The following is a 56487-nucleotide window of genomic DNA, read 5'->3' on the forward strand; positions in this document are numbered from 1 at the left end:
GCACATCATCCCGCGCACGGTGTTCTCGGCCATCGAGAGCCGCAACGCCAGATCCTTCGCCACGCACCGTTCCAACAGTTCGGAGAACATCCGGGTGGACACCTGCACGGAACCCACGTAAATCTCCGGTGAGCGCCGGGCCGCATCCAGGACGGCGGCGATCATCGCATACACCCCCGCAGAAGCCCGCGCCGCGGCGACCTCGGCATCCCGCACCATCTCCAGGCAGTCCTCGAGATGGCCGCGCTCGGTCGGCGACCAGTCCTCATCATCGAAGTCCCCAAGGTACTTGAGGTCTTCCAGGAGCGCCGCCATACCCCCAGTTTAGAACACGTGTTCGATAACCGCAAGGCTTAGGACACATTCTTTTTCCCGTTTCACCAGCATTTTCCGGGCACCGCCGTGATCACCAGACGAGTCCTCTCTGCGGCCGACTGCTGAGCCACGAGGACTCACTCAACTATGGTGAGCAGGTGCGCAGAGTCATCATCCTCGGCTCCACCGGCTCCATCGGAACCCAGGCCCTCGACGTGATCGCCGCCCACCGCGATCGATTCGAGGTGGTGGGCCTCGGCGCCGGCAGCAATCGCGCCGTGCTCGAGGAGCAGGCACGCGCCTTCGACGTCGAGCACACCGCACTCGGTGCGCAGGAGGCGGAGCAGCTCGTGCGCGACATCGAGGCCGACGTCGTCGTCAACGGCATCACGGGCTCCATCGGGCTGGGGCCGACCCTCGCTGCTCTGGAGGTCGGTCGCACCCTCGCGCTGGCCAACAAGGAGTCGCTCATCGTCGGCGGCGAACTCGTTACCGCACTCGCGGCACCCGGGCAGATCGTGCCCGTGGACTCCGAGCACTCGGCGATCGCGCAGGCGCTGTCGGCCGGCACCCACGCCGAGGTGCGCCGGTTGGTGCTCACGGCATCCGGCGGCCCTTTCCGCGGCCGCTCGCGCGCCGAGTTGCAGCACGTCACGCCCGCGGAGGCGCTCGCCCACCCGACGTGGGACATGGGACTCGTCGTCACGACCAACTCCGCGACGCTCGTCAACAAGGGGCTCGAGGTCATCGAGGCGCACCTCCTGTTCGACATCGGCTACGACGACATCGACGTCACGGTGCATCCGCAGTCGGTCGTGCACTCGATGGTGGAGTTCGTCGATGGGTCGAGCATTCTGCAGGCCTCCCCTCCCGACATGCGACTGCCGATCTCCCTCGGGCTGGACTGGCCGCACCGGGTCGCCGGGGTGGGGGTGCCCCTTGACTGGGCCCGTTCGCACACCTGGAGCTTCGAGCCGCTCGACGAGGACGCATTCCCGGCCGTCGCGCTCGCCAAGCACGTCGGCAGAGCCGGCTCGAGCTACCCGGCGGTGTTCAACGCCGCCAACGAACAGGCCGTGCATGCCTTCCACGAGGGGCGCATCGGCTTCCTCGACATCGTCGACACGGTGCGGCGGGTGGTGGATGCGCACACGCCGGCCTCGGGCGGACTCACCCGCGAGTCGCTTGCGGAGGCGGAGCGCTGGGCACGCGAGCAGGCCGACGGCATCATCGCCGCGTGAGAGCCTGCTGACAGGCGGTCACCAGTACATTCCAAGCTGGTCGCACTAACCTGAGGCCGTGGAATCCGTCCTGCCCTTCATCATCGGCGTGCTCGCCCTCGCGTTGGGGCTCGCGATCTCGATCGCCCTGCACGAGATGGGCCACCTGCTGCCGGCCAAGCTGTTCGGCGTCAAGGTGACGCAGTACATGATCGGCTTCGGACCCACACTGTTCTCCCGCCGCAAGGGCGAGACGGAATACGGGTTCAAGGCCATTCCGCTCGGCGGCTACATCTCGATGGTCGGCATGTTCCCGCCCAAGAAGGGCGAGGCCGTCACGACCGGGGGCACCGGCTTCTTCAGCACGATGGTGCAGGAGGGTCGCACCGACAGTGGTCCGCTGACGGAACGACTCGACGACGGCATCGACGCGCGCGAGGCGGGCAAGCCCGGCTACTTCGGCCGCATGGCGGAGGATGCGCGCGCGGCGAGCGCGGAGACGATCACCGCCGGTGACGAGCATCGGGCGTTCTACCTGCTGCCCGTGTGGAAGCGCATCATCGTGATGTTCGGCGGCCCCTTCATGAACCTCGTCATCGCGGTCGTGCTCTTCGGAGTGCTGCTGATGGGCTTCGGCACCGCCCAGGCATCGACCACCGTCGGCAGCGTCTCGGCGTGCGTGCTGCCCGCCACGAGCACCCGCACGGCGTGCGACGATGCGGACCCCGCCGCTCCCGGCGCGGAAGCGGGCCTGCGACCGGGCGACCGGCTCGTCTCGATCGACGGCAAGCCGGTCACCAGCTGGGATTCCTCCACGCGCGAGATCCGCTCCTCAGCGGGCCAGACGCTCGACGTGGTCGTCGAGCGCGACGGCGAGAAGGTGAGCCTGCAGATCACCCCGCTGCTCACCGAGCGCCCGGTCTACGACGCCGCGGGCAAGGCCGTCACGAACGCCGACGGCTCGGCGAAGACCGAGAAGGTGGGCTTCGTCGGCATCGGGCCGGCGAGCGAGCTGGTGCCGCAGCCCGCAACGGCCGTCCTGCCCGCCGTCGGCCAGAACATCACCGCCGTCGGCGGCATGATCCTCAACCTGCCGCAGCGCATGGTCGACGTCGCCAATGCGGCGTTCGGTTCCGGGCCGCGCGACCCGAACGGCCCGATCAGCGTGGTCGGAGTGGGGCGGGTCGCCGGTGAGATCGCGGCCATCGACGCCCCGGTCGCGTCGAAGGTCGCGAGCATCATCGGGTTGGTCGCCTCGCTCAACGTCGCGCTGTTCGTCTTCAACCTCATCCCGTTGCTGCCCCTCGACGGCGGGCACATCGCGGGAGCGCTCTGGGAAGGCATCCGTCGGTGGTTCGCGAAGCTGCGCGGACGACGCGATCCCGGCCCCGTCGACATCGCCAAGCTCATGCCGCTGACCTTCGTGGTCGTCATCGTGCTCGGTGCCATGAGCGCGTTGCTCATCTACGCCGACATCGTCAAGCCGATCAACCTGTTCGGCTGAGCGCCCTCAGCGTCGCAGCAGCAACGCGTCACCCTGGCCGCCGCCTCCGCACAGTGCCACGGCCGCCCTGCCGGAGCCGCGCCGGGCCAGCTCGTGCGCGGCGTGCAGGGCCAGCCGCGCGCCCGATGCGCCGATCGGATGCCCGAGAGCGATGGCGCCGCCCTGCGGGTTCACGATCGCGGCATCCAGCCCGAGGTCGCGGATGGACTGCACCGCGACGGCGGCGAACGCCTCGTTGATCTCCACGAGATCGAGGTCGGATGCCTTCCAGCCCTGCCGTTTCAGGGCGGCGGCGATCGCGTTGGAGGGCTGGGAGTGCAGCGCGTTGTCCGGTCCGGCGACGTGGCCCGACGACTCGACCACGGCGAGCCAGCTCAGTCCGTTCGCCTCGGCGTACTCCCGGCTGGCGATCACGAGCGCGCTGGCGCCGTCGGAGAGCGGCGATGAGTTGCCCGCCGTGATGGTGCCCTCCTTCGAGAACGCCGGTCGCAGCCCAGCGAGGGTCTCGACGCTCGAGTCCGGCCGCACGCCCTCGTCGGTCTCGACGAGAACCGGCTCGCCCTTCCGCTGCGGCACCGGCACGGGCACGATCTCGGCGTCGAAGGTGCCATCGGCCTGGGCTCGGCCGGCCCGCTGGTGCGAGGCCGCGGCGATCTCGTCCTGTTCGGTGCGCCCGATGCCGAGGCCGGCGTTGTGGCCCTCCGTCGATTCGCCCATCGAGACGCCGTCGAAGGCATCCGTCAGCCCGTCGTAGGCGGCGGAGTCGAGCATGGTCACGCTGCCGTACGCCCAGCCCCGACGCGAGCCGGGAAGAAGGTGCGGCGCATTCGTCATCGATTCCTGGCCGCCGGCGACCACGACCTGCGCCTCGCCGAGCCGGATCATCCTGGCGGCGTCCACGACGGCGGCCAGGCCCGACAGGCAGACCTTGTTGAGCGTCATCGCGGGCACTCGCCACGGGATGCCTGCTGCGACGGCGCTCTGCTTCGCCGGGTTCTGGCCCGCTCCGGCCTGCAGAACCTGGCCCATGAGCACGGCGTCGATGTCGTCGACGTCGACCCCCGACTTCTCGATCGCGTCGCGGATGGCGAGAGTGCCCAATTCAACCGCAGACAGGGCGGCCAGTTGGCCGTTCACGCGTCCCTGCGGGGTGCGGGAACCGGAGAGGATGACGACCTCGGTGGCGTTCATGGATCGGTGACTCCTTCGTCGCTGCGCGCATGGCGTTCTTCCAGTCTAGGCAGCGGGGTGTGCACATCCGGGTGCATCCACTACGGTCGATTCCGTCGAGGGAGACGGTGGGCGCGGCAGTCCCAGAAGGATGCCGTCCCGGGCTCCCGGCAGGGAGGAGAGCGGTTCATGACCGATCTGACGGGGCGCAGGGCGCTCATCACCGGGGGAGCCAGCGGCATCGGACGCGCCTGCGCCCAGGCGTTCGCCACGGCAGGGGCATCCGTCGTCATCGCCGACGTCAACGGCGACGCCGCGGCGCGCATCGCCGCCGACCTCGACGCCGAGTCGTGGGAGGTCGACCTCTCCGACGTCGCCGCCCTGCGGGAGCTGAGCCTGGACTGCGACATCCTCGTCAACAACGCCGGCATCCAGCAGGTCACTCCGATCGACCAGTTCGATCCCGAGCGTTTCTCGCTCATCCTGCGCATCATGCTCGAGGCGCCGTTCCTGCTCATCCGGGCCGCCCTCCCGGGCATGTACGAACGCGGGTGGGGCCGCATCATCAACCTCTCGAGCGTGCACGGGCTGCGCGCCTCGCCATACAAGGCCGCCTACGTGTCGGCCAAGCACGGCCTCGAGGGGCTCTCGAAGGTGACCGCGCTGGAGGGGGCGGCCCGCGGCGTGACGAGCAACTGCATCGACCCGTCGTACGTGCGCACCCCGCTCGTCGAGAAGCAGGTCGCCGACCAGGCGCGAGTGCACGGCATCCCGGAGGAGGAGGTGCTCGAGAAGATCATGCTCACGGAACCGGCCATCAAGCGCCTCGTCGAGCCCGAGGAGGTCGCGAGCCTGGCCCTCTGGCTCGTCGGTGAGCACTCCGGCATGGTCACGGGAGCCAGTTACACGATCGACGGCGGATGGAGCGCGCGATGAGCCTCGACAAGGTCTTCGACAGTGCAACGGAGGCCGTCGCCGACATCCCGAGAGGGGCGAGCATCGCCGTCGGCGGGTTCGGCCTGTGCGGCATCCCGATGGTGTTGATCGACGCGCTCCTGCAGAGCGGCGTCGACGATCTCGCGATCGTGAGCAACAACTGCGGCGTCGACGACTGGGGCCTCGGCGTGCTGCTCGCGGCGCACCGCATCCGCAAGATGACGTCGTCGTACGTGGGGGAGAACAAGGAGTTCGAGCGGCAGTACCTCTCTGGAGAGCTGGAACTCGAGCTCACGCCGCAGGGCACGCTCGCCGAGAAGCTGCGCGCGGGCGGCAGCGGCATCGCGGGCTTCTTCACCCAGACCGGCGTCGGCACGCAGGTGGCGGACGGAGGGCTGCCGCAGCGCTACGACGGCAACGGCGGAGTCGCGCTGGCGTCGTCGGCCAAGCAGGTGCAGTCCTTCGCCGTGCGCGGGCGCGAGCGGGAGTTCGTGCTCGAGGAGGCCATCACGACCGACTTCGCGCTCGTTCACGCCAAGCGGGCGGATCGCCACGGGAACCTCGTGTTCGACAAGTCCGCCCGCAATTTCTCGCCGCTCGCCGCGATGGCGGGCACTGTGGCGATCGCCGAGGTCGAGGAGCTCGTCGAGGCAGGGGGCATCGAGCCCGACGACGTCCACCTTCCCGGGGTCTTCATCGACCGCGTCGTCGTGGTCGGTCCCGACGTGGAGAAGCGGATCGAACGACGCACCGTGCGGAAGGACTCCTGAGATGGCCCTGACGAGAGAGCAGATGGCGGCGCGGGCGGCCGCGGAGCTGCGCGACGGCGCCTACGTCAACCTGGGCATCGGCCTGCCGACCCTCGTGCCGAACTACGTTCCCGATGGGGTGACCGTGGTGCTGCAGAGCGAGAACGGCATCCTCGGCGTCGGTCCGTATCCGACCGACGACGCGGTGGATCCCAACCTGATCAACGCGGGCAAGGAGACGGTGACCGTGCTGCCCGGCGCCGCCTTCTTCGACTCTGCGACGAGTTTCGGGATGATCCGCGGCGGCAAGATCGACGCGGCCATCCTCGGTGCCATGCAGGTGTCGGCAGCAGGCGACCTGGCCAATTGGATGATCCCGGGCAAGATGGTCAAGGGACCGGGCGGCGCGATGGATCTCGTGCACGGCGCTCGCCGCGTGATCGTGCTCATGGAGCACGTGGCGCGCGACGGCTCGCCGAAGATCGTGGACGCCTGCACGCTGCCGCTGACCGGCAGGGGTGTCGTGGATCGCATCATCACCGACCTCGCCGTCATCGACGTGACGGATGCCGGCCTCGAGCTCGTCGAGTTGGCCCCCGGCGTCTCGGTCGACGAGGTGAGCGCGGCGACCCAGTCTCAGTTGCTCGTCGCGCTCTGAACGCCGCGCATTCACCGACCGCCAGCCGGTTCTCAGCGGCCCCGGTCGTAAGCTAGAGCCGTGCCCGCTGTGAATCTTGGAATGCCGAAAATTCCCGAAACCCTGGCCCCGCGCCGCAAGTCGCGCCAGATCAAGGTGGGCAAGGTGCTCGTCGGCGGTGACGCCCCCGTGAGCGTGCAGTCGATGACGACCACCCCCACGACCAACATCAACGCGACGCTCCAGCAGATCGCCGAGCTGACGGCGACCGGATGCGACATCGTGCGGGTGGCCGTGCCCAGCCGCGACGACGCCGAGGCCCTTCCGATCATCGCGAAGAAGAGCCAGATCCCGGTCATCGCCGACATCCACTTCCAGCCGAACTACGTCTACGCGGCCATCGACGCCGGCTGCGCCGCGGTGCGCGTGAACCCCGGCAACATCCGCAAGTTCGACGACCAGGTCGGCAAGATCGCCGCGGCGGCCAAGGCGGCCGGCGTCTCCATCCGCATCGGCGTCAACGCCGGCTCCCTCGAGCCCAGCCTCATGCAGAAGTACGGCAAGGCGACTCCCGAGGCACTCGTCGAGAGTGCCGTCTGGGAGGCGAGCCTGTTCGAGGAGCACGACTTCCACGACTTCAAGATCTCGGTCAAGCACAACGACCCCGTCATCATGGTCAAGGCCTACCGCCTGCTCGCCGAGCGCGGCGACTGGCCGTTGCACCTCGGAGTGACCGAGGCCGGCCCGGCATTCCAGGGCACCATCAAGAGCGCGACGGCCTTCGGCATTCTGCTCGGCGAGGGCATCGGCGACACCATCCGCGTCTCGCTGAGCGCGCCTCCCGCCGAGGAGGTCAAGGTGGGCCTGCAGATCCTGCAGTCCCTCAACCTGCGCGAGCGCAAGCTCGAGATCGTCTCGTGCCCGAGCTGCGGCCGCGCCCAGGTGGATGTCTACAAGCTCGCCAACGACGTGACCGACGGGCTCGAGGGCATGAGCGTACCCTTGCGCGTCGCCGTGATGGGCTGCGTCGTCAACGGACCCGGCGAGGCCCGTGAGGCCGACCTCGGCGTGGCATCCGGGAACGGAAAGGGCCAGATCTTCGTGAAGGGCCAGGTCATCAAGACCGTTCCGGAGTCGGAGATCGTCGCGACGCTCATCGCCGAGGCGAACCGCATCGCGGCCGAGACGGGCGAGACCGCACTCGGTTCTCCCGTCGTCTCCGTGGTCTGACGCAGGGGCCGCCCGGCCGTCGCGCTTTTCGATGGGAGAGCGGTCCGCCACATGAGAAAGCTCTCACCGGGGTTGCCGACTCGCGCCGCACGTCGTCAGTCTTGACGCATGGGTGAGGTGGCCTGATGATTCGCACCGCTGGTCTTGCGGCCGGGGCGGCTGCCGCCGTGCTCGCCATCGGCGGTGTCTCGGCCGGCGCGGTCGTGCTGCAGAAGGCCTTCCAGGTCGACGAGTCGGCACCCCGGATCACGGCCGAAGAGGGCGTCCAGGCGTCGCGTCCGACCCCCGAAGCCGTCCCGTCGGCGGTGCCAGCGCCATCCCCCTCGGCTGAACAAACCCCCCAGGTTCAGCCGGTCGTGGCGGAGCCTGTGCCCGTCGACGGGACTTCCACGCCTTCGACGGATGCCGTCGACGGCGCCGCTGCGGACTCCGGCACGTCGGGCGACGGCGCCGCCGCACCCGCTCCGGCTCCGGCTCCGGCTCCGGCGCCCGCGCCCCCTGCGGCCCCGGCACCCGCCCCGGCTCCCGCGCCCGCCGACCCGCCGGCACCGCCCGCCGATCCGCCGGCACCGCCCGCGGACCCCGGAGGCGGCGACCCGGAGCCCGGTGACCCCGGCCCGGGTGATCCGGGCGAGGGTCCCGGCGACGGCCAGCAGGGGAACGACTGGTGGGACCAGCACGGTGGCGGTCCTGGCGGCGGCCACGGTTGGGGCGGCGGCGGCTGGAACGGGCACGGCTGGGGCGGTGGCGGCTGGGACGGCGACCATGGCGGAGGCTGGGGCGACGACGACGGAGACTGAGCGCCCGGCTCACGGCAGGATGCGGTAGCCCTCTCCGCGCACGGTCTCAACGTGCTGGGCGCCGATCTTGTTGCGCAGGTAGCGCACGTAGACGTCGACGACGTTGGTGCCCGGGTCGAAGTCGTAGCCCCACACCTGTTCGAGCAGCTGCTCGCGGCTCAGCACCTTGCCGGGGTGGCGCAGGAACGCCTGTGCGAGCGCGAACTCGCGCGCCGAGAGCTCGACGGGCGGTCCGTCCGCACGGATGCGTCTCGACCGCAGGTCCAGCTGCAGGGAGCCCGACGTGAGCACCGTCGTCGCATCCGATCCGGTGTCGCGCAGCCGGGCGCGCACGCGGGCGAGCAACTCGTCGAAGCGGAAGGGCTTGGGCATGTAGTCGTTGGCGCCGCCCTCGAGGCCGGCGACGGTGTCGGCTGCCGAGTCGCGGGCGGTCAGTATGACCACGGCCACGCCGTCGCCGTCACTGCGCAACCGACGCAGCACCTCGAAACCGTCCATGCCCGGAAGGCCGATGTCGAGCACGAGCAGGTCGACGCCCCCGGCGCGCACGGCCGCGAGCGCGTCGCGACCGTCGGCGACGCACTGCACCTCGTAACCGGCACCTACGAGGCCCTTCTCGATGAACGACGCGATGCGCTGCTCGTCCTCGGCGACGAGGATGCGGCTCATGCGCTCCGCCCCGCGCGCTGGGATTCGGCGATGAGGAGCGCTTCGGGGCCGGCGCCATCGGCGATGCCCGCGTCGGTGAACCGGGCCTGGACGGCCGCGACATCGAGCCGGATCGCGAAGCGGGAACCGACTCCGAGGGTGCTGTTGAGCGCGACGGTGCCCCCGTGCGCCTCGGCGATCGCCCGCACGATCGAGAGGCCGAGCCCCGATCCTTCGATGCCGCGACCCTCCTGGACTCTCGCGAACCGCTCGAAGATGCGCTCCTGCGCCTCGAGCGGTATGCCGTCGCCCTCGTCGAGTACCCACAGGTCCAGGCAGGGCCGGCCCGAGGCATCCGTGACGAGGGTGCTCCCGATCTCGATGGCGGTGAAGGTGGGCGCGTACTTGGCGGCGTTGTCGGCGAGCTGGAGCCAGGCCTGCGTCAGCCGCGACGCGTCGACGACGGCGTGCATCTCGGCGGTCTCGCCGAGCAGCCAGGCGTGCGCACCCGAGAGCATCGCGGCCTTCTGATGCACCATCTCGGTCAATATGGCGATATCGGCCTCGCCGGGCCGTACGAAGTCGGGGTTGCCGCTCTTGACCAGCAGGCCGATGTCGACGACCAGGGTGTCCATGCGGTCCAGTTCGTTGATGGCGATCTCACGGGTCACCCGTACGTCATCCGGTGCGTTCGCGTCCATGAGTTCGAGGTGCCCGCGCACGATCGTGAGCGGCGTCTTCAGTTCGTGGCTGACGTCGTCGAGCAGGCGGCGCTGGCTGACGAAGCTGTGCTCGAGCCGGTCGAGCATGCCGTTCACGGTGCGAGTGAGGTCGGAGACGTCATCGGTGCCGTCGACCGGGATGCGCTCGGAGAGATCGGAGCCCGAGATGCGCGCAGCGGTCTCGCGCAGCGAACGGATGGGCGCGAGCAGCCGCCCCGAGACCACCCAGCCGACCAGGCCGATGATGAAGAGGGCGAGCACGACCACCACGGCATAGGTCGTGAAGGCGTCGCGCACCTCTTCGAGTTCCGCGCTGACGTTGTAGGCCGAGACGTACAGGCCCGTCTGGTCGACGCCGTCGACCGAGACGGGAACGATCACGTAGCGCAGTGTGCCCGGTGCGGCATCCGTGGTGCCGATGACGACCCGGCGCGGATCGGCATTCGCGATGACGCCGTCGATGAAGGCGTCGTCGCGGTCCAGGCGGAACGCGACGTCGGAAGCGGGTACGAGGGCCGCCCGGCCGTCGACGATGCCCACGGTGCTCTCGTTGTGATCGGGCACGACGCGCGACATCGCGGCGGCCAGGAGCTCCCGCACGGTCATGGGGCCGGCGCCGCCGGATGGCGCCGTGGCGGCCGCCTCCCGGATGTTGTCCGCGGTCTGGGTGAGGCGCACGTCGACCTGCGCGAGCACCCTCTCCCGCTGCACGAAGATCGTGACGGCTCCCGCGACGGCCATGCCGATCGCGGTCACGAGGAGGATCGACACGACGATGCGCGCTCGCACCGAGCGCGCGGCGTCGCGCAGCCGGAAGCCGTCCATCCGGCAATTATCGTCGCGCACCGCCTCGCAGGGAACCGGTGAGGCGGTATCCGGCGGGAATGGATCTCTTGCTTTGACCGTTGTATCGATATATCGTTAACCTATCGCAGAACTTCTGCGATGATCAGGTTCGGCACCAGCCGGACGCAGAAAGGATGTGCACCATGCACAGCGAACACTTCACACACGATCGGCGCCGCGCCTTCCTCGAGGCCCGCCTTCACCACGACGGCCGCGACTTCCGTGGCGCACCGGACTTCGGGGCGTTCGGCCCCGGTCGCTGGGGCGGCGCAGGCGGCGGATGGGGCGGCCCAGGCGGTCGCCGACGCCCGAAGGGCGACGTGCGCGCCGCGTTGCTCTCCCTCCTCGCCGAGAACGGCCCCACCAACGGCTACGGCCTCATGAAGGCCATCGCCGAGAAGACCGAGGGCTCCTGGCGCCCGAGCCCCGGCTCGGTCTACCCGACGCTGCAGCAGCTCGTCGACGAGGAGCTCATCAGCTCGCGTGGCGAGGGCCGCGGAACGGAATTCGAGCTCACGGAGGCGGGCCGTGCCTACGTCAGTGAGCACGAGGAGGAGCTCTCGGACGCCTGGACCTCCGTGCCCCGACCGAGCGAGTCCACGACGGAGCTCTTCCAGAGTGCGGGCCGGCTCATGAGCGTGATCGGGCAGTTCCGGCACGGAGCCACCGACGCTCAGCGCGCGGCCGCCGCCGAGAAGCTCGACGAGGCCCGTCGTGCGCTCTACCTCATCCTCGCCGACTGAGGTGGTTGCCGTCGTCGACCTCACGTGTGACGCTGGAGCCTGGACGGCTCCAGCGTCCACGATGGGAGGCGCGGCATGACCGACACGAGTGGAATCGAATACCCCGACGCGGCGGGCTACCCCGACGGCACCGGCACCCTCCATGAGGGCACCGATGACGCCGAGCGTGGGCTCGACGAGATCGACACCTTCGCCGACGAGGACGAGGAGGATGTCGAGGGCGTCTGAGCCCCACGCATCCACCCCCATAAACTGTTCGGGTGCCCACACGCCTCTCGAACTACTTCCTCCGTACCCTCCGCGAGGACCCTTCCGACGCCGAGGTGACCAGCCATCGCCTGCTCGTGCGGGCAGGCTACATCCGCCGGCAGGCCCCGGGGATCTTCGCGTGGCTGCCGCTGGGCCTGCGCGTGAAGGCCAACATCGAGCGCATCATCCGCGAGGAGATGGAGGCGGCCGGCGCCCACGAGGTGCACTTCCCGGCGCTTCTGCCGCGCGAGCCCTACGAGGCGACCAACCGCTGGACCGAGTACGGCGACGGCATCTTCCGGCTGCAGGACCGCAAGGGTGCCGACTACCTGCTGGCCCCCACGCACGAGGAGGTCTTCACGCTGCTCGTGAAAGACCTCTACTCCTCGTACAAGGACCTGCCGCTGAGCATCTTCCAGATCCAGGACAAGTACCGCGACGAGGCCCGGCCGCGCGCCGGGCTGCTGCGCGGACGCGAGTTCACCATGAAGGACGCCTACTCCTTCGACTACACGGATGCGGGTCTCGACGCCTCCTACGAGGCGCAACGCGCCGCGTACGAGCGCATCTTCACCCGGCTCGGGCTCGAGTACGTCATCGTGCAGGCCGACGCGGGCGCCATGGGCGGATCGCGCAGCGAGGAATTCCTGCACCCGACGCCGGTCGGCGAAGACACCTTCGTGCGCTCAGCCGGCGGCTACGCGGCGAACGTCGAGGCCTACGTGACGGCCGTTCCCGAGGCGCTGGCCATCGAGGGGCTTCCCGAAGCGCGCATCCTCGATTCGCCGAACACGCCCACGATCGCGACGCTCGTCGACCTGGCCAACCGCGAGTACCCTCGCGCCGACGGACGCGAGTGGACCGCGGCCGACACGCTGAAGAACGTCGTGCTCGCGCTCACCCACCTCGACGGCAGCCGCGAGATCGTCGTCATCGGCCTTCCCGGAGACCGCGACATCGACCTGAAGCGCGTCGAGGTCGCCTTCGCGCCGGCCGAGGTCGAACCGGCCACCGAGGCGGACTTCGATGCCAACCCGCTCCTCGTCAAGGGCTACATCGGGCCATGGTCGCCCGAGGGCGCCATCCTCGGCGAGGATGCCGCCACCGGCATCCGCTACCTGCTCGACCCGCGCGTGGTCGCGGGTACCGAGTGGATCACGGGCGCGAACATGAACGAGAAGCACGTGTTCGGCCTCGTAGCCGGTCGGGACTTCTTCTCGGACGGAACCGTCGAGGCCGCGGAAGTGCGCGCAGGCGACCCCGCTCCCGACGGCTCCGGCCCGGTCGAACTCGCCCGGGGAATGGAGATCGGCCACGTCTTCCAGCTCGGCCGCAAGTACGCCGATGTGCTGGGCCTGAAGGTGCTCGATGAGAACGGCAAGCTCGTCACGGTCACGATGGGCTCCTACGGCATCGGCGTCACCCGCATCCTCGCGATCATCGCCGAGCTGCACAACGACGACAAGGGCCTTCTCTGGCCGGCGGCCGTCGCGCCCTTCGACGTGCACGTGGTCGCAACGGGCAAGGACGAAGCGGTGTACTCCGCCGCCGAGAACGTCGTCGCGGCGCTGGAGGCCAGCGGGCGCAGCGTGCTCTACGACGACCGCCCGAAGGTCTCGCCCGGCGTGAAGTTCGGTGACGCAGAGCTCATCGGCGTGCCGAAGATCGTCATCGCCGGACGCGGTGTCAGTGAGGGGCTCGTCGAGGTCTGGGATCGGGCGACCGGCGTGCGCACCCCCGTCGCCCTCAGCGAGGTCGTCGAGGCTCTGGGCTAGCGCGCGGGACAGCGCCGGCCGGCGCCGGCCCATGCCGCAGCGGATGACGTAGGCCCGGAGCATCGGCTAATCTAGAAGATCGCCCGCGCATGCGGGCGCACACCTGAATACGAGATCTGAATAGAGGAGGCCGGAGATGGACATCGACCTCGGCGTACTGCGTCTGATGGAGCGGGAGAAAGAGATCCCGTTCGACGAACTTGTGCACATCATCGAGCAGGCCATCCTCACCGCCTACCTCAAGCACGTCGATCCGAGCGCCCATGGGCACATCGATCCCAAGGGTGCCCGCGTCGAGCTGGATCGCAAGAGCGGCCATGTCACCGTCTACGTGCCCGAGCACGACGAGGAGGGCAATGTCATCGGCGAGGCCGAGGACAGCCCGAGCGACTTCGGCCGTATCGCCGCCTTCGCGGCCAAGCAGGTCATCAACCAGCGCCTGCGCGACATCGCCGACGACGCCGTGCTGGGGGAGTTCCGAGGACGCGAGGGCGACATCGTCGCCGGTGTCATCCAGCAGGGCCCCAACCCGCGGATGATCCACATCGACCTCGGCTCGGTCGAGGCGATCCTGCCGCCGGAGGAGCAGGTTCCGGGTGAGGACTACGCGCACGGATCGCGCATCCGCGTGTACGTCACGAGCGTGGCCAAGGGCCTGAAGGGTCCGCAGATCACCGTCTCCCGCACGCACCCCGCGCTCGTGCGCAAGCTGTTCGCCCTCGAGGTTCCCGAGATCGCCAGCGGCGTCGTCGAGATCGTCTCGCTCGCCCGCGAGGCCGGCCACCGCACCAAGATGGCCGTGCGCGCCACGGAGCCCGGAGTGAACGCGAAGGGCGCCTGCATCGGCGAACTCGGCCAGCGGGTGCGCGCCGTCACCGCTGAGCTGAACAACGAGAAGATCGACATCGTCGACTACTCCGAAGACCTGCCGACCTTCGTCGCGAGCGCGCTCTCGCCGGCGAAGGTGACCAGTGCCTACGTCGTGGACGCGAGCCTGAAGGCCGTGCGCGCCCTGGTGCCCGACTACCAGCTCTCGCTCGCCATCGGCAAGGAGGGGCAGAACGCCCGCCTGGCCGCCAAGCTCACGGGAGCCAAGATCGACATCCAGCCCGACTCGATCCTCGAGGACGACTGAGCCGGCACGTCTCGCCCTTCTTCTCCCGGCTCAATGGCGCAGGGGTGGGGCGTGCGGCCGACCCTCAGCAGGTGAGGTGTAACATGGAACCCGTTAGAACGTGCATCGGATGCCGTTCGCGCGCTCCCCGGTCCTCACTTCTGAGGGTCATCGCCCGGGAATCAGAACTGGTGGTCGATGAGACCGCCACTCTGCCCGGTCGAGGTGCGTGGCTGCATCCGAGTGCCTCGTGCTTCCAACTGGCCATCCGCAAGCGCGCCTTCGGGCGGGCCCTGCGGGTCAGCGGCCAGCTGGACGTCACCAACCTAGAGAACAGGCTGAACGGCTAATGGACCAGTAATGAGCGGCTCGAAATGAGTACCGTCCGCCAATAACGGTCTGCCCCTGTCCGGGCGCAGGCCCGGAACAGGAGAATTGTGGCTGCAAATCCACGTGTGCACGAGATCGCCAGCGAGCTCGGAGTAGACAGCAAGATCGCCCTCGACAAACTCAAGGAGATGGGCGAGTACGTCAAGGGGCCGTCCTCGAGCGTCGCCCCTCCCGTGGCGCGCCGTCTGAAGGCCGCCCTCGAGTCCGCCGGAGTGGCGCACAAGCAGGAGAGCGCTGCCAAGGCCGCCGCTCCCAAGGCGAGCCCCGCACCGCGTCCCGCCTCCGCCGCCCCGGCACCCTCCGCTCCCGCACCGGTGCCCTCGGCACCGCGTACGGTCGCCGAGCGTCAGGCCGAGGCCGAGCTGAAGGCTGCTGCAGAGGCAAAGGCTGCTGCAGAGGCGAAGGCCGCCGCTGCCGAGGCCAAGGCAGGCAACGCGACGGCTGAGGCCGCGCCCGCCGCCCCGTCCGACGGCCCTGCCACCTCCGCCACGACCACGGATGCCGTCGCCCCCTCGGGCGCCCCGCGTCCCGGCGGCCCCAAGCCCGGCGCCCCGCGCCCCGGCAACAACCCCTTCGCCTCCAACCAGGGCATGGGCCAGCGCCCCGCCAACATCCCGCGTCCGGGCAACAACCCGTTCGCGAGCGCCCAGGGCATGGGCCAGCGGCCCTCTCCCGGCAACATCCCGCGTCCGGCGGCACCCCGTCCCGGCGCTCCCCGCCCGGGTGGCCCCGGTCAGGGCAACCGCCCGAACGGCTTCGGCCAGCGTCCCGGCGGCTTCCAGCGTCCCGGTGGTGCCGGTGCAGGCGGAGCCCGTCCCGGTTTCCAGCAGCGTCCCGGCGGTGCCGGTGGCGCCCCCGGTGCCGGTGGCTTCGGCGCCCCCCGTCCCGCGGGTGGCGGCGGCGGTCGTGGCCGCGGACCCGGCGGCGGTACCGCCGGTGCCTTCGGTCGTGGTGGCGGCAAGAGCAAGGCGCGCAAGTCGAAGCGTACGAAGCGGCAAGAGTTCGAGATGCGGGAGGCCCCGTCGCTCGGCGGCGTGAGCGTTCCCCGCGGCGACGGCACCACGTCCATCCGCCTGCGCCGTGGCGCCTCGATCTCGGACTTCGCCGACAAGATCAACGCGAACCCCGGTTCGCTCGTGACCGTGCTGTTCCACCTCGGTGAGATGGCCACGGCGACCGAGTCGCTCGACGAGGCCACCTTCCAGGTGCTCGGCGAGGAGCTGGGCTACAAGATCCAGGTCGTCTCGCCCGAGGATGAGGACAAGGAGCTCCTCGAGGGCTTCGACATCGACCTCGAGCAGGAACTCGCCGACGAGAGCGACGAGGACCTCGAGATCCGTCCGCCGGTCGTCACCGTCATGGGCCACGTCGACCACGGTAAGACGCGACTGCTCGACGCCATCCGCAACGCGAACGTCGTCGCGGGCGAGGCCGGCGGCATCACGCAGCACATCGGTGCCTACCAGGTGTGGACCGAGCACGAGGGCCACGAGCGGGCCATCACGTTCATCGACACCCCGGGCCACGAGGCGTTCACCGCCATGCGTGCCCGTGGTGCGCAGGTCACCGACATCGCGATCCTCGTGGTCGCGGCCGATGACGGCATCATGCCGCAGACGATCGAGGCGCTGAACCACGCCCAGGCTGCAGGCGTGCCGGTCGTCGTGGCCGTGAACAAGATCGACAAGGAAGACGCCAACCCGCAGAAGGTGCGTCAGCAGTTGACCGAGTTCGGCCTGGTGGCCGAGGAGTACGGCGGAGACGTCATGTTCGTCGACGTCTCGGCCCGCAACAACATCGGCATCCAGGACCTGCTCGACGCAGTGCTCCTGACCGCGGATGCCGGGCTCGACCTGCGCGCCAACCCCAACAAGGATGCGCGCGGCGTGGCCATCGAGGCCAAGCTCGACAAGGGCCGCGGCGCCGTCGCGACCGTGCTCATCCAGTCCGGAACGCTGCGCGTCGGCGACTCGATCGTCGCCGGCACGGCCTACGGACGTGTTCGCGCGATGGCCGACGAGAACGGCGACGCCGTCGAAGAGGCCTTCCCGGCACGTCCCGTGCAGGTGCAGGGTCTCTCGAGCGTGCCGCGCGCCGGTGACACCTTCCTCGTGACCGATGACGACCGTACGGCTCGTCAGATCGCCGAGAAGCGTGAAGCCGCCGAGCGCAACGCCCAGCTGGCCAAGGCCCGCAAGCGCATCAGCCTCGAGGACTTCACCCGCGCACTCGAAGAGGGCAAGGTCGAGTCGCTCAACCTCATCATCAAGGGTGATGTCTCCGGTGCCGTCGAGGCACTCGAGGAGTCGCTGCTCAAGATCGAGGTCGACGACAGCGTGCAGCTGCGCATCATCCACCGCGGTGTGGGTGCGATCACGGAGTCCGACGTGAACCTCGCGACGATCGACAACGCGATCATCGTGGGCTTCAACGTGCGCCCCGACACGAAGGCTCGCGAGCGCGCCGCTCGTGAGGGCGTGGACGTGCGGTTCTACTCGGTCATCTACAACGCGATCGACGAGATCGAGGACTCCCTCAAGGGCATGCTCAAGCCGGAGTTCGAAGAGGTGCAGTCGGGCGTGGCCGAGATCCGCGAGGTGTTCCGTTCCTCCAAGTTCGGCAACATCGCGGGTGTCATCGTGCGGTCGGGAACGATCACGCGCAACGCCAAGGCCCGCGTCATCCGCGATGGCGTGGTCGTCGGCGACAACCTCGCCATCGAGTCGCTGCGTCGCTTCAAGGACGACGTCACCGAGGTGCGTACGGACTTCGAGGCCGGTATCGGTCTCGGCAAGTTCAACGACATCCAGATCGGCGACGAGATCGAGACGATCGAACTCAAGGAGAAGCCGCGGGTCTGATCCACTCGCGCGGGGGTTCGGACCGCTGGTCCGGGCCCCCGCTCCGCTTCATCGTGAAAGGAGTGCATCATGGCTGATCCCGCACGTGCCAGAAAGCTGGCCGATCGCATCAAGGTCATCATCGCCAAGCGACTCGAACGCGGCGTGCGCGATCCCCGCATGGGGTTCGTTACCATCACCGATGTTCAGGTGACGGGCGACCTGCAGCACGCGACCGTGTTCTACACGGTCTACGGAACGGATGAGGAGCGCGCCGACACGGCCGCGGCCCTCACCGCTGCCACCGGCATGCTGCGCTCGGAGGTCGGCAAGGGAATCACCGCCCGCCTGACCCCGAGCCTCGAGTTCCAGCTGGACGCGATCCCCGAGAACGCCCAGCACATCGAGGAGCTGCTGCGCGAGGCGCGCGAGCGCGACTCGGCCACGAGCGTGCTGGCCTCGACGGCCGAGTACGCCGGCGAGGCCGATCCGTACGTCAAGCCGCGCGAACTCGACGACGAGGAGTGAATGGGAAGGGCCCGCCGCCGGCGGGCCCTTCCTCATGTCCGCGCAGTGCTGGCCGTCTCCTCGACGTCGCTCCAGCGTCGTCCTGTGACGATCTCGTAGAGGCGACGCGCGAGCCAGTCCTCGTACTGCTCGGGCCCGAACCCGAAGGCCTCGACGAGCAGCCGGTGGGACTCCGCGTCGATCGCGACGGCGACGGATGCGACGAGCTCGTCCTCACCGACGTCATCGCGCAGCCACCCGCGCTCCGCGGCGATGGCGAGCGTCGAGCGCAGTGATCCCTGGATCGAGTCCATCATCTGCCGCCAGCGCTCGGCGAGCTGCGCATCCGTCGCCGCGGCGACCCGCAGCGCCCGCCAGACGCCGCCGATCCGTTCGTTGAGGCCGCGCGAGACCCGCGCCGCGTGGCGCGCGAAGTCCTCCAGGCTCTCGGCGTCGCGGTAGCCGGCGCCGAAGTCGGTGTCGAGCAGGTTGGTCGTGCCCTCCGCCCCGAGCGAGGCGACTTCGACGCACGCCTGCAGCAGGGCGGCCTTCGGACCGTGCAGTTGCACCGTCTCGGGGGAGACCTGCGCAGCCTGGGCGATCTGCGCCATGGTCGTTCCGGCATACCCCTGCCGGGCGAACAGCTCCGACGCGGCGGAGATGACCCGTCGCCGGGTCTCGGCGGCCTGTTCCGTTCGCAGGGTGGAGGAGTAGCGGCGAGCGCCGCTGGCTCTCGGGGCTGCCCCTGATTTCGGCTCAGACATATTGATTCCGGTTTCACTGTAGTGAATGCTGCTCTGTGGCATTCAACCACACCCGAACCCGAAAGAAGCGCCATGTCATCCGTCATCCTCTGCGCCAGTCCCATGGACGGCCATATCGCCCCCATGCTCGGCGTCGCCGCCTTCCTGCGCGAGAACGGCCACCGCGTGCGATTCCTCACCGGTGCCCGCTATGAGAGCGCCGTTCGGCGCACGGGAGCCGAGTTCCTCGCCCTTCCTGCCGAATCCGACCTGACCGACGACGCCATCGAAGCCGGCCGCCAGCAGGACGGCGAGCGGGTCACCGGGCCGAAGGCCATGGCGCTCAACATCAAGCGCATCTTCCTCGACCCCGCGGCCGGGCAGTACCGCACCCTGCTCGCCGCGATCGCCGCCGAGCACACGGATGCGGTGCTCGCCGAGAACGCCTTCGTGGGCGCCGCGGCACTGGCCCTCAGCTCCGCCGAGGGCCGGCCCGCCGTCATCGCCTGCGGTGTCCTGCCGCTAGGCCTCTGCAGCGTCGACACCGCTCCCTTCGGCCTCGGCCTTCCCCCGCGCAGCGACCTCGTCGGCCGGCTGCGCAACCGTTTCCTGAACGCCGCGGCGCGGCACGTCATTCTGCGGGTTCCGCAGAAACAGGCCGAGCGCACGGTGCGGGAGCTCACCGGCAACCCGCTCGACGTGTTCTTCACCGACTGGACGCGCTACGCCGACCACTTCGCCCAGTTCACGGTGCCGGGCTTCGAGTACCCGCGCCGCGACCTCCCCTCCCACGTGCACTTCCTGGGGCCGGCCGCGCGACTCGCGCCCGCGGCCGCGGCCCTGCCCGACTGGTGGCACGAGCTCGACGGGTCACGGCCGGTGGTGCACGTGACGCAGGGCACCATCGCGAACGACGACCTGGACGAGCTCATCCTCCCGACCATCCGTGCCCTGGCGGACGAGGACGTCCTCGTCGTCGTCTCGACAGGAGGGCGCCCGGTCGAAGCGCTCGGGGTGCTGCCTGCCAATGTGCGGGCCGCGGAGTTCCTGCCCTACGACCGGCTGATGCCGCTCATCGACGTCTTCGTCTCCAACGGCGGCTACGGCGGCCTGCACTTCGCGCTCGAGCACGGCGTGCCGATCGTGGCGGCCGGCGACATCGAGGACAAGCTCGAGACGACGGCGCGCGTGGCGTGGTCGGGCGTGGGAGTGAACCTGAAGACGGGCACGCCCACGGATGCGGCGGTCGGCGCGGCGGTGCGCACGGTGCTGAACGATGGCAGCTACCGCCGTCACGCCGAGCGCATCCGCGACGAGATCGCCGCGTCGCAGGGAGTCGCCGGCATCGTCCCGCTCATCGAGCAGGGCCGGCGCCTGCCGTCCGAGGCCCGCGGCGGCGAACGGCGTCCGGCGCTGCACGGCTAAGCCTCTCGACTCAGGGCAGCACGTAGCCTCCGGTCGATCGCACGGCCAGGCCGTCCAGGAGCAGGCCGTCCAGCGCCCGGGCGAGCTGGGCCGCGTCGCTCGAGAGCGAGGCGATCTCCGCATCCGTCACGGGCCGATGCGCCGCCCGCAGCTCCCGCAGGATGCGGCCTCGCGCCTGGCGGTCGCTGCCCTCGTAGGCCTTCTGCACGCGCTTGCGCGGTCCGTCGTAGTCGGGGTACCCAGCGGACCGCCAGGCGCAGGCGGCGGCGATCGGGCACTCGGCGCAGCGTGGGACGCGGGCCGTGCAGACGATCGCGCCGAGCTCCATCATGCCCGCGTTGAAGACGCGTGCCTCGACGTCGTCGGAGGGCAGCAGGCCGCGCATGTCATCCAGGTCGCGGCGACTCGGGGGAGCGGGGTGGGCGTGGCCGTGCACGGCCCGCGCGATCACCCGGCGGGTGTTCGTATCGACCACCGGATGCCGCCGACCGTAGGCGAAGACGGCGACCGCCCGGGCGGTGTAATCGCCGATGCCCGTCAACGCCAGCAACGCATCGACGTCGGCAGGCACCACGCCTGCGTGGCGTTCGACGATCTGCGCGGCCGCCTGGTGCAGCCAGAGCGCACGACGCGGGTAGCCCAGGCTCGACCACGCCCGAACGGCCTCTCCGGGCGGAACAGCGGCGAGGTCGGCCGGGGTCGGCCAGCGGCTCAGCCACGCCTCGAGGTGCGGGATGACGCGGGCGACCGGGGTCTGCTGCAGCATGAACTCGCTCACGAGGGTTCCCCACGCGGTGAAGCCGGGCCGGCGCCACGGCAGGTCGCGCCCATGGGTGCGGAACCAGGCGGTGACCTCGGCGGGCCAGGCGAACGGAGCGGCGGAGGGCATCCGTTCGATCGTAGCCACCGGCTGGCCGTCATTGCGCCGCGGCGCCCTGGTGCTCCTCGGTCATCTTCCTCGCCGCCTCGACCGCGGCAGCCTGACCCGCATCGACGGCCTTCTTGCGCTCGCGGAAGCTCTCGTCGTACGGCACCTGCTCCGAGACCAGTCGCTCGGAACCCGTCATGCCCTTCTGGAACTTCTCCTTGGCGATCCAGCCGCCGAAGGCCTGCATGAGCGCCGCGAGCACGCGCCCGTACGGGGGCGACTTCTTCGGGTCGATCACGCCGAGCCGGGAGATGAGGTCGTCCTGCTGGCGTTCGCCGCCGATGACGAGCATGTCCCAGATGCCCTTCTCGGTCGCCGCCATCTCGTTCAGCTTCGGGCCGAGCTTCGGGGCCGCCGCGTTCAGCACGGATGCGCCACCGTCGTTGGCCTTGCGGGCGAACTCGGCGACGCCATCCTTCAGGCGCTGCTTGACGGCGGCGCCTTCGGCCTTTGCCCCGGTCGTGGCGACGTTGGTGCTGAGCGCGGTGACGAGATTGATCGTGATGGCAACACCCGCGATGGGTGGGAAGATCGCGCCACTGACGGCGCCGATCGCCCCGACGAGTGCGGGGATGAGGCCGACCAGGTCGCTCGGATCGAAATCGAGGGCGTCGATCTGCGACTGGGCATTGCCCTTGAAGGCGTCGACCGCCATGATCATCTCGGTCTTGGAGTCGGTCAGGTAGCCCATGGCCCTGGTCGTGGTCGCGGCGATATTGGCCATGACCTTCGCCGTCTCGTCATCGACCTTATCGGTGCCCTTGATGGAGTCCTCGGGCAGGTGCACGACGTTCGGGTCTCGGCCGGTGATGGATTCCGCAGGCATCTGCATGGCGCCGTCCTCCTGACGTGAGACGACCGGCGGGGTTGAACCGATGAGTCGTTGCACGCCGGCGTTCCCGCATTCGCGCTGAAGTGCGGCGGTGGCCCGCAACCGCAGGACTGGATCGGAGCGCGTCAGGTGGGAGCGCAGCTGATCGGGTGTGCCCCGCCACGTGGCGCCCGCGCCGCCCTTCTCGACGGGGGCCTCGACCGATCGTTCCCTCACGGCCTGCTGGGCCAGTTCCTGCGCCGCGACGCCTTGCGCATCGTTCACGTCATCCGGCCTCCGCCCAACGCCGCCGAAGGCGTCGCTCCGACGCTACGTCGTGCGTGCGCGGCGAGCGTGCCTGCACGGGCGCGAAAGAGGCACACGCGGAATTCCCCTTAGGGCAGGTACTAGGGTCGCATCATGGAACTGGTCGCCACTGACCATGTGCGCCTTCTCCGCGGCCTCGCCTTCAAAATCCTGCAGAGCTACGGCCGCGGACGGGTATGGAGCTGCGCAGTACCCGCTACCATCATCCCTCGACGACGTGGGGCCCGACGGTGGCAGCCACTGCCCACCAATCGTGAACCTATCGTGGTCTCAGCGGTTTGAAGCCTCCGCGGTGCCAGTTGGGTTGCTGCGCAGCGCGTTCAGCTTCGTCACACACCTTCGACGGCATGGACACTGACCGCTGGATCCTCACGATTCGGAGGGGTTGTCATCGACGAAATGGATGTCGCGCGCACAGGAGTCGGCCTATCGATCTGCGCGCCAACACGGCTCGCTATCAACTTAGCGAGCCGATGGCTGGGTGATTCCACTAATCGCATAAACACCACAGCGAGCGCGAAGGACGACGTCACCGCAATCAAGACGACCAGGTACCAAGGGAGCACATGCAGGAGGTTGGCGCAAGCGATCAGCACCGGAACATGAATCAGGTACAGGCTGAATGAAATGCGTCCGAGCCAAGCGGGAAATGCGGAGGACAGAAGACGGATGACCGGAGCCCACCGGGCCGCAATGGCGACGACACCGGCTGCGCCCAGTATTACCAGCGAGGAGATTACGTTCTGCAATTCGGGAAGCCCTAACAGGGCACGCGCGGTGAGCCAGTGAGCGACGAGCATCGCGAGGGAGAGAATCGTGAGTGCGAGCCAAGCAAGATTACGTACCAAGCCCTGTCGTCGCGGAGTCGAACGGGATCCGTCGCCCAGTAGAACCGTCAGGGCAACCCCGATTGCGAACGCAGGCAGGTAAACGAGCGGCATCACCGTGTATTCCAGCCCTAGCCAAACGAGGACAGGCATTGCCGCGACGGTGATCCAGGCGAAGCGGACGCTACGGTGAGCGATGAGCACGAACACTGGAAGCAACAATGAGAAGAGAATCTCCCAACGCAGCGACCACAGCGGGCTATTGAAGTCTGGAATTCCCGAGAAGAGATCGATGGCTTGAATCGGCATCTTCCAGTCGAAGGTCGGGTATGTGTAGAACTGGACCCAGATGCTGGGGCTTCCGGTCCGAGATCGATGAAAGGCGAGTTCCAGCGCAAGCGCGAGCGCGACGGACGCTGCCGCTGGAAGATACAGCCTGACGAGCCGACTCGGATAGTAGGCTGCCCAGTCGAACGCAGGTCGTCGCTGCACCTGTTTCGTCAGAACGAAGCCACTGAGGACGAAGAAGATGAACACCGCCTCGTTTCCGGAAAAGAACAGCCGCAGCGGCGAAGTGAAAAGTGCCTCCCACATCGTGCCCTTCGGGGGCGTCAAGTTTCCCATCACGATGGCCGCGGCAGTCGGACTGACTAAAAGTGCGTGATACGCCACGACAACGACGGCCGACGCGCCGCGGAGCCCATCGAGGGAGGTCAGGCGCGTCGGAGCGGTGCCTTGAGGTGAAGGTGTTATGGCCATCGGAGATCACGATTATTCCACATCCGAAATCGGTACCGATCCCGACCCCCCGAAGGCATCGACATCCACGTACTAGGGTCGCATCATGGAACTGGTCGCCACCCCTCGCGTGCGCTTCCTGCGCGGCCTCGCCGATGAGATCCTGCAGAACTACGGGCGGGGGCGCGTGATCATCGCCATCGACGGTGCGCTCCGCAGCGGCAAGAGCGAGTTCGGCGACGACCTCGCAGCGGTGTTCGCGGAGCGTGGGCACCCCGCCTTCCGTGCATCGCTCGAGCACTTCCACCGCACGCGCCAGGCGCAGGCCGGTTTCGGACCCGACACCGCCGAGCGCTACTTCCGCTACGGGTTCGACTACTCGCTGCTGCGCCGGGTGCTCATCGATCCGTTCCGACTCGCCGGCAGCGCCGGCTTCGTCACCGCTGCCTTCGACCCCAGCCGCGACAAGCCCATCGAGCCGAAGTGGCAGACGGGGCCCGCCGATGCCGCCCTCATCATCGACGGGCGGTTCATCAACCGCCCGGAGCTTCGCGGAGCGTGGAACTGGAGCCTGTGGATCGACGGCGGCACACCCGACGAGGCGGATGACCTGTACCACCGAGACGACGACCCGCGAGCGGTCGCGACCGCCGTCGTCGACAACTCCGTTCCGGAGCGTCCGCGACGGCTCTTCCTCGACAGCTGCTGATCGGGTCGGCCGTCAGCGCGCGTCGAGCACCTCGCGAACGACCCGCTGCACCGGCAGGAAGCCCTCGCCGCGCTCGACCTCGTGCACCAGTGCGGTGATCCTCTCGTTGACCGGCGCTCGCAGGCCGACGGCGGCTGCCTCCCGCACGATGGCGCCGTTGAGGTAGTCGACCTCGGTGACGGCGCCGCGTCGGATGCTCTGCTGGGTGGAACCGAGGTTCGGCACGCTGCCCATCCGGGCTCCCATGAGCAGGGGGAGTGCCTGGCCGAGCCAGAGGGGGGCCCGCGCGATGAGCCGCAGGCGGCGGTTTCCGAGGCCCTGCAGCGTTCCGAAGCGGATGCCGCGCGCTTCTCCCACGCGGATCGCCTCCCGCATGCTCGCGGTGAGCGCCCTGCGCAGGCCCCGGTCGGCGATGACCTGCTGCACGCTGAGGCCCGTGATCGCGGGCAGGCCGTTGAGCATGTTCACGATGAGCTTGGTCCACTGAGCGCCGACGAAGTTCGCGACGGCGACGAACGGCACCGCCTCCGAGAGCACGCTCGCCCAGTGCATGCAGGCCGCGTCGGGCGACCCCGATCCGCGACCGAGATAGCTCGCCGCCTTCGTGGTGACCCGCACGACTCCGGGTTCGGTGTAGTTGGCGGCGATGATCGAGAGCGCGCCGAAGACCTCCGAGTTCGGCAGCAGCCCGCGGACGGTCTCGACGCCCTCGAGGCCGTTCTGCACGACGACGATGGGTGTGCCGTCGATGACGCGGGCATTCGCGGCGATGGCGGCAGCCGCATCCTGAGCCTTCGTGCAGACGAGGACGAGGTCGAACCCGCCGCTGAGACGTTCGGCGGCCAACGGATGAGCGTGGGCATCGCCGAAGCCGCCCGAGAGGCGGATGCCGTCGGAGAGGATCGCTGCCAGACCCGAACCGCGCGCGGTCACCTGCACCTCGTGGCCGGCCTTCTCGAGCAGCGCGGCGAAGGTGCCTCCGAGGGCGCCGGCTCCGATGACCCCGAATCTCATACCTTCGAGCGTATGCCTCCGCGGGCAGCCCCCTGCGCAGCCGAGGGCGAGAGGATTGCCGCCGGGTTCAGACCCGCGCCGGCTCCGCCGCATCCGGGGCAGCGTCGCCGGCGAGCACCTCGGCCGCTGAGACGGTCTCGTCGGCGGCCTTCGTCGAGGAACGCCCGGCCGGCAGGAAGAACGCCGCCAGGAATCCGACGGCGACGACGCCCGCACCGGTGAGCACGGCCGGGATGGCGGCGTCGACGTACCCGGTGGGGGTCAGCTCACCCCCGGCTCCGGTGAAGACGGAGGTGAGCACGGCGATGCCCAGCGCGATGCCGATCTCGCGTAGGGTCGAGTTGGTTCCCGATGCCTTCGCGTGGTCGTCCTCGGGCATGTGGGCGAGCACGGCGGTGGCCGATGGTGCGAAGACGAGCGCCATGCCGACCCCCGCCATGATGAACGGGGCCACCATGTCGATGTAGGCCAGATCGGGACTCAACTGCAGGGCGATCCAGGTGAGGCCTCCGGCCTGCAGGGCGAGACCGGCCACGATCAGGGCCCGGGTGCCCACGCGCGGTGCGAGCAGTCCCGCGATCGGTGCGATCACCATGGGAGCGAGCGTCCACGGCATGGTCAGTACGCCGGCTTCGAGCGCCGTGTACCCCTGCACGATCTGCAGGAACTGGATGAGGATGAACACGGAGCCGAACATGCCGAAGCTGAAGGTGATGCCGACGATGTTCGCGATCGAGAAGCTGCGATCGTGGAACAGGCGAAGCGGCAGGAGGGGAGCGGCGGCGCGCGATTCCCAGACCACGAACACGGCGAGCAGTGCCGTACCGGCGATGAGGGCGCCCAGCACCTCCGGGCTGTCCCATCCGGCCGGGTTGCCGCGCACGATGCCGTAGACCAGTCCGAGCACGCCGAGTCCCGCCAGGGCGACACCGGCCAGGTCGCTGCGCAACCGCGCGCCGAGGGTGTTGGGCAAGGCGAGCAGGGCGAGCGGAACGGCGATCACGCCCACCGGGATGTTCAGCCAGAAGATGGCCTGCCAGTTCCAGTTCTCGATCACCGCGCCGCCGATCAGCGGTCCGAGTGCCACGCCGAGGCCGGCGACGCCGCCCCAGATGCCGATGGCCGCGGGCCGCAGGTGCTTCGGCACGCTGCCGGCGAGCAGCGTGAGGGAGAGCGGCATGATTCCGGCCGCGCCGAGGCCCTGTACCGCGCGCGCGGCGATGACCTGCCACGGCTCGCTGCTCAGTGCGACCAGCGCACTCGCGACGGTGAAGACCACGATGCCCGCAACGAAGACCGTCCGTCGTCCGACGCGGTCGCCGAGGGCGGCGGCCGCGAGGATGAACGTCGCGAAGGCCAACGTGAAGGCGTTGACGAACCACTGCAGTTCCTCGATGGATGCGTCGAGGTCGCGCGCCATGGCGGGGAGCGCATTGGTGATCACCAGGTTGTCGAGGGTCGCCATGAACATGGGCAGCGAGGCGGCGACGATCGCGACCCAGACGGGCACGCGGCGGGCAGGTGACGACATGGGGGTTTCCTTCTGACCGATGCGACGAGCTGTAGTAATCGAATGATTACATGAGCAATGTAGTTATCAACTGATAACCTGTCAAGCGTGACGAAGAAAGATCGCATCTCGGCCCCTGAGCGCCGGGAGCAGATCCTGCAGGCGGCCACGCTCGTGTTCGGCGAGGTCGGCTACGCCGCCGCAACGACCGACCGGGTCGCGCAGGCGGCCGGCATCAGCCAGCCCTACGTGGTGCGGATGTTCGGAAGCAAGGAGAATCTCATCGTCGAGGTGCTCGAGCGCACCTGCGACCGGATCCTGGAGACGTTCCGATCGGCGATCGCCGACACCGCTGACCCCCGCACGCCGGCGGCCCGCATCGGCGCCGCCTACGTCGACCTCGTGGAGACCGACCGCGGCGTGCTGCTCTCCCTCATGCAGGGCTTCATCATGGGCGGCGACCCGCGCGTCGGGCCGGTCGCGCGGGCCGGCATCATGCGCATCTACGCACTCCTTCGGGAACAGGGCGGATTCACGCCCGAGGCGGCCCGAGACTTCTTCGCAAGCGGCATGCTCATCAACACCCTCGTCGCGTCCGGTCTCGTGAACGCCCTCGGAAGCGATCCGGCCGTCGCGGAGCTGTTCGAGTGCACCTTCCGCGACAAACTCCCCATGGTCGTGGAGCGGCTGGGCACTGCCACAGCGAGGCCCGCGGAGGCGCTGGTACCCTGAAGCGCGTGCCATCCCGAGCCGCCAGCGGCATCCTCCTCGTCGACAAGCCCCTCGGCATCACGAGCCACGACGTCGTCTCCCGCATCCGCCGGCTGGCCGGCACCCGCAAGGTCGGCCATGCCGGAACGCTCGACCCGCTGGCGACCGGCCTGCTGATCATCGGCGTCGAGAGCTCCACCCGCCTGCTGACCTACATCGTCGGCGCCGACAAGGAGTACACCGCCACGATCCGGCTGGGTTCGTCCACGACGACGGATGACGCCGAGGGCCAGGAGCTGGGGCGCGCGCCTGCGGCGGCCCTGGAGCGCGTCTCGGAGAGCGACATCCGGCGGGTCATGGCCCGGCTCACCGGGCGCATCGAACAGGTGCCGAGCGCGGTCAGCGCCATCAAGGTCGACGGCAAGCGTGCCTACGCCCGGGTGCGCGCGGGGGAGGACGTCCAGTTGGCGGGTCGGCCGGTGACCGTCAGCACCTTCGAGCTCGGCGAGATCCGTTCGACCGGCGGCTACCTCGATGCCGAGGTGCGCGTGGAGTGCTCCTCGGGCACCTACATCCGGGCGCTGGCGAGGGACCTCGGCATGGGGCTCGGCGTGGGCGGTCACCTCACCGCCCTTCGGCGAACGCGAGTCGGCGTCTTCCGAATCGAGGATGCCGCCGCGCTCGACACCCTCGACGTCGACGCCCGCCGGCTGAACCCCGCCGAGGCCGCTGGCAGGCTGTTCCCCGTCTACCGACTGGATGCCCAGCAGGCGGTCGACCTGGGGCACGGCAAGCGGGTGCTCGCGAGCGTGCCGCAGCCCGAGGGACCGGTCGCCGCCATCGCGCCGGAGGGCCGCCTGGTCGGACTCGTGGAGTTCACGGGCACGGAAGGCCGCAGCATCGTCAACTTCCCGCCCGACGCGCCAGATGCAGAGCCGGCGCCGTGATCGCCTGGCTGACGTTCGCGCAGGTGGGGCTGGCGACCGTGGTGGCGCTGCTCTGCATCGTCCTCGGGCTCGCCGGTCGAAAGCCGAGCGACCTGAGCATCGGGGGACTCGCCCTCATCGAGGTGCTCCTCCTCGTCCAGGTCGTCGCGGCTATCGTCGGACCGCTCACGGGCAACGAGCCCACCGGAAGCGCGCTCGAGTTCTGGGTCTACCTCGTGTCGGCCGTGCTCATCCCGCCGGCCGCCGCCTTCTGGGCGCTCATCGAACGCAGCCGGTGGAGCACGGTCATCCTCGGCGTCGCCGCACTGGCCGTCGCCATCATGCTGTACCGCATGTGGCAGATCTGGACCGTGCAGGGCGCGTGAGCGCTGTCTGCGCCTGAGATAATCGACAGTGCCATGACCTCCACCGCACCCGCATCCCCGACCACGAAGAACCGCGTCAGCGGAGCGGGTCGCGTTCTCATCGTCGTCTACGCCATCCTGGCCCTCGGGGCCACCGGCCGATCGATGGTGCAGATCATCGAGCGCTTCGACGTCGCCCCTCTGGCGTTCACGCTCTCCGCGTTCTCGGCGCTCGTCTACATCGTCGCCACGGTCGCCCTCATCCTGCGCGGCAGAACCTGGTACCGCGTCGCGTGGGCGGCGATCGGCATCGAGGCCGCCGGCGTGCTCATCGTCGGAACACTCAGCCTCATCGAGCCCTCATGGTTCCCCGAGGCGACCGTCTGGTCGTTCTACGGCATGGGCTACCTGTTCGTGCCGCTCGTGCTGCCCTGGATCGGAATGTGGTGGCTTGCGAAGCACCGCCCCGGCAGCGCTTCCTCCGCATCCGTCGCCGCCGACGCATGATCACCTTCCGCGGCCTCTCGGAGGTGCCGGCCGACTGGCGGCCGTCTGCCGTCACCATCGGCAAGTTCGACGGCGTGCACGCCGGGCATCGCGCGGTGATCGACGAGCTGCGCGGCATCGCGGATGCCGCGGGCCTCGCCTCCGTCGTCGTCACGTTCGATCGCAACCCGCTCGCGCTGCTGCACCCGGAGCGGTGCCCCGCGGCGCTCGTGAGCATCGAGCAGAAGCTCGAGCTGCTCGCGGGAACCGGCGTCGACGCCGCGCTGCTGCTCACGTTCGATGAATCGCTCGCGAACCTCTCGCCCGAGGTGTTCGTGGACGACGTGCTCGTACAGGCGCTGCACGCCACGCACGTGCTCGTCGGCGCGGACTTCCGCTTCGGCGCCCGCGGAGCCGGAGACGTCGAGCTGCTGGTCGCGCTCGGGCGGCAGCACGGCTTCACGGTGCATGTCGTCGACGACGTGCGGCCGGACGGCGAGCACCGGGTCTCGTCCACCTGGATCCGGCAACTGCTCGACGACGGCGACGTGACGGCCGCCGAGAGGCTGCTCGGCCACATCCCGAGCGTTCGCGGCGAGGTCGTGCACGGCGCCGCCCGCGGTCGGGAACTCGGCTTTCCCACGGCCAACCTGTCGCCGGAATCCGAGGGGCTCATCCCAGCCGATGGCGTGTACGCGGGCTACCTCATCGACGCCGGAGTGCGCTACCCCGCCGCCATCTCGGTGGGGAACAACCCGACGTTCGAGGGCGTTCCGCACAAGCAGGTCGAGGCGTACGTGATCGATCAGGAGCTCGACCTCTACGGGCACGTCGTGACCGTGGAGTTCTGCCGCCGTATCCGCGGAATGGTGGCGTACACCGGCATCGAGCCGCTCATCGCCCAGATCTCCGCCGACGTCGACGAGGCGCGCTCACTGCTCGCCTGAGCGGGTCGTTCGACGCCGCCCCTAGACTTGGGCCGGTGAGCGCAGCCACCCCGCGGCCCCTCTGGGCGGGCCGCACCCTCGCCCTCCTCGGCATCCTCGTGGTCGCGCTGAACCTGCGCACGGCGGTCGCCGCGCTCTCGCCGATCGTGGCGGAGGTGAGCACCGACATCGGGCTCTCGAGCCTCGTCGTGGGCGTGCTCGGGATGCTGCCCCCCATCTGCTTCGCGCTCTTCGGAATCCTCTCGCCCGCCTTCACGCGGCGCTTCGGGCTCGAGCCCGTGCTCATCGCCGCGCTCGTGGCGCTCATCGTCGGTCACCTGCTGCGGGCGGTCGCCCCGAACGTGATCGTGCTCGTGGTGGCCAGCATCATCACCTTCGCGGGCCTGGGCGTGGGGAACGTGCTGCTTCCCCCGCTCGTGAAGACGTACTTCCCCGATCGTGTGGGCCTCGTCACCTCCATCTACGTCTCCCTGCTCGCGGTGTCGACCCTGATCCCTCCGCTCGTGGCCGTGCCGATCGCCGATTCGGCCGGCTGGCGATTCTCGCTGGGGCTCTGGTCGGTGCTCGGCCTGCTCGCGCTGCTGCCCTGGCTGGCGCTCGCGGTTCATCACCGCTCCCGGAACGACGACGCGGTAGCGGAGGAGCCGGAGCCTCCACTGGCCGGCCGGCTGTGGCGGTCCTCGGTCGCCTGGGCCCTGACGGCCGTCTTCGCCACGTCGTCGCTGAACGCCTACGCCCTCTTCGCCTGGCTTCCCAGCCTTCTGCGCGACACGGCTCACGTGAACGCGTCCCAAGCGGGCGCCATCCTCTCGCTGTACGCGGGCATCGGGCTTCCCGCCGGCCTGCTCATTCCCTGGCTGGCCGTGCGGCTGCGCCACGTCGAGATCCTCGTCTACATCGGGGCCGCGTTCTTCGTCGCCGGCTACCTGGGGCTGCTGATCGTGCCCGGCACGGCGACGTGGCTGTGGGCCCTCCTGGCCGGCCTCGGACCCATGCTCTTCCCGCTCGCGCTCGTGCTCATCAACCTGCGCACGCGCACCCACGTCGGGTCGGTGGCGCTCAGCGGGTTCGCGCAGGGCATCGGCTACAGCATCGGCGCCCTAGGGCCGCTGCTCGTCGGTGTGCTGCACGAGGTCAGCGGAGGCTGGACGCTGCCTCTCGTCTTCCTCACGGTCACGGCCATCGCCGTCGTCTTCGCCGGAGCCGTGGTGGGCCGCCCGCGCATGCTCGAGGACGACCTGCGCCCGCGGTCATCCTGATACGCGGCTTGCTCATATGAGCAAATGCACCAACTCATGTTGAATCGCGCGGGTCGCCTGCTTACGCTTGTCCGGGGCCGGAGCTCCGCGAGCCTGAGCAGGGAGGTGCAGCAGTGATCGAGACCGATGAGCTGCTCAGCATCCGCGCCGCCGAGCTCTACTACGAGGAAGACAAGACCCAGGACGAGATCGGACGCACGCTGCGCCTGACCCGCTGGAAGGTCGGCCGACTGCTGGCCCAGGCGAAGGCGAACGGGTTCATCCGCATCGAGATCGTGCACCCGCGGGCTCGACGCCTCGCGCTGGAACGGCGCCTGCGCGAGGAGTGCGGCCTGAAGGATGCGGTCGTCGTCTCGACCTCGGGCGTCGACGGCGACGAGGAGCTGCAGACACGCACCGCGCAGGCCGCCGCCGACTACCTCGGCTCGTTGCGGCCCGTGCCGCGCACGCTCGGGGTCTCGTGGGGCCGCACCCTGCACGAGGTCTCCACGGCGCTGCCTGATGGCTGGGCGCGCGGCGTCAACGTCGTGCAGATCAACGGCGGGGTCAGCCTCAACCGCCGAGCGGGAACGGCGGCGGCGACCGCCGTCACCATCGCGCACAAGGCCGGGGGAGAGGCGACGCTGCTGCCGAGCCCCGCCATCCTGGAGCGGGCAGAGACCAAGCGGGCCATCGAAGGCGACCGCGCCGTCTCCGCCGTGCTCGACCTCGCCGCCAGTGCCGACGCGTACGTCTTCAGCGCGGGACCCGCGGATGCGAACTCCGTTCTCGTCGACAGTGGCTACCTCACGGCCCACGACGTCGCCGAGCTCGTCCGGGCGGGTGCGGTCGGGGATGTGGTGGGCCGCTACATCGATGCGGCCGGCGCCATCGTCGACCCCGGTCTCGATGCCCGCACCCTCGGCATCAGCCACGAGCGGCTGCGCTCATCGCCGCTCAGCATCGCCGTGATCGCAGGTCGCAGCAAGCATGCCGCCGCCCGCGCGGTCGTGGCGAGCCGGCTCTGCACCGTGCTCATCACCGACGAGGAGAGCGCCCTCAGCGTGCTCGAACCGACCGCACCACAAGGAAGAACCCCATGACCGGAACCCAGCTCATCCGACGCGAGCACGCCCTCGCCGTCATCGGCGGAGAGGCCAACGACGCGAACCTGCGCCGCTACCTGCACGGCGTCAACGGTGTCGACGCCGTCGGGCTCGAGCAGCGCGCGGCCGGCCTCGGCACCCGCTCGATCAAGACGACGTCGAAGGCGTGGGCCCTCGACCGCATCCTCTCGCTCATCGACCTGACCACGCTGGAGGGAGCGGACACTCCGGGCAAGGTGCGCTCGCTCGTCGCCAAGGCCATGAGCCCCGACCCGTCCGACGAGAGCTGCCCGCGGGTGGCGGCGGTGTGCGTCTACGGCGACATGGTGCCGCACGCCGTCGAGGCGCTCGGCGCGGCCCATGGCGACCCCGAGAAGGGCGGCATCGCCGTCGCAGCCGTGGCGACCGCCTTTCCGAGCGGCCGCGCCTCCCTCGCGGTGAAGCTCGCCGACACGGCCGACGCCGTCGCAGCCGGAGCCGACGAGATCGACATGGTCATCGATCGCGGCGCGTTCCTCTCGGGCCGCTACGGCGCCGTGTACGACGAGATCGTCGCGGTAAAGGATGCCTGCCGCCGTGCGGACGGCAGCTCCGCCCACCTGAAGGTCATCCTCGAGACGGGCGAGCTCAACACCTACGACAACGTCAAGCGGGCGTCGTGGCTGGCCATCCTCGCCGGAGGCGACTTCATCAAGACCTCCACCGGCAAGGTGTCGCCCGCCGCGACCCTGCCGGTCACGCTGCTGATGCTCCAGGTGGTGCGCGACTGGTACCGCATGACGGGTGAGCGCATCGGCGTGAAGCCCGCCGGCGGCATCCGCACCTCCAAGGACGCCATCAAGTACCTCGTGACCGTTGCCGAGACGGCCGGAGAGGAATGGCTCGTGCCGCACCTGTTCCGGTTCGGCGCCTCGAGCCTCGCCAACGACGTGCTGCTGCAGCGCCAGAAACTGAGCACCGGGCACTACTCCGGTTCCGACTACGTGACGATCGACTAAAGGGTCCCGATGACATTCCTCGACTACGCACCGGCGCCGGAGTCCCGCGCCATCCTCAACCTCCGCAGCGACTACGGGCTCTTCATCGACGGCGAATGGCGTGCGGGCAGCGGCACGCCGTTCCAGACCATCTCACCGGCGACCGAAGAGCACATCGCCACCGTCGCCAACGCGAACGAGGCCGACGTGGATGCCGCCGTCGCCGCTGCACGCCGGGCCTACGAGACCACCTGGTCGCGCCTCTCGGGAGCCGACCGCGGCAAGTACCTGTTCCGCATCGCGCGCCTGGTTCAGGAACGCGCCCGCGAGCTCGCGGTCGCCGAGTCGCTCGACAACGGCAAGCCGATCAAGGAGAGCCGCGACGTCGACGTGCCCCTCGTCGCGGCGTGGTTCTTCTACTACGCCGGATGGGCCGACAAGCTCGACTACGCCGGTTTGGGCGCGAACCCGGCACCGCTCGGCGTGGCCGCCCAGATCATCCCGTGGAACTTCCCCCTGCTCATGCTCGCGTGGAAGATCGCCCCTGCGCTCGCCGCAGGCAACACGGTCGTGCTCAAGCCGGCGGAGACGACCCCGCTCACCGCGCTGCTGTTCGCCGAGATCGTGCAGCAGGCCGACCTGCCCGCCGGCGTCGTGAACATCATCACGGGTGCCGGTGACACGGGCGCCGCGCTCGTGGCGCATCCCGACGTCGACAAGGTGGCCTTCACGGGCTCGACGGCGGTCGGCCGGGCGATCGCGAAGACGGTCGCAGGAACGAACAAGAAGCTCACCCTCGAGCTGGGCGGCAAGGCGGCGAACATCGTCTTCGACGACGCGCCTCTCGACCAGGCCATCGAGGGGATCGTCGAGGGCATCTTCTTCAACCAGGGGCACGTGTGCTGCGCGGGCAGCCGCCTGCTCGTGCAGGAATCGATCCACGACGACGTCGTCGACCGCCTGAAGAACCGGCTCTCCACGCTGCGGCTCGGCGACCCCCTCGACAAGAACACCGACATCGGCGCCATCAACAGCGCCGAGCAGCTCGCCCGCATCCGCGAGCTGAGCGAGGTCGGTGAGCATGAGGGCGCGGAGCGCTGGAGTGCGGACTGCGTCATTCCCGAGAACGGGTTCTGGTTCGCCCCCACCATCTTCACGAACGTGTCGACGAGCCACCGCATCGCCCGGGAGGAGATCTTCGGCCCGGTTCTCTCGGTGCTGAGCTTCCGCACGCCCGCCGAGGCGATCGCGAAGGCGAACAACACCCCCTACGGACTCTCGGCCGGCATCTGGAGCGACAAGGGCAGCCGCGTGCTCGCCGTGGCCGACAAGCTGCGCGCGGGCGTCGTGTGGGCCAACACCTTCAACCGCTTCGACCCCGCGTCGCCCTTCGGCGGCTACAAGGAGTCGGGCTATGGCCGCGAGGGCGGTCGCCACGGTCTTGCCGCCTACCTGAAGACGGGGCCGGGCGCCGCGCTCGGCGTCGCCCCCGTCGCCCCCATCGGCCGTTCGAAGAAGGGAGCCGCCAAGTGAACCGCTTGAGCATTCCGAAGACCTACAAGCTGGCCATCGGCGGCGCCTTCCCGCGCAGCGAGTCGGGGCGGGTCTACGAGGTTCGGGCCGCCGACGGGCGGTTCCTCGCCAACGCGTCGAAGGCATCCCGCAAAGACGCCCGCGACGCCGTCGTGGCCGCACGGGCGGCGCTCTCCCGCTGGGCCGGTATGACGGCCTACAACCGCGGACAGGTGCTCTACCGCATCGCCGAACTGCTCGAGGGCCGCCGTGCCCAGTTCGTCGCCGAGATCGTCGATGCCGAGGGCGCGACGGATGCCGCCGCCCACGAGCAGGTCGACGCCGCGATCGACCTGTGGGTCTGGTACGCGGGCTGGGCCGACAAGTTCGCCCAGGTGGCCGGCAACGCCAACGCCGTCTCGGGACCGTTCTTCAACATCTCCGTTCCCGAACCGACGGGTGTGGTCGCGATCATCGCTCCGCAGGATTCTGCGCTCATCGGGCTCGTCTCCGCGGTCGCACCCGCCCTGGTCGCCGGCAACACGGTCGTGGTGGTCGCGAGCGAGCGCTTCCCGCTCTCGGCGATCAGCCTCGCCGAAGTGCTCGCCACGAGCGATGTTCCCGGCGGAGTGGTGAACGTGCTCACCGGCTCTCCCGCCGAGATCGCTCCGTGGCTGGCCAGTCACGCCGACGTGAACGCCCTCGACCTGGTCGGCGCAGCAGCCCTGGACTGGATCGAGCTGCAGGTGCAGGCCGCCGACACCCTCAAGCGCGTGTTCGCGCCCGAGAACGGCGCAGACACGACGGCGCCGAGGCTCGAGCGCATCACCGCCTTCACCGAGACCAAGACCGTCTGGCACACGAAAGGCCTGATCTAGCGAGGAGCGTATGACGACGGATGCCCGCGGCCGGCTCGAGGCCGATCCATTCGACTATCGCGTCACGAGCGGTGGCCGTGTCATCGTCGAGCGTGGCGGCCGCACCGTCATGACTCTCGCAGGGGACTCGGCCGCACGCCTCATCACCCGGCTGGCGAGCGCCGATGAGCACACGGCGCAACTGCTGCTCGCGAAGGCGACCGGCCACTACGCCCACGGGAACGAGCGGCGCACGTGAGCCGGGAGGCCTCCGCGCCCCTCGCCGTCGTGACCGGCGCGACGGGCTATGTCGGCGGCCGTCTGGTGCCTCGGCTGCTCGCTGCCGGACTGCGGGTACGCGTCGTCACCCGCTCGGCCGAGCGGCTGAGGGACGCGCCCTGGATCTCGCAGGTCGAGGTCGTCGCGGGGGATCTCGGCCGTCGCGATGTCGTCGAGCGAGCCGTCGCCGACGCGGATGTGCTCTACTACCTCGTTCACTCGATGGCCGCTCGCGGCGACTTCGAACGCAGGGAACGCGAGATCGCCCTGCTCGTCGCCGAGGAGTGCGCACGCTCGGGGGTGGGGCGCATCGTCTTCCTCGGCGGTTTGCATCCCGAGACGGGCGAGCTCTCCCGTCACCTGCGCTCGCGCACCGAGGTCGCCCGCATCCTGCTGGCATGGGGCGTTCCGACGCTCGTGCTGCAGGCGGGCGTCATCATCGGCTCCGGGTCGACCTCGTTCGAGATGATCCGCCACCTCACCGAGGTGCTGCCCTACATGCCCGCGCCGCGGTGGGTGCGCAACCGCATCCAGCCCATCGCCATTCGCGACGTGCTCTACTACCTCGTGCAGGCGGCCCAGCTCCCGTCCGCCGTCACCGCCGCGGTCGACATCGGTGGACCGGACGTGCTGCGCTACGGCCAGCTCATGAACGGCTACGCGCTCGAGGCGGGACTTCGCCAGCGCGCCATCGCGGCACTGCCCGTTCTCACTCCGTGGCTGGCGTCGCAGTGGGTCAACCTCGTCACGCCCATTCCTCGCCGCTTGGCCGTGCCGATCATCGAGTCGCTGCAGTTCGACTGCGTCATGCGCGACCACGCGATCGACGCCATCATCCCGCCGCCGTCCGAGGGGCTCGTCGGCTACCGCCGCGCCGTGCGCCTGGCCCTCGCCAAGGAGAAGGCGGGCGACGTCGAGACGAGCTGGCGCGACGGCGTCGTCGAAGGAGCTCCGAGCGATCCCCTGCCGAGTGACCCCGACTGGGCGGGCGTGACCGTCTACACCGACGTGCGCTCCCGCCGCACGGCTGCGCCGGTCGAGAACCTGTGGAGCGTCATCGAAGGGGTGGGCGGTGAGAACGGCTGGTACTCCCTTCCACCGGCGTGGGCGCTGCGCGGGTGGCTCGACAAGCTCGTCGGCGGGGTCGGGCTCAGCCGTGGCCGCCGCGACGCCCGGCGCTTGAAGACCGGCGACGCGCTGGACTTCTGGCGCGTGGAGCGTATCGAGCGGCCCCGGCTGTTGCGGCTGCGCGCCGAGATGCGCCTGCCGGGCCTGGCCTGGCTCGAGATGACCGCGGCGCCGGAGCCCGACGGGGGAGCGGCCTACGGCCAGAGGGCGGTGTACTTTCCGCGCGGCCTGCTGGGCCGGCTGTACTGGTGGACGATCTGGCCCTTCCACGGCGTGATCTTCGCCGGGATGGCCCGCAGGATCACCGCGTCGGCCGAACGCCTCGCCACGGCCGCGCCGCCCGATGCGCTGGCGCATCCGTCCTCGGCGGGTGAAGATGGATACGACCCAGGAGGACACTGATGCCAGGAACAATCGTCTTCGTCGGCGACAGCCTGACCGAAGCAGGTCAGTGGGACGAGTGGCTGCCCGAGGAGAACGTGATCAACCAGGGCGTCGGAGGTCAGAGGACCGACGACGTCATCGAGCGCCTCGATGAGGTGGTGGCCGCCGAGCCGGATGCCGTCGTGCTGCTCGTCGGCACCAACGACCTCGCCTGGCGCAAGCCGAAGGAAGAGGTCGGGCGCAACCTCGAGACCATCCTCGTCGAGCTGCGCAAGCGCATCCCGGGTGTTCGGCTGCTCGTCGTGTCGCTCCTGCCGCGAGAGCAGGACTACGCCGCCGACATCCGTGACCTCAACCGGCACATCCGCCAGTTCGTGGCCACCGTGCACGGCCAGTTCCTCGACCTCTGGCCGGCGCTCGCCGATGAGGACGGGCAACTGCGCGAAGACCTCGGCGAGGATCGGCTGCACCTCAACGCCGCCGGTTATGAGGCGTGGGTGGCCGAGCTGAAGCCCGCGCTCGAGACGCTCTTCTCCACCCCGCCGACGACGCGGTCCATCCCCATCGTCTCCGCCTGAGGGCAGCGGGCGGCGCGGAAGGCTCAGCCCCGGTTGTTGCTCAGCTCGAAGACCGTGATGAGCTCCTTGATCGCGGCCTCGCGCTCGGCACCGCCCGCCTCGAACATGTCGGTGACGTGCGTGCGCAGGTGATTCTCGACGACGAGCTTGTTGAGCGAGCCGAGGGATTTCTGGATGGCGAGCGAGAGCGTGATGATGTCGACGCAGTAGTCCTCGTTCTCGATCATCTTCTCCAGTCCCCGCAATTGGCCCTCGAGAATGCGAGTGCGATGCAGGGCGCGCTTCTTGATGTCGTCGATCACCCTCTCAGGGTAACGCCGTACGGGGCGGGGGTATCCGAAGCGGACGCCCCTACTCGTCCTCGGCCGGCACCTCTTCGGCCACGTCGACGCGGCGTTCGTCGTCGAGCCCGACGATTTCGTCGATGGCACCGTCGTCGAACTCGCGCTCCGCGTCATCGGGGGGCGAGTAGGGCTCCTCGAACTCGGATTCCTGCGCGATCACGAAGTCGTCGTCATCCGTGCTGAGCGGGTCAGCACCATCAGGGGCGTGCTGCTGCATGGCTACAGGGTATTCCGGGCGGCCCGTGAACTCCACTGCCGCCTGACGGTAGTAGGATGAGTTCGCCGAAGGTCCCCGTCACCGTCTCGACCGCGATGTCTCGCGTTGCTTGAGTCCGGGCCCCCTGAGCGCAGCTTCAGCATCCGAGCCACACGTCTTGACCGGTTCGACGATGCTTTTGACGATGTGGAGGACGATGCCCGACCAGCGAAGCGTTCGGACGCGGACCCGCTCCCGCGACGACGAGGCCCCGATCATCCCGATCCTCGCCCGCAAGGTGCGTGAGGTCGAGGCCAAGGCCCAGGGTGGAAAGCTCGGGCCGACCAACCGCACCAAGTTCCAGGTGATCGCCCTGCTCATGCGCGAGGAACGTGCGCGCGTGAAGGGCGCTGCCGAGATTCCCGACTCCTCGCGCCCTGAACTGCTGAAGCGCCTCGACGGCATCGCGCAGATCCTCGCGAAGACGGCGGCGCGGGACACCAGCCTCATCTCGCTGCTGGAAGCCGACGCCTCGGTCTCCTCGGTCGCGCAGCGCTTCCGTCGCGACTGGCTGCTGGAATCGGGCGCCGAGCTCAGCCCCGACGAGCTCATCATCACCCGCGAACCCGAGGCCAAGCCGCAGCTGGCGGAGAACCAGGTCATCCCGCAGTCCGTGAAGGCCAGACAGCTGGCCAATCCCTTCCTCGCACCCGACCTCTCCCGACCCGCCGCACCCGCCGTGCCGATCCGGCGACTCGCGAACTGGGAGCTCCTCGGCCCGCTGTTCAAGTCGTTCGAGTACGGCGCCGGCGGCCAGGCCGCATCCATGGAGCTGCCGGAGGCGCCGCTCATCGACCGGCTCTCCCCGCGGGGCCTCGAGGTCATGAAGCACCAGGCGCGGTTCGTGGAGTCCGTTCGCCGCGGGCACCGCACCTTCCTGCTCGCCGACGAGCCCGGCCTCGGCAAGACCGCGCAGAGCGTGCTCGCTGCCTCGGTGGCGGATGCCTACCCGCTGCTGGCCGTCGTGCCCAACGTCGTGAAGATGAACTGGGCCCGTGAGGTCGAGCGCTGGACGCCGCTGCGGCGGGCCACGGTCATCCACGGCGACGGCGAGAGCCTGGACGCCTTCGCCGATGTCGTCGTGGTCAACTACGACGTGCTCGAGCGCCACATGGCCTGGCTCTCCACGCTCGGCTTCCGCGGCATGGTCGTCGACGAGGCCCACTTCATCAAGAACCTGCAGTCGCAGCGCTCGCGCAACGTGCTCACGCTCGCGGAGAGCATCCGCAAGCGCGCGCCGGGTGGGAACCCGCTGCTCATGGCGCTCACCGGAACCCCCCTCATCAACGATGTCGACGACTTCCGGGCGATCTGGCAGTTCCTGGGCTGGATTCAGGGCGATCGGCCCGCACCCGCGCTCATGGCCAAGCTCGAGGAGAACGGCCTCACGCCGGCGGAGCCCGGCTTCTACGTCGAGGCGCGTGCCGCCGTCATCGACATGGGCATCGTGCGCCGGCGCAAGGTCGACGTTGCGGCCGACCTGCCGGCCAAGCGCATCGCCGACCTGCCGGTCGAGCTCGACGACGAACTGGGCCGCGGCATCCGCCAGGCCGAGCGCGACCTCGGGTACCGGCTGCGCGACCGCTTCGACGCCCTCGTCGGCTCGCGCGGGCTGCGACGCGGCGACCTGGACGACGACCAGTTCGACGCCTTCGTGCGGGCCGTCTCCCAGGCGGAGCTCGACGAGTCCAAGGCGGCGAAGTCGGGCGAGAACGTCTTCACCATGGTGCGCAAGATCGGCCAGGCGAAGGCGGCACTGGCGGCGGACTACGCCGCCCAGCTGGCCCGGTCGGTCGGCAAGGTGGTCTTCTTCGCCAAGCACATCGACGTGATGGACACAGCGGAGGAGATGCTCGCGAAGGCGGGCCTACGCACGGTCTCGTTGCGCGGCGACCAGAACGCCCTTGCACGCCAGGCCGCCATCGACGCCTTCAACAAGGACCCCGAGGTGGCCGTCGCCGTGTGCTCCCTCACGGCTGCCGGAGTGGGTGTCAACCTGCAGGCATCCAGCAACGTCGTGCTTGCTGAGCTGAGCTGGACGGCCGCGGAGCAGACCCAGGCGATCGACCGCGTCCACCGCATCGGCCAGGACGAGCCCGTCACGGCCTGGCGCATCATCGCCGCCCATACGATCGACGCGAAGATCGCCGAGCTGATCGATTCCAAGCACGGCCTCGCCGCTCGTGCACTGGACGGCAGCGACCAGGAGGTGACGGCCGCCGACTCGGTTCAGCTCGATGCCCTGCAGCACCTGCTGCGCCAGGCGCTCGACGGCACTCTGTGATCCGGCCGCATCCCTCTGGCATCGAGCGAGGGGGCGCAGGCGCCGCAACGCGCCCGCACCGCCCTATAGAATCCCGAGCGGACCACTCGCCCCGATGATGCGGCGCTGACCTGCCAGTTCCCAAGGAGTCGCAGCACCAATGAAGATCGGAATCCTCACGAGCGGGGGCGATTGCCCCGGTCTGAACGCGGTCATCCGCGGTGCTGTGCTGAAGGGCGTCATCTCCCACGACGCCGAGTTCGTCGGCTTCCGCTGGGGATGGCGCGGGGTCGTCGAGGGCGACTTCTTCGACCTCACGCGGCACGACGTCCGCGGGCTCTCGCGGCAGGGCGGCACCATCCTCGGATCCAGTCGCACCAACCCGTTCGAGGGCGAGCAGGGCGGCCCCGAGAACATCCAGCGCATGCTCGACGCCAACGGCATCGACGCCATCATCGCCATCGGCGGCGAGGGAACGCTGACCGCCGCACGGCGCTTGACGGATGCCGGCCTGCGCATCGTCGGAGTGCCGAAGACCATCGACAACGACCTCGCCGCCACGGACTACTCCTTCGGCTTCGACACCGCCGTCGAGATCGCCACGGAGGCCATCGACCGGCTGCGCACCACCGCGGAATCGCACGGCCGCTGCCTCGTGGTCGAGGTGATGGGCCGGCATGTCGGCTGGATCGCGCTGCACTCGGGCATGGCCGGCGGTGCGCACGCCATCCTCATCCCCGAGCAGCCCACCTCGATCGAGCAGATCTGCACGTGGGTCGAGAGCGTGCGCGACCGAGGCCGCGCCCCGGTGCTCGTGGTCGCCGAGGGCTTCCACCTCGATGACATGGAGGAGGCGCACTCGCACAAGGGTCTCGACGCCTTCAACCGCCCGCGCCTCGGAGGCATCGCCGAGCGGCTGGCGCCCATGATCGAGGAGCGCACCGGCATCGAGTCCCGCGACACCGTGCTCGGCCACATCCAGCGTGGGGGAGCGCCCTCCGCCTACGATCGGGTGCTCGCGACCCGACTCGGCATGGCGGCGATCGACGCCGTGCACGAGAGCGCATGGGGGTCGATGGTCTCGCTGCGCGGCACCGACATCAAGGTCGTCTCGATCGCGGATGCGGTCGGCGGCCTCAACACGGTGCCGCAGTCGCGGTACGACGAAGCCGCGATCCTCTTCGGCTGAGCCGCGCATCCCGAGCCGTTCCGCGAACATGCTTCCGCAGGTATGTGTCTGCTACCTCATCCGAACGGATGCGACCGGCCACCGGCAGGTTCTCCTCGGGCGCAAGAAGATCGGGTTGGGCCAGGGCAAGTACGTCGGGCCGGGGGGAAAGCTCGAGCCGGGCGAGAGTGCCCGTGAGGCGATCGTGCGTGAGGTCTTCGAAGAGGTCGGGCTGAGCGTGGATCCTGCCGAACTGCAGGAGCGCGGCCGGCTGCGCTACCTCTTTCCGCACCGGGAGGCATGGAGCCAGGAGTCCACCGTCTTCGTGAGCACCGCCTGGCAGGGCGAGCCCCGTTCCTCGGCGGAACTTGATCCCGAATGGTTCGATCTCGACGAGGTGCCGTTGGCGCAGATGTGGGACGACGCCCGGTTCTGGCTGCCCGGCGTGCTCGCCGGCGGGCGCGTCGGGCGCGTCGGGCGCACCTACACCTTCGGCGCCGACCTCTCCAGCGTCGTCGAATGAGTCGGACGAGGTTCGGGGCGCACGCCGTCACGGTCAGCTGAGGTCCTCTCAGGTTGACCAGAGTGCCTCGGGGTGTGAGTATCGATCCAGTTGTGAGGATGCGCGAGGACAACCGCATCGCAGTGAACATCCGGTGAAATCTGAACCGGGATGCCCCATACGAGAAAGACGCCGGTGGATCTCACCCTGATCGTCGTGCTGGTCATCGCACTGGCGTTGTTCTTCGACTTCACCAACGGCTTCCATGACACGGCCAATGCCATGGCGACCCCGATCGCGACGGGGGCGATGAAGCCCCGCTTCGCCGTCGGCCTCGCCGCCTGCCTGAACCTCGTGGGTGCCTTCCTCTCCACCGAGGTGGCCAAGACGATCTCGGGCGGCATCATCAGGGAAGGCGACGGCGGCGTGCTCATCACGCCCGAACTCATCTTCGCCGGCCTCATCGGCGCCGTCGTCTGGAACATGTTCACCTGGCTGCTCGGGCTTCCCTCGAGCTCATCGCACGCGCTGTTCGGCGGTCTCATCGGCGCCGCCGTCGTGGGTGCGGGCAGCTTCGACCCGATCGATTTCGGGGTGGTGCTCTCCAAGGTCATCATCCCGGCCCTCGCGGCTCCGTTGACGGCCGGCATCGTCGCCTACGTCGCCACCAAGCTCGCGTACGCCATCACCCGGCGCTACGACGGCCGGCCCGACGGGCGCGACGGCTTCCGGTACGCGCAGATCTTCTCCAGTTCGCTCGTGGCCCTCGCTCACGGCACCAACGACGCCCAGAAGACGATGGGCGTGATCACCCTGACCCTCATCGCCGTGGGCTTCCAGTCGCCCGACAGCGACCCCGAGTGGTGGGTCATCCTCGCCTGCGCCATCGCGATCGCCCTGGGGACGTACATGGGCGGCTGGCGCATCATCAAGACGCTCGGAACGGGCCTCACCGACGTGAAGCCCGCCCAGGGGTTCAGCGCGGAGACGAGCACCGCAGCCACGATCCTGGCCTCCAGCCACCTCGGGTTCGCCCTCTCGACGACCCAGGTGGCTTCGGGTTCGGTGATCGGATCGGGTCTCGGCCGGCGCGGCTCCAAGGTGCGCTGGGGCACGGCGGGCCGTATCGGCCTGGGCTGGCTCATGACCTTGCCGGCAGCGGCGATCGTGGGCGGTCTGGCCGCCTTCATCGCCGAGATCGGGGTCGCCGGCATTCTCATCGACGCCGCCATCGGAGCCGTCGTGATCGTGTTCATCTTCTGGCGCTCGCGCAAGAACGAGGTCTCGCACCACAACGTCACGAGCGAGGTCGCCGCATCCGGACGCGCGGTGAAGATCAAGCGCAATCCGAAGCCGAAGCGGCCGGAAAGCAAGCGGAAGGTCACGCAGTGATCATCGACTGGGGAGCCTTCGTCGTCGTGTTCGGCGCCGCACTGCTGTCATCGGCAATCGTGGTGAGCGCCTACTCACTCGGCTTGCGCATGCTGAGCGTGGCCGGTCGGGCACCTGTGGTCGAGCCGGCCGCCTACACGGATGCGCTCACCGTCGTCACTGCCGCCGAGGCCAAGGCAGCCGCGAAACGCGTGAAGAAGGCCAAGAAGGCCGCGAAGAAGAACCCCCTCACCGAGAACCAGAAGCGCTGGGCGCTCGCCGCGGCCTACGCCTGCTTCACCGTGAGCGCTGCCGCCGTGCTCTACGGCATCTACCTGATCATCCCCGCCTTCCACCGCTGATTCGACGAACCATCCCGGTCAGGCCCGCACCCTGGGGGTGCGGATGGTACTCGGGGGGCGCCGGAAAGCGCCTACTATCTATCTGTGAATTCGACTGAGACGGCCCAGCCGCAACCCACCGAGAAGGCCGAGCCCAAGGGCGCCTTCGATCGGTTCTTCCAGATCAGCGAGCGTGGCTCCACGCTCGGAACCGAGGTTCGTGGCGGCGTCGTCACGTTCGTGACGATGGCCTACATCGTCGTGCTCAACCCGATCATCCTCTCGGGCGGCAAGGACGTGCTCGGGCACAGCCTGGCCTTCCCGCAGGTGGCGGCTGTCACGGCGCTGACCGCCGGTGTGATGACCATCCTGTTCGGTGTGATCGCACGCCTTCCGTTCGCCTTCGCGGCCGGACTCGGGATCAACTCGTTCCTCGCCGTGAGCGTCGTCGGGCAGGTCACCTGGCCCGAGGCGATGGGCCTCGTCGTCATCGACGGCCTCATCATCGTGCTGCTGGCGGCCACGGGACTTCGCCGCCTCATCTTCAACGCCGTTCCGTACCAGCTGAAGATCGCCATCACCGTCGGCATCGGGCTGTTCATCGCCTTCATCGGCCTCGTGGATGCCGGCTTCGTCAAGTCGACGGGCTTCGGCTCTCCGCCCATCGGGCTCGGCGAGAACGGTTCGATCGCCACGGTGCCGACGCTCGTCTTCGTCATCACCCTTCTGCTGACCGGTGTGCTCATGGCCCGCAAGGTCAAGGGCGCCATCCTCATCGGCCTCGTCGGCGGCACGATCATCGCCGTCATCGTCGAGGCGATCTGGCACTTCGGCGGCCAGCCGAAGAACCCGGGCGGCTGGAACCTCTCGGTGCCGGCCCTCACCGGCAACTGGTTCGCCGTTCCCGACCTCAGCCTGGTCGGCAACGTCAGCTTCGACTTCGGCCGAATCGGCTTCCTCGCCGCGCTCATGCTCGTCTTCACCCTCGTGTTCACGAACTTCTTCGACGCCATGGGAACCATGACCGGCCTCTCGAAAGAGGCGGGCCTGGCCGACAAGGACGGCAACTTCCCGCGGCTGAAGTCCGCCCTGATCGTCGAGGGCGTCGGCGCCGTCGCCGGAGGCCTCACGTCGGGTTCCTCGAACACCGTCTTCATCGAGTCGGGATCCGGCATCGGCGAGGGTGCACGCACCGGCTTCGCGAACGTCGTCACCGGTGTCCTGTTCCTGCTGGCGATGTTCTTCACGCCCATCGCGCAGATCGTGCCGTCCGAGGTCGCAGCCGCGGCGCTCGTGATCGTCGGTGCCCTCATGATGTCGCAGATCAAGGGCATCGACCTGGGCGAGTTCTCGGTGCTGCTGCCAGTGTTCCTGACCGTCATCATCATGCCGCTCACCTATTCGATCGCCAACGGCATCGGTGCGGGCTTCATCGCATGGGTCGTGCTGCGCTCGCTCTCGGGCAAGGCCCGCGAGATCAGTCCGTTGCTCTGGATCGTCGCCATCGGCTTCCTGATCTACTTCATGCGCGGCCCGATCGAGACCGCGTTCGGCTGGTAGCACGCGAACGAAGAGAGGGTCCCGCCGATGTCGGCGGGACCCTCTTTTCGTTGCAGCGGAACTCAGGCGACCAGGCGGTCCTTGAGCTTCGCGATGGTCTTCTTCGACAGGCCCAGGCCCTTGGTGAGGTAGGAGTCCATGGTGCCGTAGTCGGACTTCAGCTGATCGAAGGTGGCGTCGAGGTAGCTCGCGTCGACGCCGAGCAGCGGCGCGTACACCGCGGCAGCCGCGTCGCCGCCCTGCGCCTTGAGACCTGCCAGGGTCGCGTTGATGCTGCTGCGCGAGTACTGGTTGGTGAGCAGGTAGTCGTTGGTGATCGTCTTCTGCGGCACGCCGGCGACGCTCAGCAGAACGGCGGAGACCCATCCCGTGCGGTCCTTGCCCGCGGTGCAGTGCACGATGTCCGCGCCTTTGCTGTCGGCGATCTCGGTGAGGGTCGCGGCGATGGCCTTGCGTGCGGTCTCGTCGCTGACGAAGTTGCGATAGGTGGTCGCCATCATGGCGGTCGCCTCCTGCGGGGTCTTGAACGTCGGCATGCCGGCATCCGAGGCGCCGATGACGTTCTCGTTGACCCACTCGGCTCCGGTGATCTCGGCGTCGGGCTTGGCCGCGATCTCACCCGGCGTGCGCAGGTCGAGGATCTCGGTGACGCCGAGGGACTGGACGGTCGCGACGTCGGCCGGCTTCAGGGTCAGTGCGTTCGAACGGTAGACGACGCCGCGCTTGACGTGCTTGCCATCTGAGGTGACGTACCCGGCGCCGATTCCGCCGATGTCGCGGAAGTTGTCGGCAGAGGCCAGGCGAGGGGTCGCCGGCAGCGGAGCGGCCGCCGGAGTGGAGGCCGTCGTGGCCGGTGTGCTCGAGCAGCCCGTGAGCGCGACGGACAGGGCGATGGCTGTGCCGACAGTGGCGGCGAGAGTGCGGCGAAGGCCGGTGGTGGTGGTGATCAAGGGGTGATTCCTCCGTTGTGATGGATGCTGCGCTGCAGGCGCGGAGGCAGGCTAGGTGGGCCAGGCGAACGAGGCGTGGCCGCCGCATGAACGGTTCACGTTCAACGTGAACTTTGATGTTCCGTCATCCTCCGGCGGCGGAGGAATCGCTGTTGCCCAGCTGTTTCTTGCGGCGCGCGGGCTGCCACGCACGACTCCTGCTCGGGGCCGGAAGAAGCTGCGCGAGCCCGACGGTAGGCTCGAAACGCGGCCGCGAGGACCGCGATTCACACCCGAACGACCGGCAATGGAGCCACACTGTGACCATGACTGCCCACACGCCCACCTCCGGACATCCGAGCGCACCGGGGGTGGCCACGGCCTCTCCGGGGTACCGCATCGAGACCGATTCCCTCGGCAGCGCGGAGGTTCCCGAAGACGCGTACTGGGGCGTGCACACACGGCGGGCGCTCGACAACTTCCCCATCGCGAAGCGCCCCATCTCGGTCTACCCCGACCTCGTACGCGCCCTCGCCATGGTCAAGCAGGCGGCCGCCCGCGCCAATCTCGAGGTGGGTGCGCTCAGCCCCGACAAGGCCAAGTGGATCGATTCCGCCTGCCAGCGCATCATCAACGGTGCGAGGCACGAACAGTTCGTGGTCGGCGTCATTCAGGGCGGTGCGGGCACCTCGACGAACATGAACGCCAACGAGGTCATCACCAACCTCGCGCTCGAGCTCGCCGGGTACGAGAAGGGCCGCTACGACATCCTGCACCCCATCGACGACGTCAACCGCAGCCAGTCCACGAACGACACCTACCCGACGGCCGTCAAGATCGCGCTCTCGTTCTCGCTCGCGCACCTGCTGCAGGAGCTCGCCCTGCTCAAGGAGTCGTTCGCGAAGAAGGGCGAGGAATTCGCGGACGTGCTGAAGGTGGGGCGTACCCAGTTGCAGGATGCGGTTCCCATGACCCTCGGGCAGGAGTTCCACGGCTACGCCACGACGCTCGGAGAGGACTACGACCGCCTGAGTGAGACGCTGTGGCTGCTGGCCGAGGTGAACATCGGCGCAACGGCCATCGGGACGGGCATCACGGCCGATCCGAACTATGCCACCTCGGCGATCGCGCACCTGCGCGAGATCACGGGGCTGAAGCTCGAGGCGGCGCCCGACCTCATCGAGTCCACGAGCGATGCGGGGGCGTTCATGTCGTTCAGCGGCTCGCTCAAGCGCAGTGCCATCAAGCTCTCGAAGATCTGCAACGACCTGCGACTGCTCTCCTCGGGCCCGCAGGCCGGCTTGGGCGAGATCAACCTGCCGGCGAAGCAGGCCGGCTCATCGATCATGCCCGGCAAGGTGAATCCCGTCATCCCCGAGGCGGTCAGCCAGGTGGCCTTCGCCATCGCGGGAACGGATGTGACCGTCACGATGGCTGCAGAGGCCGGCCAGCTGCAGCTGAACGCGTTCGAGCCCGTCATCGCGCATTCCCTGTTGCAGAGCCTGGCGTGGATGACACAGGCCTGCTGGACCCTGCGGGTCAACTGCGTCGACGGCATCACGGCCAACACCGAGCGCCTCGCCGCCATGGTGGCCTCGAGCGTCGGCGTGATCACCGCGCTCATCCCCTACATCGGCTATACCGAGGCCGCGAACCTCGCCAAGACGGCGTTGATCACCGGGCGTCCGGTCGCCGAACTCGTCGTGGAAGCGGGCCTGATGTCGATCGAGGAGGTCACCCGCAGGCTCTCTCCTGCCCGCCTGTCGGGCATCGCCGTGACGACCGCGACGCAGGCGTCGGAGAAGAAGGGCGAACCGGCGGAGTAGGGCCGCCGGGGCTCAGATGACCCGGCAGTGCGTGGTGAGGCTGCCGATGCCGCCGATGGAGACGGTGACGGTCGACCCGTCGCGCAGGAAGACGGGCGGCGTGCGGGAGTAGCCCGCGCCGCCGGGGCTGCCCGTCGAGATGAGCGTTCCCGCCGGCATCGTCGCCGACCGCGAGAGGTAGGAGATGATCTCGGCCACGGTGCGCACCATGTCGCCGCTGGAGGCATCCTGCAGGATGCGGCCGTCGAGGTTCGTGGTGAGCCAGACATCCTGCGGGTCGGGAATCTCGTCGGCAGTCACCACGACCGGACCGGTCGGGGTGAAGCCGTCGAACGACTTGCACCGCGACCACTGCGCCTCGCTGAACTGCAGGTCGCGGGCGGTGATGTCGTTGACGACGGTGTACCCCCAGACGTGGTCGAGGGCGTCGCGCACGGGCACGTTCCTCGCCGGCGTGCCGATGATGACGCCCAGTTCGGCCTCGTAGTCCACCTCGCGCGACAGGTCGCCCGGCCAGGTGGTCGTCATGTCGTGGCCGGAGAGCGAGTTGGGCCAGAGGGAGAACACCGTCATGGCGCTCTCGCTGCGCAGCTTGAGTTCCGAGGCGTGCGCCGCGTAGTTGGCGCCGATCGCGAGGATGTGCGGGGGACGCAGCACCGCCGAGGCGTGACGCAGGGTGCGCACCGGCGTGCGACGTGCGCCGGCGGCGACCGCCGCATCCACGGCCGAGCGCACGGCCGTCAGGCCCGAATCACCCTGCTCGATGAGCTGCTGGAGATCGACGGGGGCGTTCGGCATGACGTCGGCCAGGAAGAGTGCCTCGTCGTCGATGACGGCCGCGAACCGGGGCTCCGATTCGCCCTCGACCCTGAGATGCGCGAACTTCACACTGCCTAGGCTATCGGCGCTGCGGCGGGTACAGCCCGATCGCGGCCGCCGCCATTCACTGCGGCGCAGACGCCGTGACCACGGTCGCGTCGATCTGCTCGTCGCGCACGATCAGGGCGGTGAACCCCGCCTCCCGCAGGACCGCGGCGGTCACAGGGGCTTGGCGCCGGCTCGTCTCGATGACGAGGCGCCCTCCCGGGGTGAGCCACGAGAAAGCCTCCGCCGCGATGCGCCGGTGCAGGTCCAGGCCGTCGGTGCCTCCGTCGAGCGTCACGAGCGGCTCATGCTCGCGGGCCTCCGGCGGCATGAGGCGGATCTCATCGCTCGGAACGTACGGCGCGTTCACCGCCAGCACGTCGATGACGCCGCGCAGGTCTCGCGGCAGCGCGTCGAACAGGTCGCCCTCGAAGACCCGATGCGCCGGCAGGTTGCGACGGGCCACGCGCACCGCATCCGGCTGCAGGTCGCTCGCGTACACCGTCGCATCCGGCAGGGCGGCCTGCATGGCGGCGCCGATGGCGCCGGACCCGCAGCAGAGATCGACGAGCACCGCGTCACCTGGTGTTGCGGCGAGCGCCTCACGCACCACCAGTTCCGTGCGCCGACGCGGAACGAAGACGTTGGCATCCACGGCGACGCGCAGTCCGTAGAACTGCGCCCACCCCACGACGACCTCGAGCGGCTCTCCGGCGACACGGCGCTGCACCAGGCGTTCCAGGGCGTCGCTCGAGACGCCCGAGTGAAGCAGCACCGCTGCCTCCTCCTCGGCGAAGACGCACCCCGCCGCGCGCAGGCGCGTGGTGATCGTTGCGAGCTCTGACACGGCCAGTTATGCTACTCGGAACCCCGCGGCCGGAACCCCGGCGAAACGGCGTCGGGCCTGAGGGTTCCGGCGCGCGCCATCGCTAATGTCGGATGCGTGAAGCAGCACGTTCGAGACGAGGACGACGCCGCACGCCGGGATCATCGCCTCGGAGACCTGGACTGGATGCGATTGCCCGAGGGCACCGTGCGCAGCACCTTCGCAGCGCCCAGTGGGGAGCTGGCCATGATCTCGCTCGGGGATCCCGCCGATCCCCGAGTGCTGCTCGTTCCCGGCGCCACGGGATCGAAGGAGGACTTCATCCTCGTCATGCCGCTCCTCGCGCAGGCGGGCTTCTACGTGCAGAGCTACGACCTCGCCGGCCAGTACGAGTCGGCTGCCGCGGGTCCGCGAGAGGGCCGCTACACCTACGACCTGTTCGTCGATGACATGGTCGCCGTGATCGAAGCCGGAGCCCGTCCGGTGCACCTGCTGGGGTACTCCTTCGCAGGGGTCATCGCCCAGCTCGTCTCCGTGCGCAGGCCGGAACTGGTGGCGAGTCTGGCGCTGCTGGGGTGCCCGCCGCAGTCGGGGCTGGCGTACCGCGGCATCCCGGTCATCGGACCCATCAGCCGCGTCGTCACACCGCGCCAGGGCGCCGGCCTGATGATCTGGGGCGTCTCGACCAACAAGAACCGCGTGCTGCCCGGCCGGCTCGCGCTCGCCCGTCACCGCTTCGCCTACACCCGTCGTGAGAGTGTCGACGACATCATCGGGCTGATGTTCCGCACGCCCGACGTGTCGCCGGAGGTGCGGGCTACGGGCGTGCCGGTTCTCGTCACTGCTGGTGCCCGCGACCTGTGGCCCGCCCGGCTGCAGCGCGCGTTCGCGGAGCGGCTCGGTGCGCGGCTGGCGCTCTACGACACGGGGCACAGCCCGTGCGAGACGACACCGCATCAACTCGCCCGCGATCTCGTGGAGCACTATCGGCGGGCCGCGGCGGGCGACCTCGCGGCCTGAGAGTGGCCGGCCCTGCGTGCGCTGAGCGTGTCGAAGCGTCGTTCCGTGCGCCGGGCGCCGGCCCTTCGACAGGCTCAGGGACCGGGCTTCTGAGACGGCCACCCTTGTGTTCGCTGAGCCTTTCGAAGCGTCGTTCCGTGCGCCGGGTGTGGGCCCTTCGACAGGCTCAGGGACCGGGCCTGTGTGAGCGACCCAGCGCTGCGTTCGCTGAGCTTGTCGAAGCGTCGTTCCGTGCGCGGGGTGCCGGCCCTTCGACAGGCTCAGGGACCGGGCCTGTGCGAGCAATCCAGCCCTGCGTGCGCTGAGCTTGTCGAAGCGTCGTTCCGTGCGCGGGGTGCTGGCCCTTCGACAGGCTCAGGGACCGGACCTGTGCGAGCGACCCAGCCTTGTGTTCGCTGAGCCTGTCGAAGCGTCGTTCCGAACGCTGGGCGCGGGCCCTTCGACAAGCTCAGGGACCGGGACCCCCGTGCCGGCCCTTCGACAAGCTCACGGACCGGGCTTCAACAGGAAGTGACCGCTCCGACAGGGAGGTGAGGCCCGAACAGGAGGAAAATCCCGCATCCGTCCTGTTGACGCGCGCAATCCCTGTTGGAGTGCGGGATTCCTGTCGAGGGACGTGAGCGTGCCCGGCTTCGCCGACAGAGCCGGGTTCCCGTCACGGACCCGCGCTCGTGAAGCCCGCGATGCCGCGCTCCTCCTCGTACTCCTTGCGCGCGGCGCGCCGTCGCCATGGCGTTGCCTCGGGCAGGTGCATGCCCAGCGTTCCGAACGCCCACTCGATGCGCCGGGAGAATCCGTGCCACGTCGAGAACGGTCGCGCCGAGATGCCGACCCTGAGCGTGTCGTCGAAGGCCACGATCACCTCGGGACCGAGGTGCAGGCTGAGATCGAGGTCGTCGTGCACCTCGCGCAGTTCGCGGTGCACCTGCGAGCGCACGCGCCACCAGAGCTCCCGGCGCATGGCGAAGTTCGATCCGAAGAGCGGGGGATGGCCGAGCCAGATCGACATGGACCAGAAGTAGCCGCCGATGTAGAGCGCTTCGCCCAGCCACGCGAGGATCGGGTTGCCGTCGTAGAAGTCGCCGGGCCCGGTCAAGGCGTCGATCTCGGGGGTGGTGACGAACTCGGCCTCGATGTGCGCGAGCCAGTCGACGGGGGGAACCGAATCCGCGTCGAGCCGCGCGATGATGTCGCACGAGGCGGCGTCGTATCCGGCAGCAGCGGCCGGCCAGATGCCCCGCACCGGTTCGAGGATGACGCGCGCGCCGGCATCCGTCGCCACCTGGGCCGTGTCATCCGTCGACCCGTTGTCGACGACGATGACCTCGTCGGGCAGCAGCAGCTGGTCCCGCAGGGCCGCGAGGCACCGGCGCAGCATGTCGGCGTCGTTGAGCGCAGGAATGACGACGCTCACACTGGGCATGTTCCCTCCACCGCTCAGGCTACCGCCGCTGCCGCCCTCCAGAGATGTATTCCGGCGTAGCTGCGCCATGGCGCCCACGCGGCGCCTCGGGCAGCGAGGGCACGCTCCTGCGCCGGCAGTCCGAGACGATCGGCGCCCTGCCGGATGGCCAGGTCGCTCGTGAGCAGGATGTCGGGCGAACCGAGTACGCGCATGGCCACGTACCCGGCCGTCCAGGGCCCGATGCCCGGGAGGGCCTGCAGGGTCGCGGTCAGTTCGGCGGTGCTCATGCCGACGTCCAGGCGCAACCGGCCGTCGGCGAGTCGCTCGGCCACGCCGAGCATGGCGCCCACGCGCGCGGCGGGCCCGCGCAGCACGGCGGATCCGTTCTCGGCGATTGCCGCCGCCGTCGGGAACAGCACGCCCGAGTCGAACGGCTCACCGAGCGCCTCGGCGAGTCGACCGAGGGTGGTGCGTGCCGATGCCACCGACACCTGCTGACCCACGAGCGCACGGAAGAGGGTCTCGTCCGCGTCCACCGATCCCGGAACCCTCATTCCGGGCACCGCGGCAACAGAGGCGGCAAGCGCCGGGTCGGCCGCCAGGGCGGCGTCTATGGCGTCGGCATCCGCGTCGAGGTCGAGCAGGCGCCGGATGCGCCCGACGAGCGGCATCAGGTCGGCCAACGACGACAGCGTCGCCTCGCAGGCGATGGCGGGATTGCCCGACCCCTCGTCCACGCGCAGGCGAACGGATGCCGGCCCGTGCGGCAGCGCAACGGAACGCGCGTAGGTGACGCCGTCCCAGGCCTCCACGCCGGCGACGGCCCTGACGCCGTGGAACGCCAGCGCGCCGGCCCCGTCGAAGGGCGCCCGAGCCGGCAGGCGCAGGGAGACCGTCGTCGAGGCGACCGTCGGGTTCGACGAAGACGAGCCGTTCGGAGGCGCGGCAACCGGCGTGCCGCCGGGGGAGCGGAGTTCTCGCACGGTGGCCGCACCGGCGTGCGCAGCCGCCGAACGAGCGCCGGCGCGGCCGCGTGCCTTGGCACGAAGCTCGCGCGGGGACATCTCGTACACCGCGGCGATCGTCTCGTTGAACTGCCGCACGCTGCCGAACCCCGCCGCGAAGGCAACGTCGGCGACGGGCATGTCGGTGCTCGTGAGCAGCGCGCGCGCCGTCTGGGCACGATGCGCCCGCGACAGCGCGAGCGGCCCGGCGCCGAGCTCTGATTGCAGCACACGGGTGAGGTGCCGTGGGGTGTAGCCGAGGTGCGACGCCAGGCCAGGCACGCCCTCCCGCTCCACGACCCCGTCGGCGATCAGCCGCATCGCGCGGGCGGCGAGGTCGTCGCGCACGTTCCATTCGGGCGAGCCGGGAACGGCGTCGGGCAGGCAGCGCTTGCAGGCGCGAAGGCCCGCCTCGTGGGCGGCTGCGGCCGTGAGGTAGAAGGTGACGTTGGAGGGCTTGGGTGTCATCGCGGGGCAACTGGGCCGGCAGTAGATGCCCGTGGAGTGCACGCCGGTGATGAACTGACCGTCGAAGCGCGCGTCACGCGAACTCATGGCGCGGTAGCGCTCGGCGAACACGGGGTCGGTGAACGCCGTATCCGCTGACATCACGTGCGGGGAGGCCTGGGGCATGATTCCAGCCTGCCACGGCAGGTCCCCTCCGACGAGCGGTTTTCGGACATCGCCGCGTCGGTTCGCACCGCGCCATTCCCGGCCGGCTGTCAAGGGGCAGAGGCCGGCGGGGGCGGCTCGATAGCCTGAGCGCATGAGCGACGCGTCGAGTGCCCCGAAGAAGCATCCGTGGGATCCGATCGTCGCCTGGTTCACCGGCGTAATGCAGTGGGTACTCAGCACCAAGCCGGCCCGCGCCTTCCTGCGCTACCAGGAGCACCACGGGCCGATGCTCGCAGACAGCGTCACCTATCGCACCCTGTTCTCCATCTTCGCGGGCGTCTTCCTCGGCTTCGCGATCGCGGGCCTGTGGCTCGCGGGCAACCAGGATGCGATGGATGCCCTCGTGGCCACCCTCGGCACCGCCATCCCCGGCCTGGTCGGCGACGGCGGTCTCATCGACCCTGACGACCTGGTGCAGCCCCTGACGCTCAGCCTGGCCGGCGCCTTCGCGCTGGTGGGCCTCATCGGAGCGGCGATCGGCGCCATCCGTTCCCTGCGCATCGCACTGCGCACCGTCTCCGACGAGAGCGACGACAAGACCTTCTTCCTCTGGCTCACCCTGCGCGACCTCGGGCTGGCACTCGGCTTCGGCCTGGCGCTCGCCGCTGCGGCAGCCGTCACCTTCTTGAGCACGACCGCCCTCAACGTCGTCTTCGACTGGCTCGGCCTCTCCACGCGCTCCTGGATGTACCAAGGCGGTTCGCAGGCCATCAGCATCCTCGTCATCTTCGCCATCGACACGGCCGTCGTGGCCGTGATGTTCCGCTTGCTCTCGGGCCTGAAGCCCAACGCACGTTCCCTCTGGAGCGGCGCCATCATCGGCGGTGTCGGCCTCACCGTGCTGCAGGTGCTCTCGAGCCTGTTCGTGGGGGGCGCGAAGAGCAATCCGCTGCTCGCGAGCTTCGGATCACTCATCGCGCTGCTGCTCTGGATCAACTTCTCGGCACAGGTCATCCTCATCGCCTTCTCGTACATCGTCACCGGCGTTGAAGAGCAGACCGATCGGGTGAAGGCACGGTACGGCGCCCAGTCCATCGCCGAGCGCAACGTCAAGCGGGCGGAGCGCAAGGTGGCGAACGCCGCGGCGGAACTCGAGTCCGCCCGTGCCCAGGCCGCCAAGGCGCGCCCGGTCGCCACCGAGGCCTCCGCCGGGTCGTAGGCCGGCGCAGTCGTAGGGTGGGCGCATGATCGAGATGCTCAGGGCAGTGCTGG

General features: G+C 69.3%; 55 protein-coding genes and 1 pseudogene (1 of these 56 only partly in view). 39 read left to right on the plus strand and 17 right to left on the minus strand.

Annotation, left to right across the window (positions count from 1 at the left end):
• The coding region (locus tag WDJ51_RS00925) for a hypothetical protein (RefSeq protein ID WP_337850540.1) at positions 1 to 315 on the minus strand (315 nt) is incomplete at its 3' end.
• A 158-nt stretch (positions 316 to 473) separates the two neighbouring features.
• Between WDJ51_RS00925 and WDJ51_RS00930 the strand changes: the two genes are divergently transcribed.
• Together WDJ51_RS00930 and WDJ51_RS00935 are read left to right on the plus strand one after the other, a co-directional pair.
• The gene (locus tag WDJ51_RS00930; protein ID WP_337850541.1) at positions 474 to 1556 is read left to right on the plus strand and encodes a 1-deoxy-D-xylulose-5-phosphate reductoisomerase; all 1083 of its coding nucleotides are present in this window, start codon (positions 474 to 476) and stop codon (positions 1554 to 1556) included.
• A 58-nt stretch (positions 1557 to 1614) separates the two neighbouring features.
• Positions 1615 to 3039, plus strand: coding sequence for a M50 family metallopeptidase (locus WDJ51_RS00935; protein ID WP_337850542.1), 1425 nt, complete (start codon positions 1615 to 1617; stop codon positions 3037 to 3039).
• Between the two features lie 6 nt (positions 3040 to 3045).
• Here WDJ51_RS00935 and WDJ51_RS00940 read toward each other — a convergent pair whose 3' ends face one another.
• Entirely contained in the window at positions 3046 to 4230 is a 1185-nt protein-coding gene (locus tag WDJ51_RS00940) for an acetyl-CoA C-acetyltransferase (RefSeq protein ID WP_337850543.1), read from the minus strand.
• A gap of 168 nt (positions 4231 to 4398) precedes the next feature.
• On the opposite strand from WDJ51_RS00940, the gene WDJ51_RS00945 reads away from it, so the two are divergent.
• From WDJ51_RS00945 to WDJ51_RS00965, 5 genes are all read left to right on the plus strand, one after another.
• Complete coding sequence (locus WDJ51_RS00945; protein ID WP_337850544.1) at positions 4399 to 5145, plus strand: 3-hydroxybutyrate dehydrogenase; 747 nt, start codon at positions 4399 to 4401, stop codon at positions 5143 to 5145.
• Positions 5142 to 5915 carry a CoA transferase subunit A gene (locus tag WDJ51_RS00950; protein WP_337850545.1) on the plus strand — a complete coding sequence of 258 codons (774 nt, stop codon included), beginning with the start codon at positions 5142 to 5144 and terminating at the stop codon, positions 5913 to 5915. Before WDJ51_RS00945 ends, WDJ51_RS00950 begins: the two co-directional genes overlap by 4 nt.
• A 1-nt stretch (position 5916) precedes the next feature.
• Positions 5917 to 6552 (plus strand): CoA transferase subunit B, encoded by a 636-nt coding sequence (locus WDJ51_RS00955; protein WP_337850546.1) that lies wholly within the window; start codon positions 5917 to 5919, stop codon positions 6550 to 6552.
• A 60-nt stretch (positions 6553 to 6612) separates the two neighbouring features.
• Positions 6613 to 7761: a flavodoxin-dependent (E)-4-hydroxy-3-methylbut-2-enyl-diphosphate synthase gene (gene ispG / locus WDJ51_RS00960; protein WP_337850547.1), complete on the plus strand. Its 1149-nt coding sequence runs from the start codon at positions 6613 to 6615 to the stop codon at positions 7759 to 7761.
• 125 nt (positions 7762 to 7886) lie between these two features.
• Positions 7887 to 8561 carry a hypothetical protein gene (locus tag WDJ51_RS00965; protein WP_337850548.1) on the plus strand — a complete coding sequence of 225 codons (675 nt, stop codon included), beginning with the start codon at positions 7887 to 7889 and terminating at the stop codon, positions 8559 to 8561.
• A 9-nt stretch (positions 8562 to 8570) separates the two neighbouring features.
• Here WDJ51_RS00965 and WDJ51_RS00970 read toward each other — a convergent pair whose 3' ends face one another.
• Together WDJ51_RS00970 and WDJ51_RS00975 are read right to left on the minus strand one after the other, a co-directional pair.
• Positions 8571 to 9230: a response regulator transcription factor gene (locus WDJ51_RS00970; protein WP_337850549.1), complete on the minus strand. Its 660-nt coding sequence runs from the start codon at positions 9228 to 9230 to the stop codon at positions 8571 to 8573.
• A complete protein-coding gene (locus tag WDJ51_RS00975; protein WP_337850550.1) occupies positions 9227 to 10756 on the minus strand; it encodes a sensor histidine kinase in 1530 nt (509 codons plus the stop codon). The genes WDJ51_RS00970 and WDJ51_RS00975 overlap by 4 nt, the downstream gene beginning before the upstream one ends.
• Before the next feature lie 164 nt (positions 10757 to 10920).
• Between WDJ51_RS00975 and WDJ51_RS00980 the strand changes: the two genes are divergently transcribed.
• From WDJ51_RS00980 to rbfA, 7 genes are all read left to right on the plus strand, one after another.
• Positions 10921 to 11520 carry a PadR family transcriptional regulator gene (locus WDJ51_RS00980; protein WP_337850551.1) on the plus strand — a complete coding sequence of 200 codons (600 nt, stop codon included), beginning with the start codon at positions 10921 to 10923 and terminating at the stop codon, positions 11518 to 11520.
• A 75-nt stretch (positions 11521 to 11595) separates the two neighbouring features.
• The gene (locus tag WDJ51_RS00985; RefSeq protein WP_337850552.1) at positions 11596 to 11748 is read left to right on the plus strand and encodes a hypothetical protein; all 153 of its coding nucleotides are present in this window, start codon (positions 11596 to 11598) and stop codon (positions 11746 to 11748) included.
• Between the two features lie 32 nt (positions 11749 to 11780).
• Complete coding sequence (locus tag WDJ51_RS00990) at positions 11781 to 13544, plus strand: proline--tRNA ligase (protein ID WP_337850553.1); 1764 nt, start codon at positions 11781 to 11783, stop codon at positions 13542 to 13544.
• Between the two features lie 136 nt (positions 13545 to 13680).
• Positions 13681 to 14679, plus strand: a complete 999-nt coding sequence (gene nusA / locus WDJ51_RS00995) for a transcription termination factor NusA (RefSeq protein WP_337850554.1) — start codon at positions 13681 to 13683, stop codon at positions 14677 to 14679.
• 83 nt (positions 14680 to 14762) lie between these two features.
• Positions 14763 to 15008 carry a YlxR family protein gene (locus WDJ51_RS01000; RefSeq protein WP_337850555.1) on the plus strand — a complete coding sequence of 82 codons (246 nt, stop codon included), beginning with the start codon at positions 14763 to 14765 and terminating at the stop codon, positions 15006 to 15008.
• 105 nt (positions 15009 to 15113) lie between these two features.
• Positions 15114 to 17909 carry a translation initiation factor IF-2 gene (gene infB, locus WDJ51_RS01005; protein WP_337850686.1) on the plus strand — a complete coding sequence of 932 codons (2796 nt, stop codon included), beginning with the start codon at positions 15114 to 15116 and terminating at the stop codon, positions 17907 to 17909.
• A 69-nt stretch (positions 17910 to 17978) separates the two neighbouring features.
• Positions 17979 to 18416: a 30S ribosome-binding factor RbfA gene (gene rbfA, locus WDJ51_RS01010; protein WP_337850556.1), complete on the plus strand. Its 438-nt coding sequence runs from the start codon at positions 17979 to 17981 to the stop codon at positions 18414 to 18416.
• A 32-nt stretch (positions 18417 to 18448) separates the two neighbouring features.
• Here rbfA and WDJ51_RS01015 read toward each other — a convergent pair whose 3' ends face one another.
• Positions 18449 to 19159, minus strand: coding sequence for a TetR/AcrR family transcriptional regulator (locus WDJ51_RS01015; RefSeq protein WP_337850557.1), 711 nt, complete (start codon positions 19157 to 19159; stop codon positions 18449 to 18451).
• A gap of 72 nt (positions 19160 to 19231) precedes the next feature.
• Between WDJ51_RS01015 and WDJ51_RS01020 the strand changes: the two genes are divergently transcribed.
• Positions 19232 to 20563: a glycosyltransferase gene (locus WDJ51_RS01020; RefSeq protein WP_337850558.1), complete on the plus strand. Its 1332-nt coding sequence runs from the start codon at positions 19232 to 19234 to the stop codon at positions 20561 to 20563.
• A 10-nt stretch (positions 20564 to 20573) separates the two neighbouring features.
• Here the strand turns inward: WDJ51_RS01020 and WDJ51_RS01025 are convergent, their stop codons facing one another.
• The 3 genes from WDJ51_RS01025 to WDJ51_RS01035 all read right to left on the minus strand — a co-directional run bounded on the left by WDJ51_RS01025 (position 20574) and on the right by WDJ51_RS01035 (position 24215).
• Positions 20574 to 21452: an A/G-specific adenine glycosylase gene (locus tag WDJ51_RS01025; RefSeq protein WP_337850559.1), complete on the minus strand. Its 879-nt coding sequence runs from the start codon at positions 21450 to 21452 to the stop codon at positions 20574 to 20576.
• A gap of 28 nt (positions 21453 to 21480) precedes the next feature.
• The gene (locus tag WDJ51_RS01030; protein WP_337850560.1) at positions 21481 to 22587 is read right to left on the minus strand and encodes a hypothetical protein; all 1107 of its coding nucleotides are present in this window, start codon (positions 22585 to 22587) and stop codon (positions 21481 to 21483) included.
• Between the two features lie 371 nt (positions 22588 to 22958).
• A complete protein-coding gene (locus WDJ51_RS01035) occupies positions 22959 to 24215 on the minus strand; it encodes an acyltransferase family protein (protein ID WP_337850561.1) in 1257 nt (418 codons plus the stop codon).
• An 85-nt stretch (positions 24216 to 24300) separates the two neighbouring features.
• Between WDJ51_RS01035 and WDJ51_RS01040 the strand changes: the two genes are divergently transcribed.
• Positions 24301 to 24903, plus strand: coding sequence for a hypothetical protein (locus tag WDJ51_RS01040; RefSeq protein ID WP_337850562.1), 603 nt, complete (start codon positions 24301 to 24303; stop codon positions 24901 to 24903).
• Positions 24904 to 24915: 12 nt separating this feature from the next.
• Here the strand turns inward: WDJ51_RS01040 and WDJ51_RS01045 are convergent, their stop codons facing one another.
• Together WDJ51_RS01045 and WDJ51_RS01050 are read right to left on the minus strand one after the other, a co-directional pair.
• The gene (locus WDJ51_RS01045; protein ID WP_337850563.1) at positions 24916 to 25917 is read right to left on the minus strand and encodes a ketopantoate reductase family protein; all 1002 of its coding nucleotides are present in this window, start codon (positions 25915 to 25917) and stop codon (positions 24916 to 24918) included.
• A 67-nt stretch (positions 25918 to 25984) separates the two neighbouring features.
• Positions 25985 to 27448, minus strand: coding sequence for a DHA2 family efflux MFS transporter permease subunit (locus WDJ51_RS01050; RefSeq protein ID WP_337850564.1), 1464 nt, complete (start codon positions 27446 to 27448; stop codon positions 25985 to 25987).
• A gap of 87 nt (positions 27449 to 27535) precedes the next feature.
• Between WDJ51_RS01050 and WDJ51_RS01055 the strand changes: the two genes are divergently transcribed.
• The 13 genes from WDJ51_RS01055 (at position 27536) to WDJ51_RS01115 (ending at position 38921) form a co-directional block, all read left to right on the plus strand.
• Positions 27536 to 28159: a TetR/AcrR family transcriptional regulator gene (locus tag WDJ51_RS01055; RefSeq protein WP_337850565.1), complete on the plus strand. Its 624-nt coding sequence runs from the start codon at positions 27536 to 27538 to the stop codon at positions 28157 to 28159.
• Between the two features lie 5 nt (positions 28160 to 28164).
• Positions 28165 to 29085, plus strand: a complete 921-nt coding sequence (gene truB, locus WDJ51_RS01060; protein WP_337850566.1) for a tRNA pseudouridine(55) synthase TruB — start codon at positions 28165 to 28167, stop codon at positions 29083 to 29085.
• Positions 29082 to 29450, plus strand: a complete 369-nt coding sequence (locus WDJ51_RS01065) for a hypothetical protein (RefSeq protein ID WP_337850567.1) — start codon at positions 29082 to 29084, stop codon at positions 29448 to 29450. Before truB ends, WDJ51_RS01065 begins: the two co-directional genes overlap by 4 nt.
• A 33-nt stretch (positions 29451 to 29483) precedes the next feature.
• Positions 29484 to 29936 (plus strand): hypothetical protein, encoded by a 453-nt coding sequence (locus WDJ51_RS01070; RefSeq protein ID WP_337850568.1) that lies wholly within the window; start codon positions 29484 to 29486, stop codon positions 29934 to 29936.
• Positions 29933 to 30862 carry a bifunctional riboflavin kinase/FAD synthetase gene (locus WDJ51_RS01075; RefSeq protein WP_337850569.1) on the plus strand — a complete coding sequence of 310 codons (930 nt, stop codon included), beginning with the start codon at positions 29933 to 29935 and terminating at the stop codon, positions 30860 to 30862. Before WDJ51_RS01070 ends, WDJ51_RS01075 begins: the two co-directional genes overlap by 4 nt.
• 35 nt (positions 30863 to 30897) lie before the next feature.
• A complete protein-coding gene (locus tag WDJ51_RS01080) occupies positions 30898 to 32121 on the plus strand; it encodes an MFS transporter (RefSeq protein WP_337850570.1) in 1224 nt (407 codons plus the stop codon).
• Positions 32122 to 32234: 113 nt separating this feature from the next.
• Complete coding sequence (locus tag WDJ51_RS01085) at positions 32235 to 33203, plus strand: sugar-binding transcriptional regulator (protein ID WP_337850571.1); 969 nt, start codon at positions 32235 to 32237, stop codon at positions 33201 to 33203.
• Entirely contained in the window at positions 33200 to 34204 is a 1005-nt protein-coding gene (gene deoC, locus WDJ51_RS01090; RefSeq protein WP_337850572.1) for a deoxyribose-phosphate aldolase, read from the plus strand. Before WDJ51_RS01085 ends, deoC begins: the two co-directional genes overlap by 4 nt.
• Positions 34205 to 34213: 9 nt before the next feature.
• Positions 34214 to 35716 (plus strand): aldehyde dehydrogenase family protein, encoded by a 1503-nt coding sequence (locus WDJ51_RS01095; RefSeq protein ID WP_337850573.1) that lies wholly within the window; start codon positions 34214 to 34216, stop codon positions 35714 to 35716.
• Positions 35713 to 36573, plus strand: coding sequence for an aldehyde dehydrogenase family protein (locus WDJ51_RS01100; RefSeq protein WP_337850574.1), 861 nt, complete (start codon positions 35713 to 35715; stop codon positions 36571 to 36573). Before WDJ51_RS01095 ends, WDJ51_RS01100 begins: the two co-directional genes overlap by 4 nt.
• 10 nt (positions 36574 to 36583) lie before the next feature.
• Positions 36584 to 36811 carry a hypothetical protein gene (locus tag WDJ51_RS01105; protein ID WP_337850575.1) on the plus strand — a complete coding sequence of 76 codons (228 nt, stop codon included), beginning with the start codon at positions 36584 to 36586 and terminating at the stop codon, positions 36809 to 36811.
• Positions 36808 to 38361, plus strand: a complete 1554-nt coding sequence (locus WDJ51_RS01110; RefSeq protein WP_337850576.1) for an SDR family oxidoreductase — start codon at positions 36808 to 36810, stop codon at positions 38359 to 38361. Before WDJ51_RS01105 ends, WDJ51_RS01110 begins: the two co-directional genes overlap by 4 nt.
• Positions 38361 to 38921, plus strand: coding sequence for a GDSL-type esterase/lipase family protein (locus WDJ51_RS01115; protein ID WP_337850577.1), 561 nt, complete (start codon positions 38361 to 38363; stop codon positions 38919 to 38921). Before WDJ51_RS01110 ends, WDJ51_RS01115 begins: the two co-directional genes overlap by 1 nt.
• Positions 38922 to 38944: 23 nt before the next feature.
• Here WDJ51_RS01115 and WDJ51_RS01120 read toward each other — a convergent pair whose 3' ends face one another.
• Positions 38945 to 39223, minus strand: a complete 279-nt coding sequence (locus WDJ51_RS01120) for a metal-sensitive transcriptional regulator (RefSeq protein WP_337850578.1) — start codon at positions 39221 to 39223, stop codon at positions 38945 to 38947.
• 49 nt (positions 39224 to 39272) lie between these two features.
• Positions 39273 to 39482: a hypothetical protein gene (locus tag WDJ51_RS01125; RefSeq protein ID WP_337850579.1), complete on the minus strand. Its 210-nt coding sequence runs from the start codon at positions 39480 to 39482 to the stop codon at positions 39273 to 39275.
• Between the two features lie 196 nt (positions 39483 to 39678).
• Between WDJ51_RS01125 and WDJ51_RS01130 the strand changes: the two genes are divergently transcribed.
• From WDJ51_RS01130 to WDJ51_RS01155, 6 genes are all read left to right on the plus strand, one after another.
• Positions 39679 to 41805: a DEAD/DEAH box helicase gene (locus tag WDJ51_RS01130; protein WP_337850580.1), complete on the plus strand. Its 2127-nt coding sequence runs from the start codon at positions 39679 to 39681 to the stop codon at positions 41803 to 41805.
• A 139-nt stretch (positions 41806 to 41944) separates the two neighbouring features.
• Positions 41945 to 42973, plus strand: a complete 1029-nt coding sequence (locus tag WDJ51_RS01135; RefSeq protein WP_337850581.1) for a 6-phosphofructokinase — start codon at positions 41945 to 41947, stop codon at positions 42971 to 42973.
• 28 nt (positions 42974 to 43001) lie between these two features.
• Positions 43002 to 43475 carry an 8-oxo-dGTP diphosphatase gene (locus tag WDJ51_RS01140; RefSeq protein WP_337850582.1) on the plus strand — a complete coding sequence of 158 codons (474 nt, stop codon included), beginning with the start codon at positions 43002 to 43004 and terminating at the stop codon, positions 43473 to 43475.
• 174 nt (positions 43476 to 43649) lie between these two features.
• Positions 43650 to 44846 carry an inorganic phosphate transporter gene (locus WDJ51_RS01145; protein ID WP_337850583.1) on the plus strand — a complete coding sequence of 399 codons (1197 nt, stop codon included), beginning with the start codon at positions 43650 to 43652 and terminating at the stop codon, positions 44844 to 44846.
• Complete coding sequence (locus WDJ51_RS01150) at positions 44843 to 45187, plus strand: peptidase (RefSeq protein ID WP_443218449.1); 345 nt, start codon at positions 44843 to 44845, stop codon at positions 45185 to 45187. Before WDJ51_RS01145 ends, WDJ51_RS01150 begins: the two co-directional genes overlap by 4 nt.
• Positions 45188 to 45271: 84 nt before the next feature.
• On the plus strand, positions 45272 to 46726 hold the full coding sequence (locus WDJ51_RS01155; RefSeq protein ID WP_337850584.1) for an NCS2 family permease: 1455 nt from the start codon (positions 45272 to 45274) through the stop codon (positions 46724 to 46726).
• A gap of 62 nt (positions 46727 to 46788) precedes the next feature.
• Here WDJ51_RS01155 and WDJ51_RS01160 read toward each other — a convergent pair whose 3' ends face one another.
• Positions 46789 to 47676 (minus strand): tyrosine-protein phosphatase, encoded by an 888-nt coding sequence (locus WDJ51_RS01160; protein WP_337850585.1) that lies wholly within the window; start codon positions 47674 to 47676, stop codon positions 46789 to 46791.
• 305 nt (positions 47677 to 47981) lie between these two features.
• On the opposite strand from WDJ51_RS01160, the gene WDJ51_RS01165 reads away from it, so the two are divergent.
• Positions 47982 to 49481 (plus strand): aspartate ammonia-lyase, encoded by a 1500-nt coding sequence (locus WDJ51_RS01165; RefSeq protein ID WP_337850586.1) that lies wholly within the window; start codon positions 47982 to 47984, stop codon positions 49479 to 49481.
• 12 nt (positions 49482 to 49493) lie between these two features.
• Here WDJ51_RS01165 and WDJ51_RS01170 read toward each other — a convergent pair whose 3' ends face one another.
• Complete coding sequence (locus tag WDJ51_RS01170; RefSeq protein ID WP_337850587.1) at positions 49494 to 50369, minus strand: fumarylacetoacetate hydrolase family protein; 876 nt, start codon at positions 50367 to 50369, stop codon at positions 49494 to 49496.
• A gap of 55 nt (positions 50370 to 50424) precedes the next feature.
• A complete protein-coding gene (locus WDJ51_RS01175; protein WP_337850588.1) occupies positions 50425 to 51192 on the minus strand; it encodes a putative protein N(5)-glutamine methyltransferase in 768 nt (255 codons plus the stop codon).
• A 96-nt stretch (positions 51193 to 51288) separates the two neighbouring features.
• On the opposite strand from WDJ51_RS01175, the gene WDJ51_RS01180 reads away from it, so the two are divergent.
• Positions 51289 to 52191, plus strand: coding sequence for an alpha/beta fold hydrolase (locus tag WDJ51_RS01180; RefSeq protein ID WP_337850589.1), 903 nt, complete (start codon positions 51289 to 51291; stop codon positions 52189 to 52191).
• Between the two features lie 655 nt (positions 52192 to 52846).
• On the opposite strand, the gene WDJ51_RS01185 is transcribed toward WDJ51_RS01180, so the two are convergent.
• Together WDJ51_RS01185 and WDJ51_RS01190 are read right to left on the minus strand one after the other, a co-directional pair.
• Complete coding sequence (locus WDJ51_RS01185; RefSeq protein WP_337850590.1) at positions 52847 to 53614, minus strand: glycosyltransferase family A protein; 768 nt, start codon at positions 53612 to 53614, stop codon at positions 52847 to 52849.
• 14 nt (positions 53615 to 53628) lie between these two features.
• Positions 53629 to 55233: a DNA-3-methyladenine glycosylase 2 family protein gene (locus WDJ51_RS01190; protein ID WP_337850591.1), complete on the minus strand. Its 1605-nt coding sequence runs from the start codon at positions 55231 to 55233 to the stop codon at positions 53629 to 53631.
• Positions 55234 to 55366: 133 nt separating this feature from the next.
• Between WDJ51_RS01190 and WDJ51_RS01195 the strand changes: the two genes are divergently transcribed.
• Entirely contained in the window at positions 55367 to 56434 is a 1068-nt protein-coding gene (locus tag WDJ51_RS01195) for a YihY/virulence factor BrkB family protein (RefSeq protein WP_337850592.1), read from the plus strand.
• 25 nt (positions 56435 to 56459) lie between these two features.
• Positions 56460 to 56487 (plus strand): annotated as a pseudogene (locus tag WDJ51_RS01200) (FAD-binding oxidoreductase); it runs 1356 nt beyond the window's last position.

Origin of the sequence: Rathayibacter sp. YIM 133350, assembly GCF_037404875.1 — a bacterium.
Lineage (GTDB): Bacteria > Actinomycetota > Actinomycetes > Actinomycetales > Microbacteriaceae > Orlajensenia.

Excerpts from the sequence above, each read along its gene's own strand:
- WDJ51_RS00940 (WP_337850543.1), bottom strand. The coding sequence starts at position 4,230 with ATGAACGCCACCGAGGTCGTCATCCTCTCCGGTTCCCGCACCCCGCAG.
- WDJ51_RS00945 (WP_337850544.1), top strand. The coding sequence starts at position 4,399 with ATGACCGATCTGACGGGGCGCAGGGCGCTCATCACCGGGGGAGCCAGC.
- WDJ51_RS00950 (WP_337850545.1), top strand. The coding sequence starts at position 5,142 with ATGAGCCTCGACAAGGTCTTCGACAGTGCAACGGAGGCCGTCGCCGAC.
- WDJ51_RS00955 (WP_337850546.1), top strand. The coding sequence starts at position 5,917 with ATGGCCCTGACGAGAGAGCAGATGGCGGCGCGGGCGGCCGCGGAGCTG.
- WDJ51_RS00965 (WP_337850548.1), top strand. The coding sequence starts at position 7,887 with ATGATTCGCACCGCTGGTCTTGCGGCCGGGGCGGCTGCCGCCGTGCTC.
- WDJ51_RS00970 (WP_337850549.1), bottom strand. The coding sequence starts at position 9,230 with ATGAGCCGCATCCTCGTCGCCGAGGACGAGCAGCGCATCGCGTCGTTC.
- WDJ51_RS00975 (WP_337850550.1), bottom strand. The coding sequence starts at position 10,756 with ATGGACGGCTTCCGGCTGCGCGACGCCGCGCGCTCGGTGCGAGCGCGC.
- WDJ51_RS00980 (WP_337850551.1), top strand. The coding sequence starts at position 10,921 with ATGCACAGCGAACACTTCACACACGATCGGCGCCGCGCCTTCCTCGAG.
- WDJ51_RS00985 (WP_337850552.1), top strand. The coding sequence starts at position 11,596 with ATGACCGACACGAGTGGAATCGAATACCCCGACGCGGCGGGCTACCCC.
- nusA (WP_337850554.1), top strand. The coding sequence starts at position 13,681 with ATGGACATCGACCTCGGCGTACTGCGTCTGATGGAGCGGGAGAAAGAG.
- WDJ51_RS01000 (WP_337850555.1), top strand. The coding sequence starts at position 14,763 with ATGGAACCCGTTAGAACGTGCATCGGATGCCGTTCGCGCGCTCCCCGG.
- rbfA (WP_337850556.1), top strand. The coding sequence starts at position 17,979 with ATGGCTGATCCCGCACGTGCCAGAAAGCTGGCCGATCGCATCAAGGTC.
- WDJ51_RS01015 (WP_337850557.1), bottom strand. The coding sequence starts at position 19,159 with ATGTCTGAGCCGAAATCAGGGGCAGCCCCGAGAGCCAGCGGCGCTCGC.
- WDJ51_RS01020 (WP_337850558.1), top strand. The coding sequence starts at position 19,232 with ATGTCATCCGTCATCCTCTGCGCCAGTCCCATGGACGGCCATATCGCC.
- WDJ51_RS01025 (WP_337850559.1), bottom strand. The coding sequence starts at position 21,452 with ATGCCCTCCGCCGCTCCGTTCGCCTGGCCCGCCGAGGTCACCGCCTGG.
- WDJ51_RS01035 (WP_337850561.1), bottom strand. The coding sequence starts at position 24,215 with ATGGCCATAACACCTTCACCTCAAGGCACCGCTCCGACGCGCCTGACC.
- WDJ51_RS01040 (WP_337850562.1), top strand. The coding sequence starts at position 24,301 with ATGGAACTGGTCGCCACCCCTCGCGTGCGCTTCCTGCGCGGCCTCGCC.
- WDJ51_RS01045 (WP_337850563.1), bottom strand. The coding sequence starts at position 25,917 with ATGAGATTCGGGGTCATCGGAGCCGGCGCCCTCGGAGGCACCTTCGCC.
- WDJ51_RS01050 (WP_337850564.1), bottom strand. The coding sequence starts at position 27,448 with ATGTCGTCACCTGCCCGCCGCGTGCCCGTCTGGGTCGCGATCGTCGCC.
- WDJ51_RS01070 (WP_337850568.1), top strand. The coding sequence starts at position 29,484 with ATGACCTCCACCGCACCCGCATCCCCGACCACGAAGAACCGCGTCAGC.
- WDJ51_RS01075 (WP_337850569.1), top strand. The coding sequence starts at position 29,933 with ATGATCACCTTCCGCGGCCTCTCGGAGGTGCCGGCCGACTGGCGGCCG.
- deoC (WP_337850572.1), top strand. The coding sequence starts at position 33,200 with ATGACCGGAACCCAGCTCATCCGACGCGAGCACGCCCTCGCCGTCATC.
- WDJ51_RS01095 (WP_337850573.1), top strand. The coding sequence starts at position 34,214 with ATGACATTCCTCGACTACGCACCGGCGCCGGAGTCCCGCGCCATCCTC.
- WDJ51_RS01105 (WP_337850575.1), top strand. The coding sequence starts at position 36,584 with ATGACGACGGATGCCCGCGGCCGGCTCGAGGCCGATCCATTCGACTAT.
- WDJ51_RS01115 (WP_337850577.1), top strand. The coding sequence starts at position 38,361 with ATGCCAGGAACAATCGTCTTCGTCGGCGACAGCCTGACCGAAGCAGGT.
- WDJ51_RS01125 (WP_337850579.1), bottom strand. The coding sequence starts at position 39,482 with ATGCAGCAGCACGCCCCTGATGGTGCTGACCCGCTCAGCACGGATGAC.
- WDJ51_RS01130 (WP_337850580.1), top strand. The coding sequence starts at position 39,679 with ATGCCCGACCAGCGAAGCGTTCGGACGCGGACCCGCTCCCGCGACGAC.
- WDJ51_RS01135 (WP_337850581.1), top strand. The coding sequence starts at position 41,945 with ATGAAGATCGGAATCCTCACGAGCGGGGGCGATTGCCCCGGTCTGAAC.
- WDJ51_RS01140 (WP_337850582.1), top strand. The coding sequence starts at position 43,002 with ATGCTTCCGCAGGTATGTGTCTGCTACCTCATCCGAACGGATGCGACC.
- WDJ51_RS01165 (WP_337850586.1), top strand. The coding sequence starts at position 47,982 with ATGACTGCCCACACGCCCACCTCCGGACATCCGAGCGCACCGGGGGTG.
- WDJ51_RS01185 (WP_337850590.1), bottom strand. The coding sequence starts at position 53,614 with ATGCCCAGTGTGAGCGTCGTCATTCCTGCGCTCAACGACGCCGACATG.
- WDJ51_RS01190 (WP_337850591.1), bottom strand. The coding sequence starts at position 55,233 with ATGCCCCAGGCCTCCCCGCACGTGATGTCAGCGGATACGGCGTTCACC.
- WDJ51_RS01195 (WP_337850592.1), top strand. The coding sequence starts at position 55,367 with ATGAGCGACGCGTCGAGTGCCCCGAAGAAGCATCCGTGGGATCCGATC.